This is a genomic window from Helicobacter sp. L8 (assembly GCF_003660355.1).
GTDB classification, from domain to species: domain Bacteria; phylum Campylobacterota; class Campylobacteria; order Campylobacterales; family Helicobacteraceae; genus Helicobacter; species Helicobacter labacensis.
Map to the genome: position 1 here is coordinate 171,490 of NZ_QXQR01000002.1, position 51,523 is coordinate 223,012.

General features: G+C 47.2%; 54 protein-coding genes, 3 tRNA genes and 1 pseudogene (1 of these 58 cut by a window edge). 30 read left to right on the forward strand and 28 right to left on the reverse strand.

Features of this window, described 5'->3' with window-relative positions; translation table 11 throughout:
* The 17 genes and pseudogenes from radA to EAO37_RS09800 form a co-directional block, all read left to right on the forward strand.
* Positions 1-970: pseudogene (gene radA / locus EAO37_RS01950) on the forward strand (DNA repair protein RadA); it begins 367 nt to the left of the window's first position.
* A gap of 58 nt (positions 971-1,028) precedes the next feature.
* Complete coding sequence (gene hypB / locus EAO37_RS01955) at positions 1,029-1,766, forward strand: hydrogenase nickel incorporation protein HypB (RefSeq protein WP_120951221.1); 738 nt, start codon at positions 1,029-1,031, stop codon at positions 1,764-1,766.
* A 9-nt stretch (positions 1,767-1,775) separates the two neighbouring features.
* Positions 1,776-2,003, forward strand: coding sequence for a HypC/HybG/HupF family hydrogenase formation chaperone (locus tag EAO37_RS01960; RefSeq protein ID WP_120945510.1), 228 nt, complete (start codon positions 1,776-1,778; stop codon positions 2,001-2,003).
* Positions 1,996-3,120 carry a hydrogenase formation protein HypD gene (gene hypD / locus EAO37_RS01965; protein ID WP_120951223.1) on the forward strand — a complete coding sequence of 375 codons (1,125 nt, stop codon included), beginning with the start codon at positions 1,996-1,998 and terminating at the stop codon, positions 3,118-3,120. The genes EAO37_RS01960 and hypD overlap by 8 nt, the downstream gene beginning before the upstream one ends.
* Positions 3,121-3,128: 8 nt before the next feature.
* Positions 3,129-3,203, forward strand: a tRNA-Gln gene (locus EAO37_RS01970).
* 3 nt (positions 3,204-3,206) lie between these two features.
* Positions 3,207-3,283 (forward strand) — tRNA-Met (locus EAO37_RS01975).
* 8 nt (positions 3,284-3,291) lie between these two features.
* On the forward strand, positions 3,292-4,287 hold the full coding sequence (locus EAO37_RS01980; protein ID WP_205589727.1) for an SAM-dependent methyltransferase: 996 nt from the start codon (positions 3,292-3,294) through the stop codon (positions 4,285-4,287).
* A 76-nt stretch (positions 4,288-4,363) separates the two neighbouring features.
* Positions 4,364-5,002: a DUF2470 domain-containing protein gene (locus EAO37_RS01985; RefSeq protein WP_120945514.1), complete on the forward strand. Its 639-nt coding sequence runs from the start codon at positions 4,364-4,366 to the stop codon at positions 5,000-5,002.
* Positions 5,003-5,102: 100 nt separating this feature from the next.
* The gene (locus tag EAO37_RS01990) at positions 5,103-5,924 is read left to right on the forward strand and encodes a sulfite exporter TauE/SafE family protein (RefSeq protein WP_162982936.1); all 822 of its coding nucleotides are present in this window, start codon (positions 5,103-5,105) and stop codon (positions 5,922-5,924) included.
* Positions 5,924-6,712 (forward strand): glycosyltransferase family 25 protein, encoded by a 789-nt coding sequence (locus EAO37_RS01995; RefSeq protein WP_120945516.1) that lies wholly within the window; start codon positions 5,924-5,926, stop codon positions 6,710-6,712. The genes EAO37_RS01990 and EAO37_RS01995 overlap by 1 nt, the downstream gene beginning before the upstream one ends.
* Positions 6,696-7,703 carry an A/G-specific adenine glycosylase gene (locus tag EAO37_RS02000; RefSeq protein WP_205589728.1) on the forward strand — a complete coding sequence of 336 codons (1,008 nt, stop codon included), beginning with the start codon at positions 6,696-6,698 and terminating at the stop codon, positions 7,701-7,703. Before EAO37_RS01995 ends, EAO37_RS02000 begins: the two co-directional genes overlap by 17 nt.
* 30 nt (positions 7,704-7,733) lie before the next feature.
* Positions 7,734-7,831, forward strand: a tRNA-Sec gene (locus EAO37_RS09185).
* Positions 7,832-7,847: 16 nt separating this feature from the next.
* Complete coding sequence (locus tag EAO37_RS02005) at positions 7,848-8,687, forward strand: biotin synthase (RefSeq protein ID WP_120945518.1); 840 nt, start codon at positions 7,848-7,850, stop codon at positions 8,685-8,687.
* A gap of 20 nt (positions 8,688-8,707) precedes the next feature.
* On the forward strand, positions 8,708-9,529 hold the full coding sequence (locus tag EAO37_RS02010; protein ID WP_235853062.1) for a YihY family inner membrane protein: 822 nt from the start codon (positions 8,708-8,710) through the stop codon (positions 9,527-9,529).
* 38 nt (positions 9,530-9,567) lie between these two features.
* Positions 9,568-10,668 carry a zinc-binding dehydrogenase gene (locus tag EAO37_RS02015; protein WP_120951225.1) on the forward strand — a complete coding sequence of 367 codons (1,101 nt, stop codon included), beginning with the start codon at positions 9,568-9,570 and terminating at the stop codon, positions 10,666-10,668.
* Complete coding sequence (locus EAO37_RS09795) at positions 10,668-11,312, forward strand: FAD-dependent oxidoreductase (RefSeq protein WP_276206402.1); 645 nt, start codon at positions 10,668-10,670, stop codon at positions 11,310-11,312. The genes EAO37_RS02015 and EAO37_RS09795 overlap by 1 nt, the downstream gene beginning before the upstream one ends.
* A 17-nt stretch (positions 11,313-11,329) precedes the next feature.
* Positions 11,330-11,791: an FAD-dependent oxidoreductase gene (locus EAO37_RS09800; protein WP_276206403.1), complete on the forward strand. Its 462-nt coding sequence runs from the start codon at positions 11,330-11,332 to the stop codon at positions 11,789-11,791.
* A 41-nt stretch (positions 11,792-11,832) separates the two neighbouring features.
* Here the strand turns inward: EAO37_RS09800 and EAO37_RS09190 are convergent, their stop codons facing one another.
* The 23 genes from EAO37_RS09190 to EAO37_RS02130 form a co-directional block, all read right to left on the reverse strand.
* A complete protein-coding gene (locus tag EAO37_RS09190) occupies positions 11,833-12,042 on the reverse strand; it encodes a hypothetical protein (RefSeq protein ID WP_162982928.1) in 210 nt (69 codons plus the stop codon).
* Between the two features lie 81 nt (positions 12,043-12,123).
* Positions 12,124-12,855, reverse strand: coding sequence for a uracil-DNA glycosylase (gene ung / locus EAO37_RS02025; RefSeq protein WP_120951227.1), 732 nt, complete (start codon positions 12,853-12,855; stop codon positions 12,124-12,126).
* Between the two features lie 14 nt (positions 12,856-12,869).
* Positions 12,870-13,637, reverse strand: coding sequence for a 4-hydroxy-tetrahydrodipicolinate reductase (gene dapB / locus EAO37_RS02030; RefSeq protein WP_120951229.1), 768 nt, complete (start codon positions 13,635-13,637; stop codon positions 12,870-12,872).
* Positions 13,637-14,575, reverse strand: a complete 939-nt coding sequence (gene trxB / locus EAO37_RS02035; protein ID WP_120951231.1) for a thioredoxin-disulfide reductase — start codon at positions 14,573-14,575, stop codon at positions 13,637-13,639. Before trxB ends, dapB begins: the two co-directional genes overlap by 1 nt.
* A complete protein-coding gene (trxA, locus tag EAO37_RS02040) occupies positions 14,572-14,889 on the reverse strand; it encodes a thioredoxin (protein WP_120945528.1) in 318 nt (105 codons plus the stop codon). The genes trxB and trxA overlap by 4 nt, the downstream gene beginning before the upstream one ends.
* Positions 14,890-14,949: 60 nt before the next feature.
* Complete coding sequence (locus tag EAO37_RS02045; RefSeq protein ID WP_120945530.1) at positions 14,950-15,294, reverse strand: YraN family protein; 345 nt, start codon at positions 15,292-15,294, stop codon at positions 14,950-14,952.
* Positions 15,284-16,483, reverse strand: a complete 1,200-nt coding sequence (locus EAO37_RS02050) for a homoserine dehydrogenase (RefSeq protein WP_120945532.1) — start codon at positions 16,481-16,483, stop codon at positions 15,284-15,286. Before EAO37_RS02050 ends, EAO37_RS02045 begins: the two co-directional genes overlap by 11 nt.
* 19 nt (positions 16,484-16,502) lie before the next feature.
* The gene (locus tag EAO37_RS02055; RefSeq protein ID WP_120945534.1) at positions 16,503-16,997 is read right to left on the reverse strand and encodes a peptidylprolyl isomerase; all 495 of its coding nucleotides are present in this window, start codon (positions 16,995-16,997) and stop codon (positions 16,503-16,505) included.
* The gene (locus tag EAO37_RS02060; RefSeq protein WP_120945536.1) at positions 16,966-17,961 is read right to left on the reverse strand and encodes a hypothetical protein; all 996 of its coding nucleotides are present in this window, start codon (positions 17,959-17,961) and stop codon (positions 16,966-16,968) included. Before EAO37_RS02060 ends, EAO37_RS02055 begins: the two co-directional genes overlap by 32 nt.
* Positions 17,961-18,512: an OmpA family protein gene (locus tag EAO37_RS02065; protein ID WP_120945538.1), complete on the reverse strand. Its 552-nt coding sequence runs from the start codon at positions 18,510-18,512 to the stop codon at positions 17,961-17,963. The genes EAO37_RS02060 and EAO37_RS02065 overlap by 1 nt, the downstream gene beginning before the upstream one ends.
* A 58-nt stretch (positions 18,513-18,570) precedes the next feature.
* Complete coding sequence (tolB, locus tag EAO37_RS02070; protein ID WP_120951233.1) at positions 18,571-19,812, reverse strand: Tol-Pal system protein TolB; 1,242 nt, start codon at positions 19,810-19,812, stop codon at positions 18,571-18,573.
* Positions 19,812-20,471: a TonB C-terminal domain-containing protein gene (locus EAO37_RS02075; RefSeq protein ID WP_120945542.1), complete on the reverse strand. Its 660-nt coding sequence runs from the start codon at positions 20,469-20,471 to the stop codon at positions 19,812-19,814. Before EAO37_RS02075 ends, tolB begins: the two co-directional genes overlap by 1 nt.
* On the reverse strand, positions 20,471-20,872 hold the full coding sequence (locus tag EAO37_RS02080) for a biopolymer transporter ExbD (RefSeq protein ID WP_120945544.1): 402 nt from the start codon (positions 20,870-20,872) through the stop codon (positions 20,471-20,473). Before EAO37_RS02080 ends, EAO37_RS02075 begins: the two co-directional genes overlap by 1 nt.
* A 2-nt stretch (positions 20,873-20,874) precedes the next feature.
* Complete coding sequence (locus EAO37_RS02085; RefSeq protein WP_120945546.1) at positions 20,875-21,423, reverse strand: MotA/TolQ/ExbB proton channel family protein; 549 nt, start codon at positions 21,421-21,423, stop codon at positions 20,875-20,877.
* Between the two features lie 2 nt (positions 21,424-21,425).
* Positions 21,426-21,788: an ATP synthase F1 subunit epsilon gene (gene atpC, locus EAO37_RS02090; protein WP_120945548.1), complete on the reverse strand. Its 363-nt coding sequence runs from the start codon at positions 21,786-21,788 to the stop codon at positions 21,426-21,428.
* Between the two features lie 9 nt (positions 21,789-21,797).
* Positions 21,798-23,261 carry a F0F1 ATP synthase subunit beta gene (atpD, locus tag EAO37_RS02095; RefSeq protein ID WP_120951235.1) on the reverse strand — a complete coding sequence of 488 codons (1,464 nt, stop codon included), beginning with the start codon at positions 23,259-23,261 and terminating at the stop codon, positions 21,798-21,800.
* A gap of 16 nt (positions 23,262-23,277) precedes the next feature.
* Positions 23,278-24,171, reverse strand: coding sequence for an ATP synthase F1 subunit gamma (gene atpG, locus EAO37_RS02100; RefSeq protein ID WP_120945550.1), 894 nt, complete (start codon positions 24,169-24,171; stop codon positions 23,278-23,280).
* A gap of 1 nt (position 24,172) precedes the next feature.
* Entirely contained in the window at positions 24,173-25,678 is a 1,506-nt protein-coding gene (atpA, locus tag EAO37_RS02105) for a F0F1 ATP synthase subunit alpha (RefSeq protein ID WP_120951237.1), read from the reverse strand.
* A 15-nt stretch (positions 25,679-25,693) separates the two neighbouring features.
* Entirely contained in the window at positions 25,694-26,212 is a 519-nt protein-coding gene (locus tag EAO37_RS02110; RefSeq protein ID WP_120951239.1) for a F0F1 ATP synthase subunit delta, read from the reverse strand.
* Complete coding sequence (locus tag EAO37_RS02115; RefSeq protein ID WP_120945598.1) at positions 26,209-26,724, reverse strand: hypothetical protein; 516 nt, start codon at positions 26,722-26,724, stop codon at positions 26,209-26,211. Before EAO37_RS02115 ends, EAO37_RS02110 begins: the two co-directional genes overlap by 4 nt.
* Positions 26,725-26,735: 11 nt before the next feature.
* Positions 26,736-27,161 carry a F0F1 ATP synthase subunit B' gene (locus EAO37_RS02120; protein ID WP_120945556.1) on the reverse strand — a complete coding sequence of 142 codons (426 nt, stop codon included), beginning with the start codon at positions 27,159-27,161 and terminating at the stop codon, positions 26,736-26,738.
* Positions 27,162-27,208: 47 nt separating this feature from the next.
* Positions 27,209-27,835 (reverse strand): biotin--[acetyl-CoA-carboxylase] ligase, encoded by a 627-nt coding sequence (locus tag EAO37_RS02125; RefSeq protein ID WP_240451690.1) that lies wholly within the window; start codon positions 27,833-27,835, stop codon positions 27,209-27,211.
* Positions 27,832-28,734 carry a methionyl-tRNA formyltransferase gene (locus tag EAO37_RS02130; protein ID WP_120951241.1) on the reverse strand — a complete coding sequence of 301 codons (903 nt, stop codon included), beginning with the start codon at positions 28,732-28,734 and terminating at the stop codon, positions 27,832-27,834. Before EAO37_RS02130 ends, EAO37_RS02125 begins: the two co-directional genes overlap by 4 nt.
* Before the next feature lie 188 nt (positions 28,735-28,922).
* Here EAO37_RS02130 and EAO37_RS02135 point away from each other — a divergent pair, with 188 nt between their 5' ends.
* The 3 genes from EAO37_RS02135 to EAO37_RS02145 are packed head-to-tail and all read left to right on the forward strand — an operon-like array spanning position 28,923 to position 31,483.
* Positions 28,923-30,293, forward strand: coding sequence for a hypothetical protein (locus EAO37_RS02135; protein WP_205589508.1), 1,371 nt, complete (start codon positions 28,923-28,925; stop codon positions 30,291-30,293).
* A gap of 42 nt (positions 30,294-30,335) precedes the next feature.
* A complete protein-coding gene (locus EAO37_RS02140; protein WP_120951242.1) occupies positions 30,336-31,262 on the forward strand; it encodes an LPP20 family lipoprotein in 927 nt (308 codons plus the stop codon).
* 23 nt (positions 31,263-31,285) lie between these two features.
* Complete coding sequence (locus tag EAO37_RS02145; protein WP_240451691.1) at positions 31,286-31,483, forward strand: hypothetical protein; 198 nt, start codon at positions 31,286-31,288, stop codon at positions 31,481-31,483.
* A 97-nt stretch (positions 31,484-31,580) separates the two neighbouring features.
* On the opposite strand, the gene EAO37_RS02150 is transcribed toward EAO37_RS02145, so the two are convergent.
* The 5 genes from EAO37_RS02150 to EAO37_RS02165 all read right to left on the reverse strand — a co-directional run bounded on the left by EAO37_RS02150 (position 31,581) and on the right by EAO37_RS02165 (position 36,416).
* Positions 31,581-33,149: a dipeptide ABC transporter ATP-binding protein gene (locus tag EAO37_RS02150; protein ID WP_120951244.1), complete on the reverse strand. Its 1,569-nt coding sequence runs from the start codon at positions 33,147-33,149 to the stop codon at positions 31,581-31,583.
* On the reverse strand, positions 33,121-34,137 hold the full coding sequence (locus EAO37_RS02155; RefSeq protein WP_120951246.1) for an ABC transporter permease: 1,017 nt from the start codon (positions 34,135-34,137) through the stop codon (positions 33,121-33,123). Before EAO37_RS02155 ends, EAO37_RS02150 begins: the two co-directional genes overlap by 29 nt.
* Positions 34,138-34,252: 115 nt before the next feature.
* Positions 34,253-34,927, reverse strand: a complete 675-nt coding sequence (locus tag EAO37_RS02160; RefSeq protein ID WP_120951248.1) for a hypothetical protein — start codon at positions 34,925-34,927, stop codon at positions 34,253-34,255.
* Positions 34,914-35,057 (reverse strand): hypothetical protein, encoded by a 144-nt coding sequence (locus EAO37_RS09195; protein ID WP_162982929.1) that lies wholly within the window; start codon positions 35,055-35,057, stop codon positions 34,914-34,916. Before EAO37_RS09195 ends, EAO37_RS02160 begins: the two co-directional genes overlap by 14 nt.
* A gap of 318 nt (positions 35,058-35,375) precedes the next feature.
* Positions 35,376-36,416 carry a hypothetical protein gene (locus EAO37_RS02165; protein WP_120945572.1) on the reverse strand — a complete coding sequence of 347 codons (1,041 nt, stop codon included), beginning with the start codon at positions 36,414-36,416 and terminating at the stop codon, positions 35,376-35,378.
* A 66-nt stretch (positions 36,417-36,482) separates the two neighbouring features.
* Between EAO37_RS02165 and EAO37_RS02170 the strand changes: the two genes are divergently transcribed.
* The 10 genes from EAO37_RS02170 to EAO37_RS02220 all read left to right on the forward strand — a co-directional run bounded on the left by EAO37_RS02170 (position 36,483) and on the right by EAO37_RS02220 (position 51,272).
* The gene (locus EAO37_RS02170) at positions 36,483-37,145 is read left to right on the forward strand and encodes a non-canonical purine NTP pyrophosphatase (RefSeq protein ID WP_120951250.1); all 663 of its coding nucleotides are present in this window, start codon (positions 36,483-36,485) and stop codon (positions 37,143-37,145) included.
* Between the two features lie 377 nt (positions 37,146-37,522).
* The gene (locus tag EAO37_RS02180; RefSeq protein WP_120951252.1) at positions 37,523-38,302 is read left to right on the forward strand and encodes a hypothetical protein; all 780 of its coding nucleotides are present in this window, start codon (positions 37,523-37,525) and stop codon (positions 38,300-38,302) included.
* A gap of 10 nt (positions 38,303-38,312) precedes the next feature.
* Positions 38,313-41,312, forward strand: coding sequence for a hypothetical protein (locus tag EAO37_RS09515; RefSeq protein ID WP_240451692.1), 3,000 nt, complete (start codon positions 38,313-38,315; stop codon positions 41,310-41,312).
* Positions 41,313-41,349: 37 nt separating this feature from the next.
* A complete protein-coding gene (locus EAO37_RS09520; protein WP_240451693.1) occupies positions 41,350-45,087 on the forward strand; it encodes a hypothetical protein in 3,738 nt (1,245 codons plus the stop codon).
* The gene (locus EAO37_RS02195) at positions 45,084-45,590 is read left to right on the forward strand and encodes a hypothetical protein (protein ID WP_120951254.1); all 507 of its coding nucleotides are present in this window, start codon (positions 45,084-45,086) and stop codon (positions 45,588-45,590) included. The genes EAO37_RS09520 and EAO37_RS02195 overlap by 4 nt, the downstream gene beginning before the upstream one ends.
* Positions 45,587-48,031, forward strand: coding sequence for an ATP-binding protein (locus EAO37_RS02200; protein WP_120951256.1), 2,445 nt, complete (start codon positions 45,587-45,589; stop codon positions 48,029-48,031). The genes EAO37_RS02195 and EAO37_RS02200 overlap by 4 nt, the downstream gene beginning before the upstream one ends.
* Positions 48,032-48,034: 3 nt before the next feature.
* Complete coding sequence (locus EAO37_RS02205; protein WP_120951258.1) at positions 48,035-48,235, forward strand: hypothetical protein; 201 nt, start codon at positions 48,035-48,037, stop codon at positions 48,233-48,235.
* A gap of 2 nt (positions 48,236-48,237) precedes the next feature.
* Positions 48,238-48,945, forward strand: coding sequence for a hypothetical protein (locus tag EAO37_RS02210; RefSeq protein WP_120951260.1), 708 nt, complete (start codon positions 48,238-48,240; stop codon positions 48,943-48,945).
* Positions 48,938-49,240, forward strand: coding sequence for a hypothetical protein (locus EAO37_RS02215; RefSeq protein WP_162982931.1), 303 nt, complete (start codon positions 48,938-48,940; stop codon positions 49,238-49,240). The genes EAO37_RS02210 and EAO37_RS02215 overlap by 8 nt, the downstream gene beginning before the upstream one ends.
* Positions 49,241-49,526: 286 nt before the next feature.
* Positions 49,527-51,272: a tetratricopeptide repeat protein gene (locus tag EAO37_RS02220; protein ID WP_120951264.1), complete on the forward strand. Its 1,746-nt coding sequence runs from the start codon at positions 49,527-49,529 to the stop codon at positions 51,270-51,272.
* The last annotated feature ends 251 nt before the right edge of the window (positions 51,273-51,523 follow it).

A 51,523-nucleotide genomic window follows, 5' to 3' on the forward strand; every position in this document is an offset into this window, starting at 1 on the left:
AGAGAGCGCGGGGCAGATTTATTTGCGCGCGGTGCGCTTGGATTGTTTGCGCGAACAATTATTTTTGCTCAATAGCATTGATTTAGAGCAGATTAAAGCCCATTTGGGTGATCAAAGCTATAGTTTGTGCGTCATTGATTCGATCCAAACCCTTTATTCTAACCAGATTGGGGCAGCCCCGGGGTCCATCTCACAGGTGCGCGAAAGCACCTTTGAGCTCATGCGCCTAGCCAAAGCTAGACAGATCGCCATTTTCATCATCGGGCATATCACTAAAGAGGGTTCTATTGCAGGTCCTAGAGTGCTAGAACACATGGTCGATAGCGTGCTTTACTTTGAGGGCGATCCCAGTAAAGAATTGCGCATTTTGCGTAGTTTTAAAAACCGCTTTGGAGCCACCAGTGAGGTGGGAATCTTCCAGATGCGCCCTGAGGGTTTGATTAGCGCTAAAGAAGCCTCTAAACTCTTTTTCTCCCAACAAGAGAGTTTGGCAGGGAGCGCTCTTAGTGTGGTCTTAGAGGGGTCTAGGGCGTTGATCTTGGAGATTCAAGCCTTAGTGTGTGAAAGCAATTTGCATAATCCCAAACGCCTAGCCACTAGCTTTGATACCAACCGCTTGCACATGCTCTTAGCCTTGCTAGAAAAAAAGCTAGAGATCCCTTTAAACCGCTACGATGTCTTCATCAATGTTTCCGGAGGGATTAAAATCAGCGAAACTAGCGCGGATTTAGCTGTGATCGCTAGCATTCTCTCTAGTCTAAGAGAACGCCCCATTAGCAATAAAACCGCCTTCATCGGGGAAGTGAGTTTAACAGGTTGTGTGCAAGAAGTGCCAGACATCAATATGCGTATCAAGGAAATGGAAAATTACGGCTTTTTGAAAGCCATTGTGCCCAAAAAACCCACCTTATCCACCCCCATCATTTGCTACGAAGCCACAGAAGTGTCTAAGATCTTAGAGTGGATGTAGTGCGTGTTAAACCTTTTATGTTAGCATGGTCTTTTAATATGATTTTTAAGGAGAACGCGTGCAAGAAAAAACCTCTACACGGACCCAATCCCTCCAAAATAACCCCAACTTGAGTCAAAAAGATGTGCGGGTGGTGGAAAGGATTTTAAGCAAGAACGATCTAAAAGCCCTAGAAATGAAAAAACGCTACCAAGCCGATGGGCTGTATGTCCTCAATTTCATGAGCTCTCCGGGCAGTGGTAAAACCACACTTTTAGAAAATTTGGCTAATTTTGAGGATTTTAGATTCTGTGTCATTGAGGGGGATTTGCAGACTAACCGCGATGCGGACAGATTGTTAAAAAAGGGGGTGTCAGCCCAGCAGATCACCACGGGGGAAGCCTGCCACTTGGAGGCAGCTATGATTGAGGGGGCTTATGACATTTTGCAAGAACAAGGCGTGCTTAAAGCCAGCGATTACCTTGTCATTGAAAATGTGGGCAATTTGGTGTGCCCCTCTAGTTATAATTTGGGCGCGGCGATGAATATTGTCATGCTATCCACCCCAGAGGGCGATGATAAAGTGCTCAAATACCCTACCATGTTCTTGTGTGCGGACGCAGTGGTGGTGAGCAAGGCGGATTTAATGGAGGTCTTTAACTTCCGCCTAGCGCAGGTGCAAGAGGACATGGAGAAACTCAAACCCGGCACACCCATTTTCACCCTTAGCAATAAGGACATGGAGAGCTTACGCGCCTTTAAAGATTTCTTAGTGGCAAATAGGGCGTGCAATTACCAATCCGCCCATGTATTTTAAGGGTATCTTTTGTGTCTAGCCATTCCCTCTAAAGTGATCGCCATCAAGGGCAACATGGCATTGCTAGAAACCATGGGCGTGCAAAGAGAGGCGAGCTTGGATTTGATGAACGAAGAGGTGCAGGTGGGGGATTTCGTGCTCTTGCATGTGGGCTTTGTGATGGGCAAAATTGACAAACAAGACGCTTTAGAGTCCCTAAAACTTTACGCCCAGATGATTGAAGGCGTAGATGATTGAAGGCTTTAGACAAAAAGAGGCAATTCTTGGGCTTGCCAAACAAATCAACGCCTTAATCTCTAAACTCCCTACTTCAATTCTCCCCTTGTCCATCATGGAGGTGTGCGGGGGGCACACCCACGCGCTCATGCGCTATGGTCTGCTCCATTTGCTAGATTCGCGCCTGCGTTTTGTGCATGGTCCGGGTTGTCCGGTGTGTGTGATGCCCAAATTGCGCATCGATCACGCGCTAGCTTTGGCGCGCATGCCAGATGCCATCTTGCTTGCTCTAGCAGACATGCTAAGAGTGCCTGGGAGCGATGGGACTTTGCAGGATTTGCGTGCGCAAGGTAGAGCCGTGCGTTTTGTCTATAGCCCCTTGCAAGCCCTTGAGATCGCTAGAGCCAACCCCCATAAACAAGTGATCTACTTTGCCATTGGTTTTGAAACCACCACGCCCATGAGCGCAAGCTTGATCCTACGGGCTAGAGAAGAGAAACTGTCCAATCTCTTTTTACACATCAACCATGTGCTAGTGCCCCCCAGCGTGCGCGCCGTATTGCACGATTCTCATATCCGCGCCCTCATCGCGCCCGCGCATGTGAGTGTGATCACCGGGGCGCGCATTTACCAACCCTTGGTGCAAGAGTTTAAAATCCCTATTGTGGTTGCCGGGTTTGAACCTGCAGATATGTTGGAGGGCATTTGGCGCATACTCCAGCAAGTGCAACGACAAGAAGCGCGCCTAGAAATCCAATACACGCGCGCAGTGAGTATGCAGGGCAATCTCAAAGCCCAAGCCTTAATTGAAAAAACCATGCAAGTGCGCTCTAGCTTTGAGTGGCGTGGGCTAGGAGAGATCGCCCACTCTGGGCTACAAATACGCCCACAATACCAAGATTTAGACGCAGAAGTGGTCTTTGCTAAATATTTGCCCCAGCATGCCAGCCAAGACGCTAAGGCTTGTTTATGCGGTGAGATTTTAAAAGGGGTAGCCAAACCTTTAGATTGCACGCTTTTTAATACAGTCTGCACACCTACCCGCCCCATAGGCGCGTGCATGGTTAGCTCTGAGGGCGCATGCGCGGCTTATTATCGCTATTTTCTTGACAAGCAATTTAAAATGGAGTATAATTAGCGTTTTGTTGGGGTATCGCCAAGTGGTAAGGCAGCAGGTTTTGGTCCTGCCATTCCGAGGTTCGAATCCTTGTACCCCAGCCACGACGCGGGGTAGAGCAGTCCGGTAGCTCGTTGGGCTCATAACCCAAAGGTCGGTGGTTCAAATCCATCTCCCGCAACCAAGTAACCCATGGAACGATCCTTATCTTTTGAGAATCCAAAACCCTTTAGCGCGTTGATGTCGCATTGGCTCTACGGGCATGGGGGTTATTACACGCGCGCACGCGTGGGAAGAGGGGGGGATTTCTACACAGCCGTGAGCGCGAGCGCGTTCTTTGGGGGAACTTTAGCTTTTTATCTGCTAGATTTGCTAGAAAAGGGGCAACTCACCCTCCCCTTGAGTGTTGTGGAGATCGGCGCGCACGGGGGGCAACTCTTGGGTGATGTGCTCTCTTTTTTGCGCGCCTTATCTAGCGGGGTGTTAGAGCAGGTGCGCTGGATCACTCTAGAGCCTTTAGCGCATTTGCGCGCCTTACAACAAGCCTATTTAGCCCAAAGGGGGATCACGCTCCAATGTATCTCCCGCCCCCTAGAACTCCCTACAGACACAAATTTGTTTGTCTACTGCAATGAGCTATGGGACAGTTTCCCCTGTGAGGTCGTGCAGGGGGGAAAAATGCTTTACATTGCTAGAGATTTTACTCCCCTGTGGCGCGATACCTCTTTGCTAGAAGGTTGTGCACCCCTATGGCAAGAGTATACCAAGGATCTAACCCAAGCCCTAAAGCGCGCGCCTAAATGGATTCTTGTGAGTTTTGACTACGGGCAATATGGCAAACTAGACAGGGTCGATCTGAGGGCTTATTGGCAACATAGAGTCTTGGATTTCACAGACATTTTAGAGCATTTAGCCACGCTTTACCAGCGCACGGACTTGACTTACGATGTGGATTTCAAACACCTAGAATGCTTATTGTCCCAACAAGGGGCGTGTTCTCTTTTTTATGGCACCCAAGCTAAAGCGTTGGTTAACATGGGTTTGCTCCAACTGCTTGAACTCTTTAAAACACACATGCCCTTTAATATTTATCAAAGAGAGGCACTTAAAGCGCGTGCGCTTGTCGATCCTAGTGCCTTTGGAGAGCGTTTTAAAGCGCTTATAGTGGCTAGTTTTGCGCCCGGATAATGCGCTATTGCTTTTCTATGCTATAATATGAGGTGTAACGCCGGTGTTACAAAAATCTTTAACATAAGGATAAGAGGTGGAAACACGAGTCATCTTAGATCACATGAATAAGCACCATGTCAGGGATATGGAAGCTTTGCTGGCAAGGTATGGGCATATTGAAGGGGCGCGCAATGTCTCTTTGAAAAACGCGACTTTAGAGGGCATTGAGATCGCCTATATTTTAGAGGGAATAGAAGAAGTGTTACACATCGCTTTCCCCATTAGTGTAGAGAGCACAGAGGGCATTAGGGGCGCGATCATCGCTCTATGCACCTCTATTAGCCCCAGAGAGAGGGAATACCCACAAGCGCGCGATCGCCGCATTGAAGCGGAGAGTTTTTCTAGGGAGGCTATCCCACAAGCGATGTTCCCTATGGTGGGTGGTTACCCTATGGGGGGCGTGCATCCAAGCATGGTGATGGGCATGTGTATCCCACAAGTGGGTCATGTGTATCCTAACATGGCACAACCCATGTTCATGGGAGGTTGCCCTACAATGGTGTGGGGACAGCCAGGCATGGTGTGCGTGCCACAAGGGTTTATGCCCCCCGTGGTGGGTGTTCCCTCTGTGGACAATTTTGTGCGCGAAAGGCGCGTAGGGCAAGACCTAGAATGCAGGGATATACCCGGTGGTGAATCCCGAGGGCGTGATCGCAGATCAGTGCGCAGATAGCCCGCATTCCCCCCTTTGGGGGGGCTTTATCTCAACTTAACAGAGGGGGTTTCATGTCAGTTTATTGTGTTTGGCGTGTGTGATGCTTGAGAGCGCAGAGATGTTTATCTTAGGCGCGGTGGGTTTTCTCACCGGAGTTACGGCCGGCTTCTTTGGCATTGGAGGGGGTGAGATCGTAGTGCCCGCCGTGATTTTTGCCGGTTTTAGCTACAGCCATGCCGTGGGGATCTCCCTAGCCCAAATGCTATTTTCCTCCCTAGTGGGCTCTATTATCAATTATAAAAAGGGTTTATTGGATTTAAAAGAGGGTGTTTTTGCCGCCCTAGGAGGGCTAATAGGGGCACTTGTGGGGAGTGTTTTACTCAAATTCCTAGACGATCGCATTTTGATGGGGGTATTTGTGTTGGTGGTGTGTTACACCTTTATTAAATACGCCTTTGGGCACAAACACCAAGCCCACAAACACTACCAAAACGCCCACTTTTACATGCACGCCCAAAAAACCCCCCCCAATATCCCCTCTGCGCGCTGGCATTTGGATAAAACCCACGCCATTTTGATCTTGGCCGGATTGATCACGGGTATTTTTTCTATTCCGCTTGGCATGGGTGGGGGGATTTTAATGGTGCCCTTTTTGGGCTTTTTTCTCAAATACAGCACCCAAAAGATCGTGCCACTAGGGCTATTCTTTGTGATATTCTCTTCTTTATCCGGGGTGATCGCCTTATACCACTCTGGGGTGCTAGATGACAGGGCTTTGCAAGCGGGTTCTATCACAGGACTAGGCGCGCTCTTAGGGGTGGGTTTGGGGATTAAACTCATCTTGTTGGCTAATGAACGCATCCATAAGACGCTTTTACTTGGCATTTACGCCTTGAGTATTCTAGCCACGCTTTATAAGCTGATCCAATCTCTAATCTAATGCGCATTTTCATCATCCACCTTAGCCAAGCCACCTGCGCCAAGCATGGTTTGCACGAGCGCGACATTAACCCGCTTTTAGACGCGTTACGCACCCAAAAACAGCACAAGATAGAGGTTTTTGAAGCGATTTACGCTAAGAGCAAGGGAGGCTTACATCCCCTAGTGCGCGCCCACGCACAGAGTTATTTTATCAATCCTCATGTAGGGCTTAAGAGGAATTGCCAGACATGGCTAGAGGCGTGTTACTACGCGATCAAATTCAGGGGGAAGATGATGAGCTTGGGGGAGCTTGGTTGTTATGCGAGCCACTACACGCTCTGGCAACACTGCGTGGCTCTGCAAGAGCCTATTTGCGTGCTTGAAGACGACATTATCTTAAAACCCCACTTCTTTGAGGGTTTGGACTATCTGCAAACACATCTGGAGGCTTTAGGTTGGGTGCGCTTGATGCATTTATTTGCTTACCCCAAAACCCCCACAGTGCTCCCTAGAGTGCAAGAAATCCAAGAGAACACATGCGGGAGTGGCGCGCAGGGCTATTGCATCACCCCCCAAGTCGCTTCTACCTTTTTAAAGGTGAGTGAAAATAAATGGGTGATGCCTGTAGATTGGGTAATGGAGAATCCCTATCTGCACGGTATCAAAAATTTTGTGATCGAGCCTTTTATCATCGCTGAAGAACAGCGCTTGAGCGCACAAAGCCATGTGGGTAGAGAGGAACACAAATGCGCGCGTTCTTTAGCATGGCTTAGGGAGTTAAACCGCCTCTATGTCAGATTCCACTAACCACCCCAAGCTCCAAGAGGCTTTATTAAAGTGGTATGCCAAGCATGGGCGCAAGGACATGCCCATCCGCCATTTAAGCGGTCCTAATGCCCCCTATCAAATCTATGTTTCAGAGATCATGTCCCAGCAGACGCAAATTAGCGTGGTGTTAGAGAAATATTTACCCCCCTTTTTGCAGGCTTTCCCCACTTTGGGCGATCTAGCCAGCGCGCCTTTGGATCGCGTGTTACGCCTATGGCAGGGTTTGGGCTATTACACAAGGGCTAGAAATCTCCACAAAAGCGCGCAAATTTGTTGCGATAAATATGGCGCTCAATTACCCCAAGATTACGCCGCCTTGCGCGCCCTGCCCGGGGTGGGGGCTTATAGCGCGCATGCGATTTTGTGTTTTGGGTTTAGATGGGCGGTGGGGGTAGTGGACGCGAATGTGGCTAGGGTGTTGTTGCGCCTATTTGGGATTGCTCCCAAAACGCCCAAATTGAGTTCAATCCTGCAAGAACACGCTAATGCCTTTGTGAATTTAGCTAACCCCTTTGATCACAACCAAGCCTTGATAGACTTGGGCGCGCTTGTTTGCACCAAAACCCCTAAATGCCATCTTTGCCCCTTGAGCATTGCCTGTCAGGGTAAAAACGCGCCAGAACGCTTTAGTCTTAACAAGAAAACCCCCAGCATTCCTTTGACATTGCACTACGGGCTATGCGTGCAAAACACGGGGCTTTACATGTGCTATAGCACCCAAGGGCTCTATGCCTATCTCTACCAATTCCCACTTCTAAACCATCAAGAGTTGGTAACTTTGCCCTTGTTGGGGAGCGTCCAACATAGCTACACCAAATACCGCGTGCAAGCTTTGCTCTACCAAGCCCAGTTACAAGATTTACAACCCGAAGGCTTGGTATTGCTAAATCTCAACACCTTAGATGCCTGCCCTACTAGCGCGCTTGGGGCTAAGTTATGGGCGGTGTGCCAAAGGTATTTGAAAGTTTAAATTTTAAAGAGTTTGCTATACTTTTAAGCGGAGAGCGAGCATGGCTGGTGCGTGCCTTGGGCTTCAAACCCAAAGAGCGTTTAGGTGTCCTAAGCGTTGCAAAGTTCGATTCTTTGGCTCTCTTGCCACTTGTGAAAGGCTAATATGCAAGAGATTTTTCTATGTTCTATTTCTAATGTGAGTAGCGGGGATTGTAGTGAGGATTGCGCTTATTGCACCCAAAGCGCGCACCACCAAGGCCAGATCAAACGCTACAAATACAAGAAGACAGAAACGGTGGTTTTAGAAGCCAAGCATTGGCACTCTTTTGGAGCGTTGGGCTTTTGTTTGGTAACCTCGGGGCGGGGGTTGGATAGCAAGAAATGCGATTATATCGCCACGCTGGCGCGTGCCATCAAGCAAGAGGAGCCCGATTTGCACCTGATTGCATGTTGTGGCAGGGCTGATAAAGAGTCGTTGCGCTTTTTAAAGGACAATGGTATTGACAGCTATAACCACAACTTAGAGAGCGCGCAAAGCTTTTTCCCTAAAATCTGTTCTACCCACCCTTGGCAAGAACGCTTTGAAACTTGTGAACATGTTTTGGAAGTGGGTTTGGGGCTATGCAGTGGGGGAATCTTTGGTTTGGGCGAGAGCTACGCAGAGCGCATTGAGATGTTGCGCGCCCTGCAAAGCTTAACCCCAGCCACTACGCCCATTAACTTCTTCATCCCTAACCCGGCTTTGCCCATACAGCAAGAAATCCTAGACCCTCAAGAAGCCCTAGAATGTTTAGTCCTAGCTAAAGAATTTTTGCCCAAGACGCGTTTGATGATCGCTGGGGGCAGAGAAGTCGTTTTTAAGGATCGCCAAAGGGAGATCTTTGATTGCGGGGTGGATGCGATCGTGCTGGGGGATTATCTCACCACCAAAGGGCACACCCCAGCCAAAGATTTAGACATGCTTAAAAGTTACGGACTAAGCATCGCCACAACCTGCCATTGATGTGGAAGAGGTGGCGCGCTGTGTTGGCGCGCGTGGGGGCGATGGCGTTGGGGGTGTTTTATGCATGTTCGTATTTATTGAGCCCCAAACTCAAGGGGCGTTTAGATGAGATGGCGCAAATTTTCTATTACGCCTCTTCGCTGAGTTTTTATACCATTTTGTCCCTATCGCCCATCTTGCTCTTTATCGCGCTGATCTTTGTCGCCCCCTTTTCTAAGGCTTTTGAGTTTGAAACTTTCTTCTTCCCTAATAGCCCGGATTTTATCCAAGTTACCCAATTTTTTTTAAAATCCTTCGCGCGTAGCGATCGCGCGTTGGGTGTGGTAGAGATTAGCTTCATCGCGCTGGCGTTTTTCCTATTCTGCGAAAACTACCGCTACATCGCTTCCCAAATCCTCAACGCTGCCCCTAGAGATTATCTCAACTTCAGGGGAAAAAAATTTTTTGTGTTCTGGGGCTTTGGAACAGGGGTGGTGTTCTTGGTGGTCTTGCCCATTATTATCTTTATCAATGTCAAAATGCGCCTTGTGGTTGAAAACACATGGGTGCTGGCTTTTTTGCGCTGGCTTAGCGCGTATCTCTTTTTTTTGCTCTTATTCCTCCTGCCCACCAATAAAGTATTTAGGCGCAAACGCCATCCCCTGCTTTGGAGTCTCATCACCAGTGTGTGTTGGTCTGTGATGAAATGGGGTTTTGTTTACTATATCCTTTACAACCGCACCTACCACGAACTCTATGGTTCGATCTCCATTTTGTGGTTTTTGATGTCTTATATTTATATATCTTGGCTACTCTTACTCTTCGGGCTTTACGCCTGCGAAGTGTGCGAGCAAGAGAGTTAGGTGCTTTGTTTTGCTAATATTCTAATAAAGGAGTTTTCATGATCAAGGGTTTTGCGATGTTGGGGATTGGCAAGGTGGGCATTATTGAAAAGGAACACCTAGAAGAGGTGGTGCCTGAGCGTAAAAAGCTCGAGTGCGGTCCCTTGGATGCGTTGGTGCGCCCCTTAGCGGTTGCGCCCTGCACTTCTGATCTGCACACCTGTTATGAGGGGGGGATTGGGGAGCGCTCTTGCATGTTTTTAGGGCATGAGGGTGTGGGAGAAGTCCTACAAGTGGGGCATTTAGTCAAGGATTTCAAAGAGGGCGATAAGGTGATTATCCCGGCTATCACGCCTAATTGGAGCTCTTTGGGCGCGCAAAGAGGGTATGCTATGCATGAGAGTGGCGCGCTCACGGGCTGGAAATTTTCCAATTTCAAAGATGGGGTATTTGCCCAACAAGTCCACATCAACGATGCCGATGGGAATTTAGGGCACTTGCCTGAAGGCGTGGATTTGCGCGATGCGGTGATGTTGAGCGATATGATCACCACAGGTTTTCATTGCGCCGAGCAAGCCCAGATTAAACCCGGGGATAGGGTGGGGGTTGTGGGCTTGGGACCTGTGGGCTTAATGGCACTGGCGGGGGCAAATTTGATGGGCGCAAGCGAGATTTACGCCATAGATTGTATCCCCTTCCGCTACGAAGTGGCACACCAACACTACGGGGCAACCCATTATATAGATTTTAAAAAAGCCCCCCTACAAGAGCAGATTTTAGAGCTCACCAAAGGAGCAGGTGCTGATAAAATACTCATCGCTGGAGGGGGGACAGATATTTTAAGCGATGCGTGCGCTTGTTTGGCTAATGGGGGCGTGGTTTCCAATGTCAATTACTTTGGGAGTGGGGATTATTTGCGCATCGCGCGCTTGGCTTGGAATGTGGGGATGGGGCATAAGACGATCAAGGGTGGGCTCACCCCGGGGGGGCGCTACCGCATGGAAAAACTTGCCCGCTTATTGCAAACTAAAAAACTCAATGTCAAGCCCATCATCACCCACCACCTAGAGGGGCAATTTGAAGAGATCGCCCAAGCCCTAGCGTGGATGAAGGACAAACCGGCTAATTTCATCAAACCAGTTGTTACGATCAAGTGGTGATGCGCCTTGTTGTGCTGGGGGCGGGCTATGCGTCTTTAGCCTTTTTGAAGTCTTTGAGCGCAACGGTGCGCTCTAATTGCCAGATCACCTTGATTGCAGAATCTCCCCTGCATTACTTTAGTGTGCTCTTGCATGAGGTGGCAGCGGGTGTGCAAGGGAATTACACGCTTGCTTTAAGCCAAATTCTCCCCTCTGGGGTGCGCTTTATTCAAGATCGTGTGTTAGAGATTCAAGAAAAAAGCGTGTTGGGCACACAGGGGAGCTATGCTTATGATTATTTGGTGGTGGGGTTGGGCTTTGCTAGCGAGAGTTTTGGGGTGGCTGGGGTGCAAGAACACGCCCACAGCCTAGTCAATTTTGCTAACGCGCAAGCCAGCCACCAAGCCTTACTCCAAGCCATCCAAACTTTTAAGCAGGCACGCCCCTTTAGTGTGGTGGTGTGCGGGGGAGGGTTTAGCGGGATTGAACTTGTGGGGGCTCTAAGCGACACCTTAGAACGGCTATGCGCCCCTAAAGCCTATAGCCTCACTTGCATAGAAGCCATGCCCACTATTTTGCCGATGTTTACCCCCCAACTAGCCCAAAAAGGGGTTGATTACCTGCAAAAAAGGGGGGTGCAATTACTCTTGGGGGGCAAATTTTAGCCTGCCACAGCGATCGCGTGTGCTTAGAACTTGGAGGGGTTGATCAAGAGATTTTAGCGGATTTTCTTTTTTGGACTTGCGGGGTGCGCGGGAGTGAGGTCATTGAAAAATCTGTATTGTTTAAAAGCGCGCGCGCTAGGGTGGAAGTCAATGCTTTTTTAGAACCCCTAGAGATGCCCGGGCAACAAATCTTTGTCTTGGGAGATTGCGCCGCGCTCAAAGACCCAGAGGGAAAATTCTACCCCCCCAGTGCCCAATTAGCCAGCCAAATGGGGCGTTATTTGGGTCAAGAATTTGACCAGATTAGCGCGCACAAACCCCCTACAAAGCCCTTTGTTTTTGCGCCCAAGGGGATCATCTGTTCTGTGGGCGCGCATTTTGCTATCGGGCATTTGGGGAAATGGCATGTGGCAGGAAAATGGGGGGTGTGGTTGAAAAAATATATTGATTGGAGATGGAAAAGGTATATAATAGCCTAGCGGTAATTAAAAGAGACTAGGCGTTCAATACACCTGTTTACTTAAGTAAACAGAAGACATGCTATATTTCCAGCATGGAAGTCGCAAGGTTTCCAAATACACGAAAGGAGCAAGCTATGAGCAGCAACAGCAATAACAGCAACAGCAGCAGGAACAACAGCAGCAACAGCAATAACAGCAACAGCAGCAACCGCAACAACAACAACAGCAACAATAGCAACAATAGCAACAACCAAGACTAGTTGCTCCAAGCCCCCAGCTGGGGGCTGGCAACTCCGCCTCCCCGCCTCTTTTTTACTCTCAAAAGTCCCAATTGTATCGTAATTCCGCTTTCATGTCAAGCCCCATTGCATAGAAATCCCTTGCGCTTGCAAAAATGTTTGCGCTTTAACAAAAACCCCACTACCCAGAAAAAAAGGGGGTTTGTGCTGGGCTAGGGGACTAGGGTGGGGGGCACATAAGATCAAGTGCTGGGGGTTTTTCACTAGGCATTGGCACTTTTCTTGGGCGAGCTTGCCTAAGAAAATAAAAACCAAGGGGCGTTCTAATTTGGAGAGCTGGGTTAAAATCCCGTTTGTGAAGTGTTCCCAGCCTAGATGCGCGTGTGATTTGGGGCGTTCTTGTTCCACGCTTAAAAGCGCGTTTAGCAACAGCACACCCTGTTTAGCCCAACCTTCTAAATTGCCATGGGAGGGCTTGGGGATATTTAGACTCTGGTGCAATTCTTGGTAAATATTTTGCAAACTCTTGGGGATGGGTGCGTGGCTGGGGACACTAAAACTCAAACCCATCGCCAAGGGGTAAGTGCGCTGGTGGTGCTTAAAGACACCATGGTAGGGATCTTGACCTAGTAAAATCGTGTGCAATGTTTCTAAAGGGGTAACTTCAAAAGCTTTGAACAAGGCACTAGGCAGGGGAAAAACAAGCTTTTGGCGCGCTTGGGCTTGGATTAGGGCTTGCTTGTAATTCTCATTGAGGGTAGCAAAGGCTTGGCTTTGGGTGAGGGGCTCTAAAAGAGCACTCCAAGAGGTATTAGCCAAACGCGCTAGAGCGTAGAAAAGCAAGACAACCCCCTCGTTTAATGGTAGAGATGTTCTACCCCATAAAAGCCCGGAGGCTGACCAATAAGCCATTTAGCTACCTGCAAAGCTCCCTTAGCAAAGATGTTGCGCTCCGTAACCACATGTTCTAACTCTAAATACTCCCCATCTAAATAAAAGCCCACCACATGCTTACCCACTACATCACCCCCGCGCACACTCGCAAAACCGATTTCTTCTTCTTGGCGCGGGGCATCTCTGTGCGCCATGCAAACCTTTTCAAAATCCCAACCTCTAGCCTGCGCACACGCCCGCCCCAAATGCAAGGCAGTTCCGCTAGGTGCGTCCTTCTTGTAACGGTGGTGGGTTTCTACAATCTCAATATTGGCGTGTTTTAAGTCTTTGGCGATCATAGAAGTTACCTTAAGGAGCACAGCCATGCCCAAGGACATGTTAGAGGAGTGCAAAATAGGGATCTGCTGGCTTAACGCGCGTAGATCCTCCCACACTTGCGCGCCTAAGCCCGTTGTGCCAGAAACTAGAGGCAGGGGGTGTTTATGCAGGGCGGCTAATAAAGAAGGCAGGGCTTGGGGCAAGGAAAAGTCGATCACCAACGCGCAATGGGCTAAGAACTGTTCTAAATCGTTGGTAACAAAGGTGTTTTCAGGGAGAATTTGGATCAAGGAGGGGCTTAGAGTTTTGCGCACAAAGACGCTAGAGAGACATAGATCGGGGTGTTTCTTCGTCTCTTGCACCAGCAAACGCCCCATGCGCCCACTCGCCCCAAAGATACCGATATTAAGCATTAGGGGTGCGCATCCAAATAGGCGATGGCGGAAAGCGCAGCAGTAGCCCCATCTCCAGCCGCGCAGACCACCTGTTTAGGGGCTTGGGAACGCACATCCCCTGCAGCAAACAGCCCTTTTAAATTGGTTCTCATAGACAAATCCACCATTACAGACCCGTATTCATCACAGGCACAAAGCATGCGCCCATCCTCTTGTTTTAAAATTTCGTTATTGACCTCATAGCCTACAAAAATGAAAATGGCGGGCACTTGGAGCGTTTGTAGCGCGCCACTATCGGTGTGTTTGATCACAAGCGCGCCCACACCACTAGCATCACCCCGAATCTCCTCCACCAGTGCTGGAGTCAAAAACTCGATCTTGGAGTTTTGTTTGGCATGTTCGATGGTGATGGGCGCAGCCCTAAAATGTGTGCGCCGGTGGATCAAATACACCTTGCTACACATTTTACTCAAGTAAATCGCCTCTTCTAAAGCCGTGTCCCCACCCCCTAAAACAGCCACTTCCTTATTCTTATAAAAAAAGCCATCGCAAGTTGCGCAGGTGCTAACCCCCCTGCCCCAAAATTCTTCCTCGCCCTTGATACCCGCCTTTTTAGGGCGACCCCCCGTGCTCAAGATCACACTCCTTGCCTCTACACTGCGCCCATCTTCTAGCTGGATCGTGTAGAACTTCCCCTGCCAACCCAAACGCACCACAGAAGCCATCTCATGCCTGAGTCCAAAGCGAAAACACTGCTCTTGCCAAGGTTGCATAAAATCCATGCCACTTAGAATCTCTTTGACTCCCGGGTAATTTTCAATTTCGCTACTTTGGACGATCTGCCCTCCGGGCATGCCTTTTTCAAATAGCACAACCTCTTTTAAACCTCCCCTTGTGGCGTAAAGCCCAGCACTCAAACCGGCCGGTCCGCCTCCAATAATGCCTAGATCAATCATAGTAACTTGTCAATGTGTTCTTTAAGAGATTGCTTGGAAAGTGCTCCGACAGTTTGGTTTTGCACGACTCCATCTTTCATATAAAGCACGGTGGGGATACTTCTAATACCAAATTTGGCGGAGAGCTCTTCTTGTTCGTCCGTATTGACCTTACACACCTTCGCCCTGCCCTCATATTCGCTAGCCAACTCGTCAATCACAGGGGAGAGCATCTTACAAGGTCCACACCAAGGTGCCCAAAAATCCACCACAACCGCGCCACTACCAGTTACGCTTTCAAAATTCTCACTGGTTAACTCAATGTAATTTGCCACAATCACTCCTCAAATTTTAGTTAGAACGCCCATTTTATAACACTAAAGATAAAGTCCACCTTACTCTAACCATCCAATGTTTTCTAGCCACTCGATCGTATGGTGTTGCAAACTCCCCTTGATCAGTAGCGCGTCAATGCAATAGGGCATGTCATGGGCATGCTTTTGTAAGTAAACTTGGATGGTCTTAGCAAGACGAGCAAGCTTGGCACGCGTGAGGGCGTAAATGGGCGAAGTGTGTTGGCGTTGCTTGACCTCCACAAAATGCAAAACTCCCCCCCGCAAAGCGATGATGTCAATCTCCCCAAAAGGGCAACTAAAATTACGCGCCACGACAACACAGCCACGATCAACTAAGTAAGCACAGGCTAATGCTTCAGCGGCTAAACCTCGATCACGACTCATACACACAAAAAGCACGCACGCGCTGAGAGCATGACTCTAAGCTAGCTAGAGCTGTTTGCAAATGGGAGTCTAGGGTGGGCTGGGTGATACAAATGCTTAGGGATGATTCTACATGGTGGCTGGCTAAAGCGATGCCATGGTCTTGGAGCGCAGATTGCAAATTAGGAAAATCAAAAGCCATGGTGCGCAAGTAATAGGGTTGGGGGATTTGTGTGTGCGCATAGGTGATCAACTCCACAAGGGGGGCGGGCTTGGGGTTTTTAGCCACCCCCATTAAATCGCTCACCACCGCGCTCGCGCTTGCCAACCCCCCTGCTCCCGCCCCATAAAAGAAAGTTTCGCCCACGCAGTCCCCCACCACTTGCACGCCATTCATCACCCCATGCACTTGGGCTAAGAAATGCCCTTGAGGGATGAGAGTGGGGCGCACGCTTAGGGCAAGATGCCTACCTTGGCGTTGCGCGCGGGCTAGAAGTTTGATGGAATAGCCCAAGTGTTTGGCTTGTTGTATGTCCACATTTTCGATGTTCTCAATGCCCTCTAAATAGGCAAGTGTGGGGTGGGTGTGGAAAGCCAAAGTGGCTAAGATCAAGAGTTTGTGCGCGCTGTCTTCTCCATTAATATCCAAACTAGGATCAGCCTCTGCGTAACCCAAAGCTTGGGCTTGTTGCAGGGCTTGTTGGAAGTTTGCGCCCAATTGCATCTGCTCTAAGATAAAATTGCTTGTGCCATTCAAAACACCGCTAAGCTGGCAAATCTGATTAGCCCCAAGCCCATCTTGGAGCGCGCTGATAATGGGGATTCCCCCTCCTACGCTAGCCTCAAACCCCAAGGGCTGTTTAGCCATTTGGCTCAAGCTGTGGTAGTGCTGTGCCAGCATGGCTTTATTGGCTGTAACAAAGGCTTTATTGCGGTTTAGGACCTGTTTGGCGATCCCAAAAGCCTCTTGCACGCCCCCCATTAACTCCACTACAATGTCAATGTCTGGATCGTCTAAAATGTCTTGCACGCGATCGCTAAGGGGGAAATGTAACGCGCGCTTTTTGCTCAGATCGCGCACCACACCCCTGTGTAAGCGCAAGCGCGCCCCACAGCGTTGGGCGATCCAATCTTGGTTGCGCTGTAAAATCTCCACTACCCCCATCCCCACGCAACCAAGACCGATGATACCAATGTTTAAAGTGCGCATACAGCTCTAGAAACTTGAGCTAGTGTCTACAACCACATCCCCCCCCACAACACGACTTGCTCCCCCCTTGCGCGCGCGCCACCTCCTGCTCTGAAGCCTCTTTTAAATCCAAGAGTTTGATGTGGAAAGTGAGGGTTTTGCCCGCTAAAGGGTGGTTGTAGTCCAACATCACCATCTGTTCGCTAAAGTCCTTCACACTTACCTGCACACTTTGTTGATCCTCACCTTGTCCAAATAAGGTCATGCCTCTTTTGAGTTCGATTCCCTCAAATTGATCTCTGGGCACTTCTTGCAAATAATCCGTGCGATAAAGCCCATAAGCTTCTTGAGGGGGGATGTCCACGACTAGCTTTTCTCCAATATTAACCCCCTGAAGAGCTTTTTCCACGCCCACAATCACCTGCCCTGCGCCTAGCACAAACTCTAAGGGCTTTTTGCTCGCGTCAATGACTTCTTGGGTTTGAGGGTCGATCACTTGGTATTCAATGGTGGCTACTTGTGCTTTTGTTGGCATTGTTGGTGTCCTTTGTATGAGATTTTGTGTCTTTTGCTAGGGCGTTTAACGCTCTTTTGCCTTGATCGCTCTCAGGGTAGAGATGAGAGAGGGAACGCAAGAACTTGACATGGTTGTTTTGATCGCCCAAGAATTTGAACGCCCATGCCGTGTGCCACAATAAAACGGGCATGTAGTCGGCTCTATCCTTGAGGAGCGCGCTTTTCTTGTAGAAAGCGATCGCGTCTTTGTAGTGCTTTTGCATGTAGGCTGATTCGCCGGCCATGTAGTTGTGGTAGGCAGGTTTGTAATTGATCTCAGCTAGCCATGCAAAGCGTGGTTGCGCTTGGTTAAAGCGCTGTTGGTGGTAGAGTTCTAGGGCTTCTTTGGCGATGGTTTGGCGTTTGGCTGGGTTTTTCTCAAAGGCGCTCTCTGGTGAGGGTGTTGTGGCTTTGGAGGTAGCACTTGCCAAACGCGCAATCTCTTTGAGTTTCTTGGCATTGAGGCGCGCTTGATCTTCAAGGGAAGTTTGCAAAGACTGCAATTTGGTAGCAAAATCGCTATTCATTTGGGTCAAGAGCATATTCATGCCATTGAGTTTTTCATCTAGCTGGTTGAGGGCGTTCTTATTAGCCTCCACCTGAGATTTGAGTGAGTCTATCAAGCTGGCTTGCTCTTTGAGCAAATTCCCCTGCATCTCTTGGGTGCTTTTCAGGGTTTTAAGGGCTTGATCATGCGTGTTTAGCGCATCGCTGACTTCTTTGAGTTTTACCCCCTGCCCCTCAAAGACGCTCTTGAGTCCCTCTTGGCTTTGCAATAGGGCATCAGTTTGCCCCTTGAGGGTGGTGATGATGCCCTGTAAACTCTTATTGCTGGATTTGAGCGCGCCTAGCTCTTGCTTGGTCGCTCCGCTTTGCAAGTCAAAGGCAGAGGGTTCAGCACTTAAAGCCCCTCCCACAAAGCACAAGAGATAAAATAGGCGCATTACTCAACGACTTTAACATCTACCCTTCTGTTTTTTTGATAACACTCTTTGGTTTTCTCTTGGCAGATGGGCTTGGTTTCCCCAAAACTTACGACTTGGATTTCAGACTCATCAATACCCTTGAGCACCAACGCCTGTTTCACGCTCAAAGCCCGTTTATTGCCCAGCGCAAAATTGTATTCTCCCGTGCCAAATTCATCGGTATTGCCCTCTAAGCGCACTTTCATTTTATACTCTTGCACTTTTTGTGCCCCCTCATCGATGGCATCTTGCATGTCTGGGCGGATATCGTATTTGTCAAAGTCAAAATAGACCTGGCTGACGATTGTGCCACTTTCTATATGGGGTTTGGGGGGTTCTGGTTCGACTTTGGGGGCTTCTTGGTGTGCCTCTTCAGGTTGCACGGTCTGGTTTTGCACAGGTTGTTCCTGTGTCTGGGGTTGTTGCGCGCTCTGGGTCTGCGGAGGTTGAGGGGCTTGCGCTTCTTGGTGCGCACAGCCCGTAATCACCAGAAACACCGCTAAAGTCCCTGCCACTGCCCATTTATTCATGATGCTCCTTTGTGCTTTTTTGCAAAAATCCTTTCATTGTAGCCTTTTTTCTCTTAAACTACCAATCAAAGGACTGGATTTGGGTGTTCTCTAGGGGAAAGAGGTAACTTTGGTTGTAATCTAGCAACAACACCCCTAAAGCGTTTTGCTGGGCGGCTTTTTTTAAGAACATGATCGCCCCCCCATCCCTAGAGAAACGGGGCATTTGATTCACCCCGCTGGCTGTCAAGCGGCGCACATAATCGCTTTTGAGGGTGATAAGATGCAGGTTAAAACTACTCTGCCCATTGGCATCGCGCTCTGAGCGATTCACATAGACAATATTATCCCCAGAAGTGGCGACCGAATCGTTGTTCTTAGAGTAGAAAACCACTTGCTCGACTGGCGCGTCCGGCTTGAGCTTTTTAAGATAAATATTAGGATAACCCATGCGATCGGAAACAAAGACCATAGCTTTTTCGTGATCGACAAAATTCCCCAGCACATCAATGCCCGGGTAGGAAGTCAAGCGGGTTTGGGTTTTTTTGGTGGTGTCATAGAGAAAAATATCACTCTGGCCTTCTGGAGCTAGCGTGAGGAGTAATTTCTCCCCATCTTGGCTCACACTGGACACAGCAGCCATGCCATCGCTTTGGGTGATGACTTCACTAGAACCATTGCGCAGGTTGTATTTGATGATAGTGGGTTTGCGTAGGTATTGGGTGTAATAGATCGCGCTCTGTGCGCCATCAGCCCATTTGGGAAAGACATTGAGCATGCCATTGTTGATGATGTCTTGCTGGTAAGTCAAGCTGTAATCGGCTACAACGATATTAGTTACCCCGGGTCTTATGTATTTGGCAAAGACCACAAAGCGCGCCATCCAAGCAATGGAGGGGGCTTTGAGCGCGTCATTGACATCAATGGCAACTTTGTGCGCGATAAAGGGGAAGAGTTCTTTTTTGGTGAAGACATAGTCTTTGATTCCCAAAATATTTTGGTGGGCGACATCGTAAAGACGCACATTGATTTGTCCAAGTTGATCCACACGCAAGCTGACTAATAGTTCAACCCTCTGTCCTGCTAGCGCGCTGTAGTCTATGTTTTCGCTTTGCGCGCCCGCCCCGATCGCCTCTGCATGGTTGCTGATCTTAAGATCGGAGAGTAGCATGTTATAAATTTTAGAAAGATAGGGTTCTTGGGCGTTATTGAGGTAGCGCACTTCTACTTTGGGTAATTTTTGGATGTTCTTCACAATATCCAAAGTCGCATCCACCCCAAAGAGATAAGTTTGGAGTAGCACGATCCATAAAAACCGCATCATTGATCCTTTGTCTTAAAATTAACTTTGAGGGTGATCGCCCCCTTGGGGTAGGGGGGAAATTTTTGGTTTTGCAAGGAGTCTAAGAGGTGTTCGATCTCTTGGTTGTAGTCTGAAAAGGGCGAATATTCCACAATAGCGTAACTAAACTGCCCTGTGGCTGATATGCTAATGAGAGCCCCCACAGAAGCGACTTGTTTGAAGTTGAGTTTCCAGCGTCCATAGAGAATCTTATACAATTCTTGAAACCACTCTTGGTATTCTTGCTTGGATATCTGTTCTTGTTTGGGCACTTGAAAATCAATGCTCTTGTGTTGCAGGGTGTTTAGCTGTGTTTTAATTGTATTTAGACTGCTTTGCAAATCTTCAAAAGCTTGTTGGTGCTGGTTGAATTGCATGCTATCTAATAAGGCGCGTTGCAATTGGCGTTGCTTGGTTTGGCTGGGAGGTGAGGGCTGTTTGTCAGGAATAGCAGCAAACATACCACTCACCCCCAAATCCTCAAAGGGGTTGGGCGCGCTATCTAGCATCAAGGATACATCAAAACTCTCTGGAATAACAACCCTTTTTGGGGGAGTGTGCCAGAGTAATAAGATAAGCAAGATCGCATAACACGCGCAAGCTAAGATTCCAGATCCAATAGCTAGCTTTTTATCCATCACGCGCTAGTGATCAAAGACACCTTAGAAAACCCCGCCTCTCTAATGCTTTTTAGCAAGTAGATGATCTTCTCATAGCTCAAGCGTTTGTCAGCGCGTACATAGATCGCGGTGTTTTTGTCGTAACTACCTGCCAGCGCGCGGAAAGCGTCTGGAAAAGTAGCGTAGCTATAGGTCTTATCGTGGATGTAAATCTTGCCTTGTAAATCCATGCGGATTTCTAAAACATGGTTGCGGTTGGCTTGTTTATTCTTCGCGCCTTTGGGCAAAGAAATCTGTTCATGGTAAGTGATGGTGGGGGTAGCGACCATTAGGATTGCAAGCAAGACTAGCATAATATCCACTAAAGGGGTGATATTGAGATCGGGTTTGTCTAAATCCCAGTGTTCCGCCTCAAACACCGCTAACCCTCTCTAGCGATCAACATATCTATTTGCATTTGCACACAGACAGAGAGATCGTAAACCTTGCGCTTTAGGATCAAGAAGAACGAATAGGCTGGAATTGCGGTTAGAATCCCTGCAGCAGTGGCGACTAGGGCTTTAGAGATCACAGGGGCGATCACATCAAAGGAAACCTGAGTTCCCAAACGCCCAAAGGCGTTGAGAATCTCTACCACAGTGCCAAAGAGCCCAATAAAAGGGGCGGTGGAGGCGATGATACTCAACACCACCAAGCCCGTGGTGTTTTGTTGCAGAACTTGATTTTTCCAAACTAGCAAGAGCTCCTTAGAAAAACGCCCTGCGCTTTCAAAGAGCTTGAAACTCAACATGCTGGCATTACCCGCCATCAGAGCTTCTAGGGCTTGGCGTTCTTTGAGGATATTGGTGCGGATAGCGACATACTTGTAAAAAAATACCCACAGAGTCAAAATAAAATAGAGAGATAGACAAGCCAACACCACAATGGTAACAAACCCACTCTCATAAAGGAAATTTTGTAAAGAAGCCACGCCTACCTCAAACCTCGCGTTTCAATGCGCGCGATCACGCTAGAGATGGCTAATCTATCGGCTGTCGCGTCTTCTAAGAGTTTTTTAGCCTTGTAAACTTCATCATCGCCCTTGATAAACACCGCCCCATCGGCTAAAATATCCACACTGCTATGCTTGACCTCCACATACCCCCAGCTAATGGCGATGAGACTACTTTCTTGGTTGCGCTCGATCTCAATCACCCCACTTTTGAGCAAGGACACCATGTTGCTATGCCCCTGTAAGACTCCAAACTCCCCCTCTGCCCCGGGCAAGGTGATGCGATCCACCTCCCCTGAAAAAATCAACCCCTGAGGCACGACAATACTCACGGCTAATCCCATATCTATCCTTTATGACGCGCTCTTTTGATCCTTGCCCTCTGCCTTCATTTTCTCGTATTTCTCCACCACTTCTTGGATATTGCCCACCATGTAAAAGGCGTTTTCGGGCACATTGTCGTATTTGCCCTCCAAAATTCCCCCAAAGCCCTCTAAAGTTTCTTTCAAGGTTACATATTTGCCCGGACTGCCCGTAAAGACTTCGGCGACAAAGAAGGGTTGGGATAAAAACTTCTCAATTTTACGCGCCCGCCCGACAATTTTTTTATCCTCCTCAGAGAGTTCGTCCATCCCTAAAATGGCGATAATGTCTTGCAAGTCTTTATACTTTTGCAGGATCTGCTGAATCCCTGTAGCCACCCTATAATGTTCCTCGCCAATCACTTGGGGGTCTAAAATCCTAGAAGTGGAGTCTAGGGGGTCAACGGCTGGATAAATCCCCTTTTCAGCAATCTTGCGATTCAACACCGTGGTGGCATCTAAGTGCGCAAATACAGAAGCGGGCGCAGGGTCTGTTAAGTCGTCCGCAGGCACATACACCGCCTGCACAGAAGTGATCGAGCCATTCTTGGTCGAGGTGATGCGCTCTTGGAGTTTGCCCATTTCGCTAGCCAAAGTGGGCTGGTAACCCACCGCTGAGGGGATACGCCCTAGTAGCGCAGACATCTCAGCTCCGGATTGGGCGTATCTAAAGATGTTGTCAATGAACATCAAAATATCAAGCCCCTTTTCATCTCTAAAGTATTCTGCCATGGTCAGGCCGGTGAAGGCGATACGATTTCTAGCCCCCGGAGGCTCATTCATCTGCCCATAGCACAACGCCACCTTGTCTAACACCCCTCCCTCCTTCATTTCAAAGTAAAGGTCATTGCCCTCCCTCGTGCGCTCCCCCACCCCCGCAAAGACAGAATAACCGCTGTGTTTGTAAGCCACATTGTGGATGAGCTCCATAATAATGACAGTCTTGCCCACCCCCGCTCCTCCAAAAAGCCCCACCTTCCCGCCTTTAGAATAGGGAGCGAGCAAATCCACGACTTTAATGCCCGTTTCAAACATTTCGGTTTTGGTGCTCTGATGTTCAAAAGAAGGCGCACTTCTGTGGATAGGCCAAGTCAAAGGTTCTTTTAAACGCTCACCCCCATCGATCACTTCCCCTACCACATTGAAAATGCGTCCCAAGACTTCTTCGCCCACAGGCACTTCAATCATCTTGCCACGCGCTAGCACCTTTTGCCCTCTTGTGAGTCCCTCTGTCATGTCCATCGCGATGGTGCGCACGCGTTTATCCCCCAAGTGGGCGGCTACTTCTAACACCAAATGTTTAGCCTCCCCATCAAAATCATAAAGAACATCCAGTGCCTCGTAAATAGCGGGCAGGTAGTCTTCAAATTGCACATCTACCACAGGTCCCATGACCTGAATAATTTTGCCCTCACTCCCCTTATCTTGATTATTTGCTGTGTGTGCTGTATCCATCTGCTCTCCTCAAAAACTACTTAATGGCTTCTACGCCCGCGTTGATCTCCACAAGCTCGGTGGTGATCGCCTCTTGTCTAGCCTTGTTATAGGAAATGGTCAAGCTCTTCACTAAATCCCCGGCATTATTGGTCGCCGTGTCCATCGCCTGCATGCGCGCGCTATGCTCTGCTGCTAAAGAATCTAGCAAGGCGTAATACATGTTAAAGTCGATGAATTTCTTAGCTAGCGCGTCTAAAATGATCCCCTCCTCATCATCTGGTTCAACCACAATTCCCTCTTGGGAACTTGGGTTAAGCTCTACAAAGTCCAAGGGCAAAATCTGTTGCACGCGCAACTCTTGGGAGATCATATTTTTAAAACCATTGTGCACGATCAACACGCTGTCGGTCAAACCATTCAAATAGTCCTGCACTGCCCCATCAATAAAAGCACTCGCGCGCTCGTAATCCGGCGCACTACTTAGATCGATCGCCTTATCTAATAAGTCAATTCCATTGTAGCTAAAGTAAGCCACACCTTTTTTACCAATCCCCCTTAGGCGCACTTTCACTCCCTTAGTCTTGTAAAGATTGATGTAGCGCAACACTTCTTTAATGGTTGCCATGTTGAATCCCCCACATAGTCCCTTGTCTGCGGTAACAAAGATGATGTCTAGCTTTTGGATAGCCGGATGTTCGAGTTGGGCGAAATACTTGCTCTCAATCCCCTTGATATTGCGCGCCTTGATCTTGGCACAAATATCCCCCACTACCTCATTGAGCTTTTCGGCAAACACCCTCGATTTTTTGGCGACCTCTTCGGTCTTTTTGAGTTTGGAAGTGGAAACCAACTTCATCGCACGGGTGGTTTTTTGGGTGTTCTTGACGCTGGCGATCTTTTTTCTAATATCTTTGAGACTCCCACCCATGTTAAAAGCCTAATTTAAATTCTTCGATGGCCGCCTTTAGCGCGGCTTCTAAATCTTTGTCTAGAACCTTTTTGGTGCGGATGTCTTCTAGGACATTGGGGTATTTGGATTCCAAAAAGGGATAGAGTCTCTCTTCAAAAGAAACCACCTTATTGGCCGGCACATCGTCCAAAAACCCCTTCACCCCGGCATAGATCATCACAATTTGTTTTTCAATGGGCAAAGGCGAATAGGGGGGTTGTTTGAGCACTTCTACCATACGCTGTCCACGCTCTAGCTGTTTGCGACTGGCTTCATCTAAATCCGAGGCAAACTGGGAAAAGGCTTGCAACTCCCGATACTGGGCTAAATCCAAGCGCAAGGTCCCAGCCACCTGCTTAGTGCCTTTAATTTGTGCTGCCCCACCCACCCTAGAGACAGACAGCCCCACATTGATGGCGGGGCGAATTCCTGAGTAAAACAGATCGGTTTCTAAGAAGATCTGCCCGTCCGTGATGGAGATCACATTGGTGGGGATGTAAGCGGACACATCGCCTGCTTGGGTTTCAATGATGGGCAGGGCAGTTAGAGAACCCGCCCCCCTATCATCACTCATCTTAGCGGCGCGCTCTAATAGTCTAGAATGGATGTAAAACACATCTCCGGGAAAAGCCTCGCGCCCGGGAGGACGGCGCAAGATCAAAGAAATCTCCCGGTAAGCTACGGCGTGCTTACTCAAATCGTCATAAATAATCAGCGCATGTCTACCGTGATCTCTAAAATACTCTCCAATGGTTACACCCGCATAGGGGGCAAGGTATTGCATGGCTGGGGAAGCGGAGGCAGAGGCGTTCACCACCACGCTGTATTCCATCGCGCCGTATTCCTCTAATTTACGCACCACCTGGGCAACCGTAGATTCCTTTTGCCCGATTGCCACATAGATACAGATCACATTTTGATCTTTTTGGTTGATGATGGTATCCACCGCCACCGTAGTTTTACCGGTTTGTTTGTCCCCGATGATGAGTTCTCTTTGCCCCCGCCCAATGGGCACTAAGGCATCGATGGCTTTGATTCCGGTTTGCAAGGGCTCATGTACGGATTTGCGATCCATAATCCCTGGGGCCTTTTGTTCCACAAATCTAAATTCTTCAGCACCTATGGGACCCTTGCCATCAATGGGATCGCCCAAGGTATTGATCACCCTTCCTACAACAGCGTCCCCCACAGGCACTTTCATAAGTTGCTTGGTGCGCTTGACGCTAGTGCCCTCCTTGATATGCTTACCTCCCCCTAACACAATCACCCCAATGCTCCCCTCTTCAAGATTGGAGGCTAGCCCGCGATCTCCCGTGTCAAACTCCACCACCTCATAGGACATCACATCTTTAAGCCCATAGACTTTCGCCACCCCATCGGCATAGGCAATCACACGCCCCACTTGGGTGATATTGATCTCTGGGGCAAAATTTTCAATCCTCTCCTTAATGATTGCGCTAATCTCTTCTGCTTTTAGCTTTAACACTCTCTCTCCTTGTCTTTAAATCGCTTCCATAATAAAATGCTTGAGTTGGTGCAAGAAGTGATTTTTATAGAAAGCCACCTCTATGCCTAGATCGGGAATTTGTAAACAAATACCCTCTTGTTCTACCAACACGCTCTGTAAACTTAGAGTGATGTTCAAAAGCGCGCAAACGCGCGTCTCTAACGCGCTTAAATCTGGCACTTCCTGATTGCAATACAAATAACCTTGGTAGGCGTTTTGCTGGCGTTGCACCCACGCGCACAATTCTTTATACACTTGGGGCAAAATACCAAAGCGCTTATGCTCGCCCACTACCTCTAAAAAGCGTTGGAAACGCGCATCATTATCCTGGGCGACATCGGCTAAGATCGCCTGCTTGGCGGTATTGGGGTAGTAGGGGGATTGTAAAACCTCTATAAACTCTTCTATTTCATAGAGCGCGCACACGCGTTCCAAGGCTTGGAGCGCGCTCTGCAAGTCATCGCTAAAACTCTCTCTAAAGGCGCGCGCGTATCGTTTGGCTACGAGATTCATAAGAGTGCCTTATGTTGGAGTAAGCGCATGTAAGCTGAAGAATCAAAGCGCGTCTTTTGGGATTGGAACAACGCATCCAAGAGTTCACCCACCACCTCCTGCTGGACGCGTAGCTCCTCTTTATGTTTTAAGTCTTGGTTGTCTTTGATGAGTTTCTCTATGGCACTCTTGGCTTGTTGTTCGTATTTCTGGGTGAGTAAAAAAGCCTCTTGTTTGGCATTGGAGATAATTTGTCCAGCCTCTTGTTTAGCCTGTTCTAAGGCTTTAAGGGCGTTTTCCTTTTCCTCTTTGATGGCTTGGCGTTGCTCTTGTAAGCTATTGAGTCGGCTTGCGATCTTAGCGCGTCTTTGCTCCAACATGCGCTTTAAAGGACCACTGATGCAATACCACACCAAAGCGGCAAACAAAATAAAGTTGACAATTCTTAGCACGATGTCCGTTTGGGAGATGTCATGACCTGCCCCCCATAAAAACACCCCACTGCCTAAGATTCCAAATAATACATGGCGCACCAAAGCACCCCCTACATTTGAGATATTTTCTGTTGTAAAGACAACTCTAGGGCAGGTAAATCTTGGGACAATTGTAGTTTCAACGCGCTTTTACTTTCCTTTAACCCTTGCATAAACACCTCTAAGTCCTTTTGTAAATCGCTTTCCTTTTGGGCTAACACATGCTCATAATCCTGTCTAGCCTTTTGCAAACTCTCTTGCAAAATCTTGTTAGCCTGGATATGGGCTTCTTTGCGCTGGTGATCGGCCTCTTGTTTCAAACGCGCGATCTCTTGACTGGTTTTCTCGATAAACTCCCCATCCTGACCGATCGCCCCCTGGCGCGCGTCCATGTTGGCTAGCATGGGCTTGTAAATCCACGCATTAGATAGCCACACCAGCACCAAGAAAGTCAAAAATACCACCAACATCAAATACACATTGATCGAAATATCCACGCTTGATCCTTGCTTAAAAGCTCGATTCTAACAAAGCTTAGCTTAAATCACCTAGCCCCATAATAGACTTTTTCTCCAATTTGCAACCCCCCATCCTCCAACACCAGCGCATCACTTAAAGGGATTTTTGCCCCAGCGTGGTGGAAAAATACAGAGCGGTGGTGTTGGCTAAACTCTAGGCGGTAGGCTTGCAACACCTTTGCCCATGCAATGCCCTCTTGCACGCGCGCTAAAAAGCGCCCTAATAACGCGTCTTTATCCACCCCCTCTAGCGCGCTATAGTGGCGCGCCTTGAGATTAAGCCCAATCCCACACACTATACTAGCGCGCACGATCTGACTCATCACGCCCCCGATCTTAGCCTCTCCTTTATAGAGATCATTGGGCCACTTCAACCACACCTGCGCGTTTTGTAAGCTCTCTTTAAAGAGATAGCCAAAATACACACTCCAACTCTGTTTAGGCACATCGCTAGGTAGCTTTTCTAAGGGCAGGGCAAATGAAAAACTCAGGGCTTCTTCTACTTGTTCCCACCTACAGCCCCGACTCCCTACGCCAGCGCTTTGGGTCTTTGCTACCACGCACACGGGCGATTTGAGTGCACCGGTTTTAAGTTGCGCCACCAAATAGAGCTGGGTAGAGGGAAGACTCTCAAAGGTGATGATCTCCATCATGTTAGCACACTCCCCACACCCAAGCGCCTCCCAAGTAAATAAGTCTTTGCTCCCATTTTTTGTTTACTGGGGGCTTGTAAATGGGCGATTTTAAGCACACCATGCGCGCAACCCACTATAACGCTCTCATCTTCTAGGGCTAAGATACTCCCGGGCGCGTGCGCGCCTTGTTCTTGTACTAATTCTACCCCAAAGAGTTTTAATCCACTGCTTAAAAACACGCCCGGCCATGTATAATAGGCTAGAGATGTTAAAAACACCTTCTTAGCGTCTAAAAAATCTACTAGCCCATCTTGTTTGGTGATTTTAGCGCAGTAACTCGCTTGGCTGTGATCTTGAGGGATGGGTTTAAAGGGCTTGGATAAAACCTCTATTAAGGCTTGTGCGCCCAGCGGGGCTAACAAGTGGGCTAACTCTTCTATATTCATGTAACGCTCTTTTTTAACACGGGCTATCCCCAAAATGTCGCCCGCGTCCATTTGGGCGTTCATGGCGATCACACTCACCCCAAATTCTGGCATATCTTTTAAAATCATCTCCTGCATGGGCGATGCGCCCCTAAATTGGGGTAAGATAGAAGCGTGCAAATTCACACAAGGGGCGATGTCCAAAAGGGCTTGGGGTAAAATTTTGCCATAGGCCACCACCACAATCACATCGGGCTTAAGGGCGCGCATTTGTTCTAACACCAACGCGTCTAATTTAGCCGGTTCAAAAATAGGAATCTTTGGATAGGCATGTTGCAAAAATAACCTAGTGGCAGAAGGCTTTAGCGTTTTAGCGCGCCCAAAGGGCTTACTAGGTTGGGTAAAAAGCGCGGCGATGTCAAAGTGGCGTTCTAAAAGAGTGGCTAAGACAATTTGGGCGAAAGGAGGCGTTCCCATGAAAACTAGACGCATGCGTATTCTCACAAAGAGATAGCCTTTTCCCAGATGGCTAAGGCACACAGAACACCAAGATGCTCTGCTGTGTTTCCACCCTGAAGCGCTGTCTTTGTATCCCATTGCATAGGTCTGAAAAAAGGCGGACTTCACCTTAACATAATATTGCTTATGCTTTGTTAAAATAAAGGACCTAAGGAGAGAGAGTGAAGACGCATTATTATACTTACCTAGTTTTTTTGTTATTATTTTTTGTGGGTTGCACCGGACATCGTTCGGAATTCGCGCATTTTGATCAAGCCTACTACTCTCCGCTTGGTTTGCAAAATGCCTATAGCTTTTCTAGCAAAATGAGTCTCAAGGATCATAAAGACGGATCTTTATGGGAATTGCAAAGAGGCATGAGCGCGTTGATGTTAGGGCGTTACCAAGATTCCATTGTGGCGCTTGATGCGGCCGAAGCCCAATTTAACCACCATATCAATCTTTTCAATAAATCCTTGAGCAATGTGGGCGCGGTTTTAGTCAATGACAATGTCAAAACCTATGTGGGAAGCATTTATGAGAGCGTGTTGATGAATTACTACAAGGCGATGGACTACTTGATCATAGGCGATCCCAATGACGCGCGCGTGGAGTTTAACCGCGCCAATGACAGGCAAAGGCGCGCTAAGGAGTTTTACTACAAGCAAATTCAAAAAGCTATTGACAAAATGCACGAAAAGAGCTCCTCTAGATTGAGCGCGCAGGATTCGGATTCTAAGGTGCAGGAGGTGCTGCAGGAGGATTATTCCAATTTGGATCGTTTCAGTGCTTATAGCGACTTGATTAACCCGGCTGTGTCCTACCTTTCTGGGTTATTTTTCGCCTTGGATAATGAACGCGCTAAGGGCATTGATTATCTCAAAGAAGCCTATGGGATTAGCCATGTCATCACCATTGGTGAAGATCTGCTCTTTTTCCAGCACCCCTCTTTGCAAAAATTCACATGGGTGTTTATTGAAGATGGCAAACAAGCCACTAAACAAGAATTTAAAATCACCCTCCCCCTCCCTCTAGCCCAAGGGATGTATACCGCAAGCCTAGCCCTGCCACAATTAGTAGATGGGGTAGATTTCCACACCAGTTTTAGCTTGAACACCACCCACCAGCAAAACAAGTTTGAAGAATTGGTTTTATTAGACGATCTCATCGCCAATGAGTTTAAAAAACAACTCCCTTACATCATCACGCGCGCCATCACCTCAACGATCTTGAAAGTGGGTTTAGAAGCCATTTCTAACCAATACTTAGGGGTGCTAGGAGGACTGTTTTCTTCGCTCTATGCAGCTGTGAGCACTTCGGCAGACATCCGCTCCCCTAGCGTTTTCCCGCGTAGGATTTACACAGCGCGCGTGAGTAACACCCCCAACGAGCGCGTGCGTGTGTTAGCCGATGGGCAAGATATTTACAATTTCACGCTACTAACCTGCCAAGCGTCTGTGCCCTTGTCTCCCGACACTTTTTGTGCCAACAAGCACAATATTATCTACATTAGGAGTTTTGGTTACTCCAGTGTGGTGAAAGTTTTATGGTAGTTGGAATTTTATGTTAGAATAACACTTTTTGAAGGAGAAGTCATGTTTGCTAGATGTCTGTTGTCTTTGGGCATTATCCCTTTATTCTTGCAAGCCCATGGCGCGCCACATTGGTACCAGAATTTCAAGGGCGATTCAGCGTATTTCTATGGCAATGGAATGGGGGACACCAAAGAGATCGCCAAGCAAAAAGCCCTGAACGATTTAGCAAGCGGAATCGTGGTGAGCGTGTCTTCTACCACCACCAGCCAAACCACACGGGATAACAACACTTTAAACAAGCATTCTAGCCAGAATATCCGCCTAGTGGTGGATTCGATCAAGTTTGTCAATGTCAAGACAGACAAACAAGAATGCGCCCACCACACCTGTTATACCCGTCTCAAACTCAACAAGAACATGTTCTTAAACACCTTAGCCAAGCGTTACCGCAATCTCTACAACACTCTGAGCACCCTGCACCCCCAAGAGGGTTGCAAGGGCATTTTCTTAAAAGAGATGCATAAGTTGCAAAGCACCCTCTCCCAAGCCATGCCTTTGCAAGAAATCTTAAACGCTTATGGGCGGGGTGTGGCTTCTCTAGCCCCCTATCAAGAGCTCATCAAGGAGAATAGCCCGCGCCCTAAGGCAAATCTTATCTACGCGCCCGGCTCGGATGCAGAGATTTCTGACGCGCTCACGGGACAATACGCGCGCTTTATCCAGCAATCTAGCGATCCGGGCTTGTATAGCATTGAAAATAAGATCTATGAGAGCACGGCAAATGGCTTGTTCCATATCGGGCTCAACCTCAATATCAAGGATTGTCAGGGTAATATCGTCTATTCTAAAATCCTAAACGCCGACCAGCCCGATCGCAGCGCAGCTATTGAACGCATCAAAGCCCAGGCGTTCAAGCAATTGCGCAATTACCAACAAGGTGTGGGCGCGGGCACGGCCGATGTGGATAATAATAAGATCGACTTCTAACTCTAGCCCCTTTTTGGGCGGGTTTGCCTAGAAACACAGAGCCTTTCATCTCCTCAGGCGGGCTAGACGCTCTGCCCCACAATGGGGCAGTGCTGACCTTGCTTGTCATCACGGGGATGACCCACAAACAAAGTTATAAAGATATCGCGATTGTGGCGGTGATCATCCCCATTTTTGCCCTAGTGGTGGGGATGGCTTTAGCCAGCGTGGGGATTTATTAGGCTTATGCATCACCTGCCCTAAAAATTACATCGGTGGGGCATTCCTCCATAAGGAGGACACAATCGTTCGATCTTTGTTTTCTAGGCAAGAGTAAAGTCAAAGTCTAGTTTCTAACAACCTCTTAGTATAGGGGCTTTTGGGCGCGCTAAAGACGCTTTCTACACTCCCGCTCTCCACCACTTGCCCCCTCTCTACCACCAGCACAGAATCACAAATGCTCTCAATCACATCTAAATCATGGCTAATAAAAAGATAGCTCAAATTGAGCTTTTCTTGCAATTCTAGCAATAGCCCTAACACCACCTTTTGCATGCTCTTATCTAGTGCAGAAGTGGGCTCATCCATCACCACCACCTGCGGGTGCAAGATGATCGCCCGGGCGATCGCCACCCTTTGGCGTTGCCCCCCACTGAGCTCAAAGGGGTAGTAAGTGAGATATTTTGCCTCCAAGCCCACAGCCTCTAAGCTGGCTTGCGCTACCTCTACATCCCCCCTGCCTCCCACTCCGTAAAAAGCCTCTAGCAAAATCTCTTGCACGCTCCAACGCGGGTTTAAGGACGCATAGGGGTTTTGAAACACCATTTGTAAGGACTTGCGGTAGGGCTTAAAACTCTTGCGATTGAGCTGACTGACATTTTGCCCTAGCACAAATTGCTCTCCTACTGAATTGATGAGTTTTAAAATCCCCAAAGCTAGCGAACTCTTACCACTGCCAGACTCCCCGATAATGCCCAAAGTTTGGCGCGCGTGCAGGCATAAATTCACCCCCTGAATGGCGATGCGCACCTTATTAGCTCCCAAAAAGCGTTTTTGCACATACTGCACCCCAAAATCTTGTAATTTCAGGGTTTCTTGCCCCTGTTGCAGGGGTTTTTTACGGGGCAGGTGGCGCGCCTCTAAGAGTAATTTAGTCGTAGGGTGGATGGGGTTAGCAAAGAGGGTTTTAATCTCATTGTGCTCGCATAATTGCCCACTCTGCAAGACATAGACATATTCAGCCAGCCACTGCACCGCGCCTAAATCATGGCTGATGAGCAAAATCGCCATGTTGTTTTGCACGCTCAAGGTCTTTAAAAGCTCTAAGATTTGTAATTGCACCTGCGCGTCTAGGGCGGTGGTGGGTTCATCACAGATCAAGAGTTTGGGGCGGTTGATAATGCTCATAGCGATCGCCACGCGCTGGTTTTGCCCCCCGCTGAGTTGGTAGGGATAACGCTCCAGCAAATCCATCCCCAAGCCCACTTGAGTCATTGCCTCTTCAAGGCGTGCGTTAAACTCTTGCTTGGGGCAGGTTTTATGCAGGCGCAAACTCTCTATAATTTGAGTTTTGATCTTGTGTAAGGGATTGAGCGCGCTTAGGGGTTCTTGGGCGATGTAGGCGATGTCCTTACCTCTAATAGCGCGCAATTGCGCGGGTTTTAAGCGCAAAAGGTCTTGATCCTCAAACAAGATTTTACCCTTTAGGGGGCGCACAAGGGGGGTGAGTTGTAAAATCAGGCGGGCTAGCGAGCTTTTTCCACTCCCGCTTTCCCCCACCAAAGCCACCCTTTGGGCGGGTTTGATCTCCAAAGTGATCTCTTGCAATAAAAAATCCTGCCCTACGCGCGCGCTCACGCAATCTAAGCGCAAAAGGGGTTTATTTGAAGTTGGTGGCATCAAAGGCATCTCTTACTCCTTCTCCAATGAAAACCAAAATAGAGAGCAATAGCGCGATCGCAAAAAAGCCCGCTAGAGCTAAATGCGGGGCGTAGAGATTGTTTTTACCCTGTTCTAACAGCTCCCCTAAGGACGCGCTCCCAATAGGCATCCCAAAGCCCAAGAAGTCCAAACTCGCCAACGCCCCTATACTGCCAGCCATGATAAAGGGGATATAAGTCGTGGTCGCCACCATCGCATTAGGCAGAATGTGATAAAAGATCACGCGCGCATCGCTCACCCCTAAGGCATAAGAAGCGCGCACATAGTCCATATTACGCCCCCTGAAAAACTCCGTGCGCACCACTTGGGCTAAACCCATCCAAGAAAATGCCAGCACCAAAGCCAAAAGCCACCAAAAGCTAGGAGTGAACATGCTGGAGAGAATGATGAGCAAAAAGAGCATGGGTATCCCGCTCCAAATCTCAATAAAGCGTTGCCCCAAGAGGTCTAAAAGCCCTCCATAATAACCCTGCAACGCCCCCACCCCCACCCCCACCACCACGCTAAAGCCACTGAGCAAAAGCGCAAAGAGGATAGAAACCCGATACCCATAGACCAAGCGCGCCAACACATCGCGGGCTTGATCGTCCGTGCCTAGCCAATGTTGCCAACTCGGAGGCGTGGGCGCGCTTTGCTTTAAATCCATCACAATGGTGTCGTAAGAATAGGGGATAAGAGGGCGGATCACAAAAGCGTCTTTGAGCAGATGATTTTTGACATAGGGGTCGTTATAATCCGCACTGGTGTAAAAATCCCCCCCGAAAGTGGTTTCTGGGTAGTCTTTAAAGATGGGAAAATACGCCTTGTGGTCTTTGTAAATAAACAGGGGCTTGTCATTCACCCACAGCTCCGCGCCCAAGCAGAGCACAAAGAGGGCGACAAACACCACCAACGCCCACAACGCCCGCCTATTGTCCTTAAACGCCCGCCAACGCCTTGCATGCACACTCACCATATTTAACCCCTTATGACAACTTTTAAGTATTTTACAGCAAAAAGATACCAAAGAGGCTTAGTAGCACAGCATTGGGGCTTATCGTCTACGCCCACACGCCAAAGCGCGTCCCACCTCACTCAATCCCATTTTTCTCCTCCCATGTTTGGCAGTAGTGTTTTTTGTAACAACGATCCTCTAGTGTGTCTAGCACATCATTATTAATTGCGTCCATATAAATTTTCTTGCCATCGCGTTTTTGGCGGTAAAAGGGATCGGGATCGCCATCAAAAGCACCGGTGTAGCTGTGCAAGACATAGCGATCGCCCTCTTGCTTGAAGAGCAGAGTCTGTGATCTGAAGGTGGTGCTATCGCATTCTATAAAAGACTCCTCAATCTTTAACACAAACGCATCTTTTTTAAACTCCATGCTAATTTGTGAGCTCTTAGATGCGGGGTATAAAGACAAACAAAAACCCTCAAATGTTCGTGCATCCTTGCTGATATTAAAGCACATCAAGCGATGATCAATGATATGTTTATAGTCAGTGTATGTGTATGGAGAAGCATTTGCGATGAATAAACGCATCACCACACCACAATACAAAGTCTTCCCTACATGGGCTTGACTCACCTCTGTAGTGTGGGCGTTGGCAATAGCAGAGGGGACAAAATTAGAATCAAGTTTTTGGGCAAAATGATCTATTTTGTTAGCCAAATAAGAAGAATCATAATCACACTCCACCCCCCACGCCACATTAGCTAGAAAGCACAAAAGCCCCAATAGCGCGCTTAATCTAGTCAATCCCATTTTTATCCGACCATGTTTGGCAATAACCTTTCTCATAGCAACGATCCTCCAAATCATCTAATACATTGTTATTAATTTTATCCATAAAAATGCGCTTGCCATCTCTTTTTAGGCGATAAATGGGATCCATAGAGTAGTCCCCTTTGTAGTAAAGTTACCCATTGATGGCTTTTAAGAGGATGTCCAAGAGAAACGCATCTTTTTTAAATTCCATGTTGATTTCAAATAAAGGGGACTGAGGATTTAACAAGCAAGCTAAATCCCCAAAGGAGCATACACTCTATACGACGCCACTAACACCCATCTTGATTTTTACAGTTTTTGTGCAACAATCTGTCCAACGCGCTTTGGCATGGGGTGTTTTAGCGCGCATGGGCTCTTTTGCATTTCATAATAGTGGGCTGTGCAGGACCCAAGGCTTATAGCCAAGACACATGACAACCAGTATTTATTTTTCATCGTGATGCCTTATTGTGGTGGGGTTGATGTGGGGCTTTTGATCAAAGAGGGTTTGGATACGCAAGGATACCTCTGGGGTTTTTGTGGGCGTGTCTGTGTTAGTGGACTGGTTAGAGGTGTGGGTGTGCTTGAGGGTTGTGCTATAGAGTGCGCCCACACTTTGCACCACACTGGTTTTACTCACACTGGCTAATTGCACGATGTCTTGCACCCCCCCTTGTATGTGGCACAGAGATTGGATAAAATGCGCCACGCGTTGGGCTAAAAAGACTTCTAATAGAGCGCTGATAACCACCAACAAATGGGTTTCATAAGCTTGAGGGGTGCTAAGAGCAGGGATGAGGGTCTGCAACACACGGGCGTTATAAAAGGCAAGCAACACCACGAGGGGTTTATAAAAACTCAAGGCTACACATTTTCTAAGATACAGCCAGAGTATGGCTCTAGTGCTAGCAAAAAAGCCCAAAGGCAACACCAACACCCCCAAGGCTAACCACAGATAAATCTCTATAGCCACCATCAAGGCTAAACCCAGCAGTAAAGTCAATAAAGCCCCTTGAGAGAGCAACACCCCCACACCCAATAAACTAGAGGTGTTGAAACTAGAGGTGTCCATGGTCTGCAAGAGTAAACCTAGAGTGTGGAAAGTCTGATCAACTAGAAAAGCAAAATCTAGAGGCGTGTTTTGTGTGCTACGCTCTGCTGTGTGCAAAACAGAGCGCACAAGCTCCATGAGTGTGTCTGCACCATAAAAGATCAGAGTTTTCAGAGTGTTGTAAAACTCTTGGGGGTGTTTATGGGCGTAGTTGAAGAGGGTAAAAAACAACACAAATCCTAGCAAGGAAAAGAGTGTGCTCAGATGGAAAAAGTCCCCCAAGCGCACCCGTTGGTATGCCCACACCATCAACACTAAGCTCAAAAGGGCATTGAGAGGGAGTTGCAAGCCCTCTAAGATGTGATCCCCCATAGAGGCTAAGAGCATTTGTGTAGGGTCCATAAAAAAGTGCAAGAGAGTTTGGTAAAACTCCACTACCACCCCTAAAGCATTGGTTTTAGATGTTTAGTGTGGGGGTATTTTAACAGATGGAGGATTTTAATGCAAGCCATTTTCTCTAGCAATAGCGCGCACAAACTCAAAGAGGTGGAATTGATCCTAAACAATTTTGAGGTGCAAAGTTACCGCATGTTTTTGGGGGAGATGGAAATCTTAGAGAGTGGTGCGAGTTTTGAAGAAAACGCGTGCTTAAAAGCGCGTGTGGTTTACGATCTCTTGCAAGAGAGTCATAGGGATTTGTGTGTGTTGGCAGATGATAGTGGGCTGTGTGTGGAAGCTTTGGGAGGGATGCCCGGTATTTATAGCGCGAGATTTGCTGCCATTAAAGAGGGGGTGCATGCGATTATACAACGACGCTTTATTCTCCCCAAAGAGGACTTAGGCGACACATGCAATAATCTCAAACTCTTAGCCTGTTTGCAAGAACTAGGGATTAGGGAGTCTAGGGCATCTTTTGTGTGTGTGGTGGGGGTGTGCGCTAGGATAGGGGGGCAATACTACCAAAAGAGTTTTAAGGGGGAGTGCAAGGGCAAGGTGATTCAAGCCCCGCTCAATCCCCAAGCCTTTGGTTATGATCCCCTATTCATCCCAGAGGGGTATAATCTGAGCTTGGATCGTCTAGAGAAAAACGCCATCTCGCACCGCTTTTTAGCGTTGCGACAATGCAGGGAGTTTTTGCAGACTCTATCTCAAAACAAGGAGTGATCATGCCTCTTGCCCCTAAACCCATTAAGTTTGTGTGTTCCTGTGGATACTCTAAGGTTATATCCTTTAAAAGCGATTGTTTAAGCGGGGCGGATTTAGCTAAACTTGGCGACACCTGCCCTAAATGCGGGAAAACAATGCAAAAAAGCGCGTTAAATTTGTTTGATTGGCTCTTTAGGGGGCGATGACGCATAGCATCCTACAACCCTCACTAGACAAGCGCGCTTAAGCTACTAGCAAAACACTGGTTTTGATCGTGTTTTATGCGTGGACGCTAACTTACAGCCGAGCTTACTATCCCACAAGACAACTAGGTTTGCCTTGACAGGGGGGGGGGGGTGATATAATGGGGATAAAACAAGCACAAAAGGGCTAGTATGCACTCCCAAACCCTCCAAAACCCCCTAAAAACCCAAGTGTTAGACTTACTCCAAGATCAAGAGGTGCAAGAAGCGATGTTTCAATGTTTTATCCAATGTTTTAAAAATCTATTTTCAAGCCAAGAAAAAACCAATGCAACACACATGGCAGAACAAGAGCAAAGAGCGCACCAAGAGATACAAAAGGTGCAAGAGGAATTACAAGGCTATAAAACCCAGTTAGCCACTTTAGAGCAAGACTTGAATAGCCGGCAAAAAGCAGATAAGCAAAAACAAGCAGAGCTAGAACGCACGCAAGGGGCATTAGATCAAGCCCAAGCGCAATTAGAGCGCACAAAGGAAGCATTAGAGCAAGCCCACGCAGAGCTAGAAAAACACCAAATCAAGGCTTACACATTGTTTTTAACTCTGTCTGCCAGTATGAAAAGCGGTTTGTCCAATCTCTTGAAAGAGGGCGATCCGCTTGCTTTTCTAGTCATTGGCACACAGGGTAAGAATATTGAAATGCTTTGGGATTACACCAACAACGCGCTTAAAAGTGATACAGAGGACGCACAAATCCTAGTAGAAATCTTTTATGCCCTCTTTGCCTACTACGCACAAGCCACGCCCTACCAGCTAGACCCCCTAGAGGTGGGAGAGTCTTATGACCCCACCAAACACCAACGCCACCACTCTAGCACCAATGCGAGCGGGCAAATTGCTAGTGTGTTGTTGTGGGGCTTTAGACACACCAAAACCGGCGAAGTGAAAAGACAATCTGTGGTGAAAATTTAAAGGAGAATACATGGAACACACAAAAACCATTCAGGGGGTTTATCTCCCCAAAGAGCAATTAGAAGCGGAGATGAAAGCAAGTTGGAATGAGTTTGAAAATAGTAAAGATCTTTCAAATCCTAAGCACTCTTTTACAAAGCACATTAACGCTTGTTTTGAGCTGTTTAAACAAAATATAGAGCAAAAAGAAATCTTGGTTTTCAATGAGACCAGCTTTTACCTGCCCAAAGAAAAGGTTTTTGGGTTTGTGTATCGGCAAATAATCAATCAGGATACAACTAACTGGCACTTCACACCAAGCCCGTTACACCAAGTATTTATAAAGACTGCAGGCGATGCTTACCACGATGTGAAGTTTAACCAAAAACAAGTAGAGGGCGCAATGGCGCGCATTTATCCGCATCTCCCTGTTTTAAGAGATGAGCAACAACAAAGAATCCGCAACTATCTTTGTATCAACCGCGCCCGCCCGCTTTTGGTATCCTCTTATCCTGCACATTTGCTTTATGATCCATATTATTCCAATAAAACTTGTTGCACATACTTTGGAAATGGCAAAACACTATATGACTATGTATGGGGTTCCAATAGTGCTTGGACCCTAGACCTCGTGCCTGCCGCGCAGTCTTTAAAAGAAGCCTTTGCATGGTTTTTCACACTTCTTACCTTGATGCCTTATGATATCCAAACACTAAAAGCCTTCCCTAATCTTACACAGGAGCAAAAACAACAATTTCTAACACGAGGATGCCAGTTAGAAGACATGCCCGCAGATAAACAAGAAGAAATAGCGACGATATTAGAAGACTCAGCGCGCGCTAAGGAAGCAGAACAGGCTTTGGCGCAACTCATCCAACAAGATTACGAGGCGTTATCGCAAGCCGTTTTTGCGCCTTTACAACAAAGCCCAGATTATGCCATTGTCTCCGCTTTTATGCCTAATCCTGCTAAAACAGACCTTGACTTTATCCTCGCCAACCCTCAAGCCCTAAGCGCAAGGGAGGATTATTTTAACAATCTCACCCAAGCCGATACAGAGCGCGCGAACATCAAAGCCTACGATCCTAAAATCCTCACAGACGCTAACCGGGGACTTTGGGAGCTATGGGAGGATCAGGGTGCACAAAAAGGGGTGTTTGTGCCCTTTAAAACCCCTGTTGTTGCTAGAAACCCCAAAGTGGATATTAAAAACGGGCTAGTGGGAATCGACTTTGGCACGGCTAGCACGGTGGTGGTTTATCAAGAGGAGAGCGCGTCAATTCACCCCATGCGTGTGGGTTTGGGAAATTTGAGCCAAAGGGTGGATCAAAAACAATATGAAAACCCCACGATCATAAGTTTTAACAATCTCACACGCTTTTTAGAGAGTTACAAAGCGCAAAAAGGGCGACCCAAGACAAAATGGAGCGATGTCAATATCTCGCACACCGCTTATAGCTCCATGCTAGGTAGTCCCTCTAGTGAATACAACTCTTACTTGAGTGAGCTCAAACAATGGGCAGGCAATAAGCACCAAAAATTCCAAATTACAGACAAGCAAAAAACACATTTTGACTTGTTAGGCAGTTTGGATTTAAAAGAGGGCGATCTCAACCCCATTGAACTTTATGCCTACTATTTAGGGCTTTATATCAACAACCAACACCATGGCATTTTCTTAAACTATTTGCTCTCTTTCCCTGTAACCTACGAGGTAGAAGTGCGTAAAATGATCTTAGAGAGTTTTAAAAGGGGCTTGGCTAAATCCCTGCCCAATAGCCTACATACTCAGGGCGTGGTAGAGCAACTTAAAGTTGAGGAGGGGGCGAGCGAGCCAGCAGCTTATGCAATCATGGCTTTAGAGGGTTATGGCTTTGAGCCTAGCGCAGAGGAGCGGGTTTATTATGGAGTCTTTGACTTTGGAGGCGGAACCACAGATTTTGATTTTGGACTCTTTCAAGAAGCCCCCGAATCGAGCCGTTATGATTACATTTTAGAACACTTTGGCGCAGGGGGGGATCGCTACTTGGGCGGAGAGAATTTATTAGAGTTAGCAAGTTTTGAAGTCTTTAAGCGCAATAAAGATGTGTTGCTAGAAAAACACATCCCCTTTAAAAAGCCCGCAGAGGGCGCGCCTTTCCCCGGGAGTGAGATTCTACTCAGCGACTCACAAGAAGCGCGGATCAACACCAAGAGTTTAGTAGAAAAGTTAAGACCCCTATGGGAGGGTAGGGAGTTTGAAGAGGAAGACTCTTTGATGTTGAACCTCTTTAATAGCCATGCAGAGCAGATTGCGGGGGTGAGTTTGGATTTTAACACCCAAGAAGTGCAAAAACTCTTCAAAGAGCGCATTAAAAGAGGGGTAGAAAATTTCTTTGGGGAATTTGTGCATGCCACTAACGCTTACTTTAACTCTAGGGGCGATAGTGCTAGGGATATTGACTCGTTTCACATTTTCTTAGCGGGTAATGCGAGCAAATCCGCCTTTGTTACAGAACTCTTTAAAGAGAAGATTACCCAGATCAAAGCAGAGATGGAGCAAGAGGGGCTTCAAGAGATCGAGTTTATCGTGCATCAGCCACTAGGTGGGGAGGAGTTAGAAAAACCCAATGGCAAAACAGGGGTAGCTTTTGGGCTCATAAAAGCGCGCAGGGGTGGGTCGATCCAAGTGATCGATTACAATGTAGAGGAGAACATCAAGTTCAAATACTTCTTGGGGCGTTCTAAAAAGCGTAAGTTTTATACTTTAGTGGCACGCAACCAGCCCTATAACCAGTGGGTGCAATTCTTAGATGCCTCTGAGAGCCATTTTGAGGTTTACTACACCGGCCATGCGAGTGCTAGCACCAATACACTTAGTCTTGAAGATAGCGCGATTAAGAAAAAAGCCTTAGAAACGGGCATGGTAAGCGATCGCGCCTTTATCTTTGTGCGCTTGGTAAGTCCTAGCGAATTTGAATTTGTCGTAGCGACGCAAGAAGGACTAGAGAGTGGGGAGTATTTGAGCGAAGTGGTGCGGGTGGAGTTATAAGCATTTTTATAGCAAAAGCAAGGTTTAAGGAGAAATAATGCTAGGGGTTTTATTTAGCTTGGCTGGGGTTGCTTATAACGCGCGCGCAGAGGCAGAAGCGAGAAATGATAGATTGTTTGGGCGTTATGTGGGTAGTAGCGCTACACAGGTTTCAAAAAGAGTGATGCGTAAAGTGGTGCGCACATTCTCTGTGCTAGTTACGCTGGGCGTATTGGCAGGTATCATTTCTTTAGTCTCGCGCTGGTTTTTTCCACCTCTCTATGCCTCTATTTTTGCAGGCTGGAGTGTGGATTGGGGAGCTGTGTTTAAGATTTTAGGCATGGTGATTTTTGTGGATTTCATCGCGCTTGTGGTGTTTATTGTGGGTTTGAACGCAAAAACATGGCGCATGGAACAAGGGATCAAGATGATTTGGCTAGATCTCTTGATTGGCATGGGTTTAGGGCTGGTGCGTTATTTTGCTCCGAGCGGTTTTCTAACTCTATGGGCAGGGTATTTGAGCCTGCTATCTTGGATTTGGCTAGGCGTAAAAATTATCTTTTGGATCGCGCTCATAGGGGGGATTATTGTAGGTCTTGTCTTCTTAGCAAGGCTAGCTTACAAAAATAAAGAGGATTTAAAAAAGCTCTCTGAAGAGCTGCAAAAAATCTTGAAGCGTTGCCAAGCGCAAGTAAAAAAAGTGTGGGACAAAATTCCCTTTGCTGAGGTTTTGAGCAGTCTTAAAGAGCTTTGTTTGGTGTTTTTAGGTGCGTTGCGAAGGGGTTTGGGTATTGAGCGTTTTTTACAATGGCAAAGACGCACGACACGCTATAGTAAGGATGTTAGCGTAGTCAAAGGGATTTATCTCCCCGAAGAAAAAACACAGGAGGGAATCAATGCGAGCTGGAAAGAGTTCTTAGACAACGAAAACCTCTCAAATCCTCAACACCCCTTTAGCTCTCATATTCTTGCGTGTTTTGAGGCATTTAAACAAAAAGTGGCGCAGGAGGAAGCGATTAAGATCGGCGAACTTGGTTTCTATCTACCCAAAGAGCAGGCGATAGTCTTTGTCTATGGCGCGCATATGGTGATTACAATGACCCATTCTTTGGGACCTGAAAAAATGGAAGCAGTGGGGAATCTCAATACTCAGGATGAAGAGGCGCAACAAATTTTAATGGATTGGTTTGGATCGGAAGATGCCCTATACTCTATACATCGGGCGTGCTTCCAATTTTTAGGCAAGAGTCCTAAAGACTTTCCCTTTTGGGCGACTTGGATGGAGGACATGTTCGCGCGGGGTGAAATTTACATGAAAAAAATCTACCCCAAACTACCCACAATCCAAAACGCCCAAGGGAAAACTAGAAAAAATACCCTTTCTATCTTTTGGGATATGGAACACGCCTATTACATACAAAATGGAAGTTTGCAGAGTCAGCGTGGCAACTTTGCAGATAAAAACGCGCATTGGTTTTTGATGAGCATGCCTTTTGACAAGCCTCTAAAAGAGGTCTTTAGCCTGCTTTGCCGCATTTCTAGTTTTAAACCGCGTCCTAGAAAATGTGTTGAAATTAGTGAAATTAGAAGTCTTCTTCTCAAAATGGAGAATGCACATACAGAAACAGAGTCGATCAAAAAGATGATCTTTTGCTTTCAGCAAAGCCAAGAAGCCGAAAGCAAACTAGAGCAGTCGGCTAACCGAGTCGAAGGTTTGGAGAGCTTGAGTTCTACACCCCTCAATGCCTTTGTGTGGGCAAAAGACAAATGGGTTTCTAAAGAGAATGTGGGAGGCGGGGATTATGCGCGCAACTTTTTGGAGGCTGATAAAATCCGTGCCGACATCACCCCCTACGACCCTAGAATTTTAAGTGATGCCAATAGAGGCTCTTGGGAGCTTTGGGATGTCGCTGGTGCCTATGTAGGAGGCAAGGCTAGTTTTGTGCGCTTTGAAACCCCTTTGATTGCGCGCAACCCCAAAGCCGACATCAAAGAGGGCTTAGTGGGGATTGACTTTGGGACAACCAGCACGGTGGTGGTTTACCAAGAGGGCAATGGAGCAATTCGTCCTATGCGGGTGGGTTTAGGGGATTTTGCGACTGGGGTGGAGAGATGCCAATATGAAAACCCTACAATACTTAGCTTTACCAACTTGACTAAATTTTTACAGAGCTACAAGGCAAAAGCGGGGCGACCTAAGACGGAATGGGAGGAGGTGCAGGTTTCTCACACCGCTTATAGCGCGTTTTTGGGCAGTCCTTCGAGCGAATACAACGCGTATTTAAACGAACTCAAGCAATGGGCGGGCAACCAGCATGAAAAATTGCAAATCTTGGACAAACAAAAAGCGCATTTTGAAGTGAAGGGAGCTTTGGATTTAAGAGGCGATAATTTCAACCCTATTGAAATTTACGCCTACTATTTAGGGCTCTACATCAATAACCAACACCATGGGATTTTCTTAAATTACCTGCTCTCTTTTCCGGTTACCTATGAGCCAGAAGTGCGTGCCATGATCTTAGAAAGTTTTAAAAAGGGCATCGCTAAATCTTTACCTGACAGCTTGCACTCTCAAGGGGTGGTTGCACAACTCAAAGTAGAGGAAGGAGCAGGGGAACCCGCAGCTTACGCGCTCATGGCTTTAGAGGGTTATGGATTTGAGCCTAACGAACAGGAGCGAATCTATTATGGAGTCTTTGACTTTGGGGGTGGGACGACTGATTTTGACTTTGGATTATTTAAAGGCACTCCGGATTCTAGCCGTTATGACTACATTTTAGAACACTTTGGCGCAGGGGGGGATCGCTACTTGGGCGGAGAGAATTTATTAGAGTTAGCAAGTTTTGAAGTCTTTAAGAAGAATAAAGATTTGTTACTGCAAAAACACTTCCCCTTTAAGAAAGCCGCCGAAAGCCAAGCCTTTTTAGGCAGTGAAACTTTGCTCAATAATTCCCAAGAGGCGCGCACTAACACCAAGACCTTAGTAGAAAAATTGCGCCCGCTTTGGGAGGGCGGGGAATTTGAGGATGAGGGGGAATTGCGGCTTAATCTCTTTGATCGTAATGGGCAACAAATTGCAGGTATAAGTTTAGATTTTAGCGCGACAGAAGTGCTAAACTTGTTTAAGGAGCGCATTAGAAAGGGGGTTGAGCGGTTCTTTGAGAGGTTCTATGAGGCAAGCGCATCTTATTTTAAAAACAAGGGAGATAGCGCAACAGACATTGACACATTCCATATCTTTTTAGCAGGCAATGCGAGCAAATCTGCTTTTGTAGAGGAATTGTTTAACGCAGAGATAGCGCGTATTCAAGCAGAGTTTCAAGAATCCGCTAACTTTATCTTACACCAACCCCTAACTAGCACGGATTTAGAAAAACCCAATGGCAAAACGGGCGTAGCCTTTGGATTGCTCAGGGCGCGCAAGGGCGGATCGATTCAGGTGATTAACACCTACGCGCAAGAAAGCGCGCATTTTAAATACTTTCTAGGGCGGGAACGCAGACAAAGATTTCAGGTGCTCATCGATAAAAACCAGCCCTATAACAAGTGGCTCGAATTCATCGATGCTTCTGAAAGCCGTTTTGAGCTACATTACACCGCTCAAACTAGCGCACACGCTCTAAGTCCTACAGACCCCGCCATTAAGAAAAAGACCCTAGAAACAGGCATAGCCGACCCCAACGCCTTTATCTTTGTGCGCTTGGTAAGTCCTAGTGAATTTGAATTTGTCGTAGCGACGCAAGAAGGACTAGAGAGTGGGGAGTATCTCACAGAAATCAATAAGGTAAAACTATGAATAACATCAACACCACAGATTACCAAACCCTCATTAGGGGCTATCGCGATCAAGGCAGAGTGCTAGCCCTAGCAACTAATGCACACTTAGAGGCGCGTGACGTCCATTTTTACCATATCCAAGAGCTCACCTTTGAAAAGGACAGCCCCCGTAGAGAAGCCTTTGAAAATGTGATCAGCATGGCGCGTATGGAGGGGGCATTGCTGGTGTATTTGATTTTAGGCTATGCTAATGGTGTGTCTTTCTTTGTGGGGATGGCTAAGGATAAGGGTTATCAAGGTAGCCTAGAATTAGACATTGATGATTTAGCCACAAAGGTGCTCAAACCTAGCATTGAGGGCAATTTTAGAGGCTCTAAGGTGGAAAAGATAGAGAGGGAGCACAAAAGCATCTTGCTAGATCAAGTCCGTAATATGAAAAGATTTGCGCGCATGGACGGCGTGCCTAGCCTCTACAAAGACAAAGAAAATTTCAAGGGATCGATCGGCTTGTGGATATTATGAGTGGGGATACCTTCGCCCTATTGATTTTAGCCAAACCCTTTAGCAAGAGCTACACCAACCAGCTAGAAACCGAGTTGTTTAAGTTTTACAACGATCTAGCTCCTATGGCTAAACAATCCATCCAGAAGAACGAGGGGAGTTCTAAGGCAGAGGGGGTTAATGCCTCATGGGCAGAGGCAGAGGCTAAAAACGAAGGTTGGAGCAAATCCAAGGGGACAAGTAGCAATAATTCACAAGGCAAGGATAATTACAACACTAATGATACTGCCAATGAGGGCACTTCTCACACCAAGACAAAAACACAGGGCACTTCTACCACCAACACCACCAATAAAGGCGAAACTAAGGGCAGTAGCACCACCACCAACACCGGCGAAACTTTAAGCGTTGAGTACACCAATAAAATAGCCAGCGAGTGGATGAAATACCTGGATGAAGTGCTTTTAAAACGGCTCAACTTTGGGCGTAGCAAGGGTTTATTCCATACCTGTATTTATCTAGCTACCCAGCAAAAAGGGCATTTAAGTAAGCTAGGTAGGGCAATTGGGGCAATATTCTCAGGCGATGAGAATAACAAAGCCCCCTTGCAGATGCAATTTTTAGATAACGATAGCGATGCCTACGAGATTGAGGGCTTAAAAAATTTCCAAATCTCTAAAATTTCTCTCTCTCAACAGGGCAAACACGCGCAGGCTTTGCGGCTTTTATTTTCAAGGGATTTAACCACCCAATCTAGCTGGCTCTCCACCAGTGAGCTAGGCGTGATTGCTACCCTGCCTAAAAAGGAAGTGGTGGGCTTGCCCCTGCGCGAAGAAGTGGAATTTGGTTTGAATGTCAAAAGGGGGACTACTAGCGGAGCGCATTTAAACTTAGGAAAAATGGTGCAAAGTGGGAAACTCTTAGATCAGTCCGTGCATTTGCAAAAATCTTGGCTGGATAAGCATATTTTTGTGGCTGGGGTAACTGGCTCGGGTAAGACGACCACTTGTCAAAGTTTGCTTAAGAGTGCGGGTATGCCCTTTTTAGTGATCGAGCCGGCTAAAACAGAGTATCGTGCTTTGCTAGAAGATAGTCAGTTTCAAGAGAATTTATTAGTCTTTACTTTGGGCAACCCCAAACTCGCCCCCTTTAAACTCAACCCCTTTGAGTTCTTCCCCCATGAGAACATCACCTCTAGGGTGGGGATGATCAAAGCCAATATTGAAGCCGCCTTTGACATGGAGGCAGCCATTCCCCAAATCATAGAAACCGCGCTCTATGAGTGTTATAAAGACTATGGTTGGGACATCAACACCTCCACCAACACGCGCTTTACAAATCCCTTTGATCCGGGGGTCTTTGCCTTCCCCACTCTAAGCGATCTCTACCACAAAACCACCAAGATCGTAGAACAACAAGGCTTTGATCAACGCCTCAAAGACGATTATATCGGCTCGATCAACGCCAGATTACAAGGGCTTTTAGTGGGCTCTAAAGCCCTCTTACTCAACAACGATCGCGGGCTTAACTTTGTGGATTTGCTCGAAAAAAATGTGATCCTAGAGTTGGAGGAGATCAAAAACGGGGGTGAAAAGTCGCTGATTATGGGCTTTATTTTGATCCAAATCAACGAGGCATTAAAAATCAAACACCAAGCCTACAAAGACAGGGGAGAGGATTTTAAACACATCACCCTCATAGAGGAGGCGCACCGCTTGTTAAGCAAGGTAGATTATGGGGATAGCCCCAATAAAAAACTAGGAGTGGAGAGTTTTAGCGATATGCTTGCTGAAGTGCGCAAATACGGGGAGAGTTTGATCATTGTGGATCAAATCCCCAACAAACTCACCTCAGAGGTGCTTAAAAACACCAATACTAAGATCGTGCATCGTCTCTTTGCTAAGGACGATAAAGAAGCCATTGGCAATACAATGGCACTAGAGGACGAACAAAAGAACTTTTTATCGCATTTAGAAACCGGACGCGCCATCATCTCTAACCCCGACTTTTTAAAGCCCATTCAGGTGCAAATCACCCCCCAAACAGACACTAGTGCAAAGGGCATTGACACTAAATTGATTGCCCAAAACGCACTTAAGTTTTATCAACGCGAGTATAAAAGCGGGGTGCTCTTGTCTTTAGAGCACCAAGAGCCTAGTTTAGAGGAGGTGGAGCAAGCCTTGAGCTATGATTTTTATAGTTTTGCTTTGGCGTGGAAAAAGATTTTCCTAGACAACTCTATCACATTAGAGCCTGTGCGCACCCTCAAGGCTAAAGTGCCCCACAATTTGGAGTATTTGGCTAATTATTTGATGCGTAAATTTTACGCTAATAGCGGTCTGCCCGAACAGACTAAAAAAGCTTTACTCTTTGTGCTCAACAAGGCATTGAACACACAGGAGAAAGAGATTAACTATAGCGATCATGGAAATTTGCGCTTGAAAGAGTGTTTGAAAGGGTAAATAATGGGTTTTGGGGAGTATTTGTTTCATGCTTTTAAAAATGGGGAGGTTGTTAAGAAGGTGGGTATGCACCCAAATTCATACCAACAGGAAAGCAAACCGCCCAAATTTGAGCAATACAAAGCTGAGATCGAGGCGGTGAAAAAGAGGGTAGAAGAAAAACAAGTGGCATTTAATGCCTTACAAAAACCACAGAAAGGATAGATATGGGATTGTTTAGTGCAATAGGGAGTTTTGTTAGCGGAGTGTGTAGTGCTATTGGAAGTTTAGCCAGCAGTATAGGCGCAGGGTTAGCCGCTTTGGGGGCAGCTTTAGCGGGCTTGGGATCGGGCTTATTACCCATTGTGGGGGTGATTTTTGCAGTGGCACAGGTGTTAGGCATTTTTGGGAAAGAGGATAAGGTAGATGACCTTCCAGACTTGGGCTATCAAATGGCAAATTGTGATAAAAAGCCTGAGGATTTTGAGAGCACTCAGGCATATATTGCACATGTGAGAGCCAATGTAGAAAAGCCCTCTTTAGAAGCAAAAGAAAAATGGAGCGATGCAGAAAAACTCAAATACACCGCACTAGGCGCGGCTGGATCGCTTAAAGCCATTGAGGAGATCAAGGGGGTTAGTCTTAGCCCTGAAAACTGGGTAACCTTGAGCGCGCATGTGCAAGAGGCAGGGGGCACAGACACACACAAAGCTAAGGTCCTAGAGGGTGTGTTAGACAATTTTAAGGGCGCAGATATGGACAAACTCACCCAGCACTTAGAGGGCAAATTAGAGAGCGCGCAAGATCGTATTCTAGTTTCTGATAAACTCAATGACATGTATCAAGCCTTGAACCCGGATATGAGTGCTAAAGAGGTGTATCAAGAGGTAGAAAAATTTGAAAAACCCGTTAGGATAGAAAATGTCGATGGCTAATTTTTTAATGGTGCATGTGAATGGTCAAATCGGGGTAGGGGAGTTTAAGCCTAGCGGTTTTGAGGTGCTTAGATGTAATGGGGAGTTATGGCAGGAGTTTGACTCTGAGAGCTTTTGGGAATGGCTTATAGACAAGGCGGGGTTAGATATTAGCGCAGAGCATGGCTTTGTGATCTTTAGCGATCAAGAGAATTTTACAATCGCCACAGAGATACGCATTGCAAGTAGCCTTGATCTCACACAGGAGGCTGTGCAACAAGCTTTAGGGTGTTTTGGTCGAGGTGTGAAATCTTAATCTAATGACCTACCCCGAGGGCTTGCAAATTGCAGAAGGGACACAAAATTCAACAGAGCCAACGAACTCACAAAAGCCAAGCGCACTACAAAATACGCTCTCTAACCTTGAAGCATGTGGTCCTATTTTGCGCCTCTGCCAGCGTAAAATGGAGGAATACCGGAAAAAGTGAGTTTTTTTCTAGGTTGGTGTTTCAAGTTATTTTTGCTGGGATATTTTAATGACACCCTCACCCTAAATTTTGTTTTCCATGCTATCATACCCCCAATTCACATAAGGAGTTTCCATGCAACATATTTCCAACCAACTCACCCAACACCTCAAAGCCACCAAGCGCACACACCGCTTGTTTTTATCCCTAGCCCAAGATATGGGGGGGGGGGGTGATGCCCTCCAAGAGGAGGTTAGCGATTTAAGCGCTAAGTTTAGCCAACTCTTAGAGACACTCAACACCTTTAACAAAGCCCTAGGAGAGACTTACCACCAAAGCGCAGAGGACGATCCCAATTTAGAGGATTTGCTCTCCCAATCCAAACGCCTAAGAGTTAAAACCAGCACCCACCTTAATGCGCTCAAGAGTGCTCAAGAGGGCGCACAGATTTTAGAACATGCCAATGGACTTGCTAAACCCCTAGAGGATTTAGAAATCTTGTTGGAGACTTTTCAATCTAATTTTAGCTCTCTGTGTGCTACTAGCCAAAGCACACCCCCAAACCAAACCACCCCCACACCCCAAAACACACCCCCCAATGACAATACCCCACAAGTCAAACCCTTATGGAAATACGGGGCTAACACTTTGCAAGCCTTTAAAGACTACATGAAAGCTAAAGACTTGGGGAGTGCTGAAGCGTGGTTAGAGTTAGGCAAAATGAGCGCGCAGGGCATTGTACTTTACCCAGATAACAATGTGGCGATGCGTTGTTTTGAAAAAGCCATAGAATTGGGCTCCGTGCAGGCAATGGTGGAGTTGGGTAAGATTTATGTGGAGAATGGGGACACGCAGGTGTTAGAATACAATAGTGGTGAGCTGTTAGAGGGGGTCGCTGTAGAAAAGGGGCTTGCCAATTGCGATGATGAAATCGATGCCGATGTGGAGAGTTATAAGGAGTTTTTAGAGCACTGCCATGTGTTTGCGGATAAAAAGGTGAAAAATTGCCACCAAAAGGCAAAAGAGCTTTTTGAAAAGGCAGGGGAGTTAGGCGAGGGGCGTGCTTACCGCCATTTGGGCGAGCTATACCGCCAGTATAACAATTTTGGCGAAACAGAAGAGGGCTCTAAGGCAAAATCTTACGAATATTATAAAAAAGCCGTGGAATTATTAAAACGCCAAGCCAAGCAGGGCGACATAGAAGCACACGCAGAGATAGGGCAAGCCTTTGTCAATCGGCTTTGGTTGGCAGAGGAGGGGGATTCAGACTACCAAGATGAAAACTTGGTAGAAAAAGCCATAGAGGCGTTCCAAAAGGCAATAGACCTTGATTGCCATGAAGGGTGTTACTATTTGGGGAGATTTCATGAAGCTATCAAGCACTACGATGGGCATGAGAGTGAGCAAGAGAGTCAAAAATCCATCCAAGCCTATAAAAAGGGTATCCAACTAGGCAGTGGGCTTTGTGCTAGGCAACTTGTGTTCGATCACGCCACGCCCCCAGATTTCAGCCCCCTTATGCTCTCTCTTATGGAAGGCAAATCCAAAGCAGAAATCATACAACTCTATTTTGATGCCTTTGATCAAAATATCAAGTGGCTAAAAATGGCGGTGTCTTATCGGCATTATAAAGCCCTGCCCGATCTCTTAGAATATCTAGCCACCCAGCCCTACCTAGCCAAAGAATACGGCTTTGAGGAGGAGGAGCAAAAACGCTTAAATCAATACGAACGGGATTACAGCACTTACAGCCAACTCACCAGAGATTTAGGTCCCAAACATTGGCATTTTTATCGCTATTGGGGAAGTGCTTTTGATCCCAAGCAGTTTTTAGAGCATGGCGTGAGTGGTTGGCGTTTGATTACGGGGACTTTGGGCTAGATTAGCGAGCTAGTAGAGGAGGGGTAGAAAATTCCTAACTAACCATGTATTCCGTTCTTACCTCTAAAATCTGCATCTATCTAATTAACAACATTAAGCAAGCAGATTTTCAACAGATAAGCCAATCTTAAAGACATGCTCAGTAGCCAAATGCGGCTATGTGCCCGGACTAGGGCTAGCCCAAAGGCTTATCAATGGTAATGTGGATGCGGCTCAAAGAATCATCCACCAAACAAGCACCCCGCAGCAAC

Bases quoted from the DNA above. Each gene is read 5' to 3' on its own strand.
- EAO37_RS02075 (WP_120945542.1), bottom strand. From the start codon at position 20,471: ATGGATAAAAAGCTAGCTATTGGATCTGGAATCTTAGCTTGCGCGTGT.
- EAO37_RS02125 (WP_240451690.1), bottom strand. From the start codon at position 27,835: ATGATGGAGATCATCACCTTTGAGAGTCTTCCCTCTACCCAGCTCTAT.
- EAO37_RS02140 (WP_120951242.1), top strand. From the start codon at position 30,336: ATGTTTGCTAGATGTCTGTTGTCTTTGGGCATTATCCCTTTATTCTTG.
- EAO37_RS02220 (WP_120951264.1), top strand. From the start codon at position 49,527: ATGCAACATATTTCCAACCAACTCACCCAACACCTCAAAGCCACCAAG.
- atpD (WP_120951235.1), bottom strand. From the start codon at position 23,261: ATGGATACAGCACACACAGCAAATAATCAAGATAAGGGGAGTGAGGGC.
- trxB (WP_120951231.1), bottom strand. From the start codon at position 14,575: ATGATTGATCTAGGCATTATTGGAGGCGGACCGGCCGGTTTGAGTGCT.
- EAO37_RS02170 (WP_120951250.1), top strand. From the start codon at position 36,483: ATGCAAGCCATTTTCTCTAGCAATAGCGCGCACAAACTCAAAGAGGTG.
- EAO37_RS02110 (WP_120951239.1), bottom strand. From the start codon at position 26,212: ATGAATCTCGTAGCCAAACGATACGCGCGCGCCTTTAGAGAGAGTTTT.
- EAO37_RS02045 (WP_120945530.1), bottom strand. From the start codon at position 15,294: ATGAGTCGTGATCGAGGTTTAGCCGCTGAAGCATTAGCCTGTGCTTAC.
- EAO37_RS02195 (WP_120951254.1), top strand. From the start codon at position 45,084: ATGAATAACATCAACACCACAGATTACCAAACCCTCATTAGGGGCTAT.
- EAO37_RS02155 (WP_120951246.1), bottom strand. From the start codon at position 34,137: ATGGTGAGTGTGCATGCAAGGCGTTGGCGGGCGTTTAAGGACAATAGG.
- EAO37_RS02205 (WP_120951258.1), top strand. From the start codon at position 48,035: ATGGGTTTTGGGGAGTATTTGTTTCATGCTTTTAAAAATGGGGAGGTT.
- EAO37_RS09195 (WP_162982929.1), bottom strand. From the start codon at position 35,057: ATGGATCCCATTTATCGCCTAAAAAGAGATGGCAAGCGCATTTTTATG.
- atpG (WP_120945550.1), bottom strand. From the start codon at position 24,171: ATGGGTGGGAGTCTCAAAGATATTAGAAAAAAGATCGCCAGCGTCAAG.
- EAO37_RS02000 (WP_205589728.1), top strand. From the start codon at position 6,696: ATGTCAGATTCCACTAACCACCCCAAGCTCCAAGAGGCTTTATTAAAG.
- EAO37_RS02005 (WP_120945518.1), top strand. From the start codon at position 7,848: ATGCAAGAGATTTTTCTATGTTCTATTTCTAATGTGAGTAGCGGGGAT.
- EAO37_RS02015 (WP_120951225.1), top strand. From the start codon at position 9,568: ATGATCAAGGGTTTTGCGATGTTGGGGATTGGCAAGGTGGGCATTATT.
- dapB (WP_120951229.1), bottom strand. From the start codon at position 13,637: ATGCTTAATATCGGTATCTTTGGGGCGAGTGGGCGCATGGGGCGTTTG.
- EAO37_RS02210 (WP_120951260.1), top strand. From the start codon at position 48,238: ATGGGATTGTTTAGTGCAATAGGGAGTTTTGTTAGCGGAGTGTGTAGT.
- EAO37_RS02180 (WP_120951252.1), top strand. From the start codon at position 37,523: ATGCACTCCCAAACCCTCCAAAACCCCCTAAAAACCCAAGTGTTAGAC.
- EAO37_RS02160 (WP_120951248.1), bottom strand. From the start codon at position 34,927: ATGGGATTGACTAGATTAAGCGCGCTATTGGGGCTTTTGTGCTTTCTA.
- EAO37_RS02150 (WP_120951244.1), bottom strand. From the start codon at position 33,149: ATGCCTTTGATGCCACCAACTTCAAATAAACCCCTTTTGCGCTTAGAT.
- hypD (WP_120951223.1), top strand. From the start codon at position 1,996: ATGATTGAAGGCTTTAGACAAAAAGAGGCAATTCTTGGGCTTGCCAAA.
- EAO37_RS01980 (WP_205589727.1), top strand. From the start codon at position 3,292: ATGGAACGATCCTTATCTTTTGAGAATCCAAAACCCTTTAGCGCGTTG.
- EAO37_RS09515 (WP_240451692.1), top strand. From the start codon at position 38,313: ATGGAACACACAAAAACCATTCAGGGGGTTTATCTCCCCAAAGAGCAA.
- EAO37_RS02065 (WP_120945538.1), bottom strand. From the start codon at position 18,512: ATGAATAAATGGGCAGTGGCAGGGACTTTAGCGGTGTTTCTGGTGATT.
- EAO37_RS01990 (WP_162982936.1), top strand. From the start codon at position 5,103: ATGTTTATCTTAGGCGCGGTGGGTTTTCTCACCGGAGTTACGGCCGGC.
- EAO37_RS02200 (WP_120951256.1), top strand. From the start codon at position 45,587: ATGAGTGGGGATACCTTCGCCCTATTGATTTTAGCCAAACCCTTTAGC.
- tolB (WP_120951233.1), bottom strand. From the start codon at position 19,812: ATGCGGTTTTTATGGATCGTGCTACTCCAAACTTATCTCTTTGGGGTG.
- EAO37_RS02055 (WP_120945534.1), bottom strand. From the start codon at position 16,997: ATGCCAACAAAAGCACAAGTAGCCACCATTGAATACCAAGTGATCGAC.
- EAO37_RS02060 (WP_120945536.1), bottom strand. From the start codon at position 17,961: ATGCGCCTATTTTATCTCTTGTGCTTTGTGGGAGGGGCTTTAAGTGCT.
- EAO37_RS02050 (WP_120945532.1), bottom strand. From the start codon at position 16,483: ATGCGCACTTTAAACATTGGTATCATCGGTCTTGGTTGCGTGGGGATG.
- EAO37_RS02130 (WP_120951241.1), bottom strand. From the start codon at position 28,734: ATGCGTCTAGTTTTCATGGGAACGCCTCCTTTCGCCCAAATTGTCTTA.
- EAO37_RS01995 (WP_120945516.1), top strand. From the start codon at position 5,924: ATGCGCATTTTCATCATCCACCTTAGCCAAGCCACCTGCGCCAAGCAT.
- EAO37_RS02215 (WP_162982931.1), top strand. From the start codon at position 48,938: ATGGCTAATTTTTTAATGGTGCATGTGAATGGTCAAATCGGGGTAGGG.
- EAO37_RS09520 (WP_240451693.1), top strand. From the start codon at position 41,350: ATGCTAGGGGTTTTATTTAGCTTGGCTGGGGTTGCTTATAACGCGCGC.
- atpC (WP_120945548.1), bottom strand. From the start codon at position 21,788: ATGGGATTAGCCGTGAGTATTGTCGTGCCTCAGGGGTTGATTTTTTCA.
- EAO37_RS09795 (WP_276206402.1), top strand. From the start codon at position 10,668: ATGCGCCTTGTTGTGCTGGGGGCGGGCTATGCGTCTTTAGCCTTTTTG.